Here is a 54,314-nt window from a genome sequence, read left to right on the forward strand (position 1 = left end):
CGACGTTTCTGATTTCTCCGCCGGAATCTGCGTCCGGGATCCAGAAGCTCCGTCGGGGATCCGGAAGCTCCGTCCGGGTTCCCGGGTCCGATACCCGCGGCGCGGACCGGGAGCGCGGCTAGGCTGACGGCATGAACCAACACGATGCGGAGCGCGGCACTGCGGAGCCTGGCGCTGCGGAGCCCGGCGCTGCGGAGCCCGGCGCTGCGGAGCCCGGAACTACGGCGTCCGGCGCTGCGGCGAGCAGCGGGCAGCCGGATGCCTGGCAGGCGCGCGTCGACGCGGTCTGGGAGGACGCGACGCTCGCGTCAGAGGACGTGATCGCGCGGATCGCGGAACTCGCCGCCGAATTGCCCGACGACGATCCCCGCGGCCCGTTCGAGCTGGGCGGCGCGCACGACTCCGCCGGCGACGAGGCCCGCGCAGGCTTGCTCTACGAGCGCGCGATCGCGCTCGGCCTCTCGGGCCCGGCGCGCGCCGAGCTGACCGTGCAGTACGGCTCGACGCTGCGCAACCTGGGCCGCACCGCGGAAGCCGTCGCCGAGCTCGAGAACGGGCCCCGCGACCCCGCACACGGTGCCGCGGCCGACGCGTTCCTCGCGCTCGCACTGCACTCTGCCGGGCGCAGCGACGAAGCGCTCGCCGTGGCGCTGGACGCCCTCATCCCGCACCTCCCCCGCTACCAGCGCTCGCTGCGCGGCTACGCCGCCGAACTCCGGGAGCGGGCGGCCGCGCACGACGGCTGAGCAGACGGCCGAGCAGGCGACTGAGCAGGGGCCGGGCAAGACGGCGGCTCGCCCCGAACTACCGCTCGGCCGCGCGACGGCGCTCGACCACGCGGGTGACGAGCACGCCGATCGCGAACTGCGCGACCGTGCAGACGGCGAGCGCGATGATCACCGCGTTCCAGTCGCCGAGCAGCTGGCGGGCCGCGCCGGCACCGAGCGGGCCGAGCGTCGCGACCGAGTAGCCGACCGACTGCACGATGCCGGAGACCCGCGCGGACTCCTGGGCGTCGCGCCCGAAGCCCGCGATGAGTGCGAGGACGAGCGGGAACGCGCACATGCCGAGCCCGAAGAGCGCCGCCCACACCTCCGGCAGCGCGGCGGGCGCCACGAGCAGCCCCGCGAGCGCGACCAGGTTGGCGAGCGCCACGACACCGAAGCCGATCCGCATTCCCGCCGGGGTGCGCCCGAGCGCCATGACGAGCACCGTGCCCACCACGCCGACCGCCATCGAGATGCCGAGCAGCATGCCCGCCCGCGAGGCCGGGAGCCCCGCGTCCTGCGCAATCGACGGCAGCCAGCCCATCACCACGTAGCTCAGCAACGCCTGCAGCGCGAAGTAGCCCGCGAGGAACCACGTGCCGTGCGGCAGCCGGGAACGGGCGGGAGCCGCGGCAGGAGCCGCCGACGCGGCTGAGGCGGCTGAGGCGGCCGGAGCAGGAGCCGCCGACGCGGCGGGATCTACCGGCGCGGCCGGAACTGGAGCCGCCGATGCGGGCGCCGCGGCAGACGGGATCCCGCGGATCGCGAGCAGCCACACGACGAGAGCGAGGAGCGCGGGCACCGCCCAGGCAGCGAGGCCGAGCGCGGGATCGCCGAGCCAGCCGGCGATCGGGACGGCGAGCGCCGCCGCGAGCGCCGCTCCGAGCGACATGAGCGTCGTGTACGCGGTCGTCACGGGGCCGATGCGGCCCGCGAAGTGCCCGCGCACCACCGCGGGGAGCAGGATGTTCACCATCGCGAGGCCGCCCGTGCCGACGACGGTCCCCGCGACGACGATCCAGGGGCTCGGGATGCCGCGCAGGAGCAGCCCGGCCGTGAGCCCGATGAGGCCCACGAGCACGATCCGCTCGACGCCGAAGCGCGCGGCGAGCCGCGCCGTGCCGAGCCCGGCGACGGCGAACACGGCGGTGGGGATCGCGGGGATCAGCACAACGGTCGCCGGGGTGAGCGCCCCGGCGTCGGTGAGCGCGGTCAGGAGGGCGCTCGCGCTCGTGATCGCGAGGCGAAGGTTCACCGCGACGAGCAGCAGGGCGATGAGCATGAGGACGGCGCCGCGGGGCGCACGGGGCGCACGGCGCACGGCGGCTGAAGCTGCGGCTGAAGCTCCGGCGGGCACGGCTGAAGCTCCGGCGGGCACGGCTGAGGTTGAGGCCCCGGCTGCGGACCGGGAGGGGGCTGCGGCGGTCATAAAGTTCCAAACATCCAACGTCTAACCATTTGTCGGGGACTATCATGACACATGTGAGTCCAGAAGCGGTACCCAGCCTCGATCCCGTGCAGCGCACCTCGCTGAGCGACCAGGTCGTGGAGCGCCTGCGCACGGAGATCAGCGAGGGGCGGTGGCCGGTCGGTCAGCGCATCCCGCCGGAGCCCGAGCTCATGGCCTCCCTCGGCGTCGCCCGCGGCACCCTCCGCGAGGCGCTGCGCGCCCTCCAGTACTCGGGCATGCTCGAGATCCGGCGCGGCGACGGCACCTTCGTGCGCGCCCGGAGTGAGGTGCCCGGCGCCCTCGCGCGCTCGGGGGCGAGTCTGCGCGACGTGCTCGAGGCGCGACGCGCACTCGAACCCCAGCTCGCGCGGCTCGCGGCCGAGCGGGCCACACCCGAGGACACGGATCGCATCGCCGGAGCGCTCGCGGCGCGGGCCGCGGCGAGCGACGCGGAGTGGGTGGAGAGCGACGTCGCCGTCCACGAGGCGATCGCCCGCGCTGCGCACAACCCGATCCTCTTCGAGGTCTACACCGCGCTCCTCCCCCGCCTGCACGAGTCCATGCGCTCGGCGCAGCAGCGCGAGGGGTTCTGCCGGGACGAGCCGCGCGGCCACGACGACGTGCTCGCGGCGATCGCGCGCCGCGACCCCGATGCTGCGGCGGCGAGCGCCGAGGAGAATCTCGCCGCAACCGCCGTGTGGGACGCCGAGAGCTCGGCGCCCCACACGGCGGAGTGAGCCCGGGCCCGGCCCGGGCATCCGCCCCTAGTCGCCCAGCAGTTCCGTGACGAGGGCGGCGATCTCGCTGCGCTCCGAGCGGGTGAGGGTGACGTGGCCGAACAGCGCGTGCCCCTTCAGCTTCTCGATCACCGCGGCGATCCCGTCGTAGCGCCCCACCCGCAGGTTGTCACGCTGGGCCACATCGTGCGTGAGCACCACACGCGAGTTCTGCCCGATCCGGCTCAGCATGGTGAGGAGCACTCCGCGCTCGAGCGACTGGGCCTCGTCGACGATCACGAACGCGTCGTGGAGGGAGCGGCCGCGGATGTGCGTGAGCGGCAGCACCTCGATGAGGCCGCGCGCCATCACCTCCTCGAGCACGTTCTCCGAGACGATCGAGCCGAGCGTGTCGAACACGGCCTGCGCCCACGGGCCCATCTTCTCCTGGTGGTCGCCCGGCAGGTAGCCGAGCTCCTGGCCGCCCACGGCGTACAGCGGGCGGAACACCATCACCTTCCGGTGCTGCCGGCGCTCGAGCACCGCCTCGAGCCCCGCCGCGAGCGCGAGGGCCGACTTGCCGGTCCCGGCGCTGCCGCCGAGGGAGACGATCCCGACCTTCGGATCGAGGAGGAGGTCGATCGCGAGCCGCTGCTCGGCGCTCCGCCCCGTCACGCCGAACACCTCGCGGTCGCCGCGCACGAGGTGCAGCCCGCCGGGGCCGTCGATGCGCCCGAGCGCCGAGCCGCGCGGCGAGTGGAGCACCACGCCCGTGCCGAGCGGCAGCTCCTCGGCCGCGTCGACGCCGTCGAGCCGCTCGGTCTCCCACAGCGCGGCCATCTCCGACTCGTCGATCGAGAGCGTCGCGGTGCCGGAGTAGGTGTCGTCCGCGGCGAGCTCGGCGCGGTATTCCTCGGCGCCGAGCCCCAGCGCGGCCGCCTTGAGGCGCATCGGGAGATCCTTCGACACGACCGTCACGTCGCAGCCGTCGCCCGCGAGGTTCTGCGCGACCGCGAGGATCCGGCTGTCGTTGTTCCCGAGCCGCATCCCCGAGGGGAGCGCCTCGACGCTCGTGTGGTTCAGCTCGACGCGGAGCGTGCCGCCCGCATCGCCGACCGGTACGGGGAAGTCGAGCCGCAGGTGCGCGGCCCGCAGCTCGTCGAGGAAGCGGAGCGCGCGGCGGGCGAAGTAGCCGAGCTCCGGATCGTGGCGTTTGTGCTCGAGCTCCATCAGCACGACCACCGGGAGGACCACGGCGTGCTCGGCGAAGCGGAACAGCGCGCGGGGGTCGCTCAGCAGCACCGAGGTGTCGAGCACGTAGGTGCGCTGGCCCGTGTCGCTGCCGGCGATGCGCTCCTGTTCGGGCGGGAGCGCGAGCGCCGGATCCGCCGGGGTCGCGGTGCGCGTGGAGGGTGTGTCGCTCGGTGCTGCGGGGTGAATTGCGGGGTGATTCATCTCGGCCACGATGGCTCCTCTGCCCCGAGGCGCAGGCCCCGGATCAGCGAGACGACCATCACTCCCATCGAGGTGGCTGGCCGCCTCGATCGGGCACCCTGCCCGATGGCACACACGGTACGCCTGCTGCGCGGCCGTCCGCGCGGGGACACGCGCATCGCCGCATGAACGTTGCATGGCGGGCGCGTGACGTGCAGGATCGTCGGGGAACCGATGAGGTCTGACAAGATTCGGGTATTCTGTCTGTGCGATACCACACACGGGGGACGGCACGCATCCCTCGGTCGCGCCTCGAAGGAGCCTCATTTGCGCACGATCGATTGGATCGACGGAGCTATCGAACTCGTGGACCAGACGCTCCTGCCCCACCGGCTCGAGCAGCGCCGCGTCACGGAGCTGAGCGAGCTGATCACGGACATCCAGCGCCTCGCAGTGCGCGGGGCCCCGGCCCTCGGCGTGGCCGGCGCGATGGGCGTCGCGCTCATCGCCGCGTCGGTGCAGGAGGCGGGCGGCGACGCCGAGCTCGACCGCGACGAGGTTGTCCGACAAGCACGTCTCCTGCGCGAGGCGCGCCCCACCGCGGTGAACCTCTCCTGGGGCGTGGACCGCGCGCTCACCCGCCTCGACGAGGGCGCCGCCGCGATCCTCGAGGAGGCGCTCGCGATCCGCGACGAGGACATCGCCGCCTGCATCTCGATGGGCCTCCGCGGCGCCGACCTCACGCGCGAGCTCACGGGCAAGGATCCCGTCCGCGTCATGACCATCTGCAACACGGGCGGCCTCGCGACCGTCGAGCGCGGCACGGCGCTCGGCGTGATCCAGACGCTCCTCGAGCAGGGATCCCTCGCCGAGGCGCTGCCGCTCGAGACGCGGCCGCTCCTCCAGGGCGCGCGCCTCACGGCCTGGGAACTGCAGCGCATGGGCGCTCCCTTCCGGCTCCTCATCGACTCGGCCGGCCCCTTCCTGCTCTCGCGCGGGATCGCCGACGCCGTCTTCATCGGCGCGGACCGCATCGCGGCCAACGGCGACTCGGCGAACAAGATCGGTTCCTTCTCGCTCGCCCTCGCGGCGAAGCACGCGGGCGTGCCCTTCATCGTGGTGGCCCCCGAGTCGACTGTCGACATGCAGACGGCGAGCGGCGCCGACATCGAGATCGAGGATCGCGGCGTCGACGAGGTGGCCGGCTTCGGCGGCACCCGCACCGCGCCCGAGGGCATCGACGCGGTCAACCCCGCGTTCGACGTGACCCCGCACGAGCTGATCACGGCGATCGTCACCGAGCGCCGCGTGATCCGCCCCGGATCGGGAGAAACGCTCGCAACCGTTCCCCTCGAGGCGCTCCGCTCCTAGGCTAGATCCACTTCCCTGTTCCCGCTCCCGGCCGCGCGCCGGGCGGGGACGCGTCCCGCAGTTTTTCCCCTCCACCACCTCCGAAAGGAACACCAATGTTCTTCACCAAGCGCCGCGCACGTGCGGCTCTCGTCGCGGGTGCGGCCACCGCCGCTCTGCTCCTCACGTCCTGCGCGGGCAACGGCGGCTCGGCCGACGGCGGCTCGAGCGCCGAGGGCCCGAGCTTCATCTACATCACGAGCGACCCGATCGGCCAGAACGAGTTCCTCAAGTCCGGCAAGGTCGGCATCGACGCCGTCGCGGAGACCTTCGAGGGCTCGGCGACCACGTACGAGTCGAAGGACGAGGCGCAGCGCCGCACCAACCTCGAGGCGGCAATCGCGAAGGCCCCCGAGGTCGTCGTGATGCTCGGCTTCCAGTTCGGCGACATCGCCAAGGAGCTCGCCGAGCAGAACCCGCAGCAGAAGTTCCTCCTCATCGACACCGCAGTCGACGGGGCGCCGGAGAACCTCTACCAGGCGACCTTCCGCGAGCAGGAGCCCTCCTACCTCCTCGGCGTCGAGGCGGGCCTCCTCACCGAGGCGAACAAGGTCGGCTCCGTCATCTCGGTCGACAACCCCCTCCTCAAGAAGTACTCCGAGGGCTTTGCCGAGGGCGCGAAGAGCGTCAACAAGGACGTCGAGACCGTGGCCCCGCAGGTCATCGGCGGCGACAACCCCTTCGCCGACACCGCTCGCGCCAAGGAGCAGGCGCTTGCCTACGCCGGCACCGGCGTCGACCAGATGTTCGCCGTGGGCGCGGCCTCGAACGGCGGCATCATGGAGGCGGCTGCGGCCAAGGGCTTCTCGGCCTACGGCGTTGACGCGAACCAGTGCGGCATGGCGCCGGGCTCGGTCGTCGACGGCACCATCAAGGCCGTGAACAACGTCGTCGAGACCGTCGTCGGCGAGATCATGGACGGCAAGAGCTCGGCCGAGGCCACCACCTCGTTCGGCCTCAAGGAGGAGGGCATGACGATCGTCAGCCTCACCGAGGGCGCAGCCGACTCGCAGTGCACCGTCATGGAGAACCCCGACGTGCTGAAGCAGGTCACCCAGGTCCGCGACGACATCGTCGCCGGCAAGATCACGGTCACCGATCCGCTGGCCTAGGTCGTAAACTCGTGGCCGGGAGGTTCCGCTCGCGCGGTGCTTCCCGGCCACGACTGCTTCGGCGCACGCGGGAGATGATTCTGCACGGGGAGACACCCCGCGCTCGCATCACCGCCACGCACCACCGAGGTGCCACCAACACCACGCATCAGCACCCCCACCACCACGCACCACCACCACGCACCACCACCACGCCCGAACGAAGGAGCCATGATGACCGCTGAGGTTTCCATGCGCGGCATCACGAAGCGCTTCCCCGGCGTGCTCGCCGACGACAACGTCGACCTGGAGGTCGCCCCGGGCGAGATCCACGCGCTGATGGGCGAGAACGGCGCGGGCAAGTCGATCCTCATGTCGATGCTCGCCGGCGTCATGCAGCCCGACGAGGGCGAAATCTACATCCGCGGGGAGCGCATGAGCTTCTCGTCCCCCCTCGACGCGATCGATGCCGGCATCGGCATGGTCTTCCAGTCGTTCAAGCTCTTCCCGTCGCTCACGATCGCGGAGAACGTCGTGTTCCGCAGCGAGCCGACGAAGCGCGGCCTCATCGACCGCCAGGCGGCGAACCGCCGCGTCGCCGAGATCGCCGACAAGTACGGGCTCCAGCTCGACCCGACCGCCCGCGTGGACTCCGTTCCGGTCGGCGTGCTGCAGCGCGTCGAGATCGTGAAGGCCCTCTACCGCGAGGCCAAGGTCCTCATCCTCGACGAGCCCACCGCCGTGCTCACCCCGCAGGAGACCGAGCGCCTCTTCGACGTGCTGCGCGCGCTCAAGGCCGACGGCCGCACCATCATCCTCATCACCCACAAGCTGAACGAGGTCATGGCGATCTCGGATCGGGTGACCGTGCTGCGCGACGGCCGCAACGTCGCCGAACTCGTCACCGCGGAGAGCTCCCCCGCCGAGATCACCCGCCACATGACGGGCCGAGACGTTGACCTCACGACCCCGCCGCCCGCGCAGGAGCCCGGCGCGACCGTGCTCGACGTGCGCGGCCTCACGGTGCCCGGCTCCGGCGGCCGCCCGGCCGTCGACACGGCCAGCCTGTCCGTCCGCGAGGGCGAGGTGGTCGGCATCGCGGGCGTCGCGGGCAACGGCCAGGTCGAGCTCGCCGAGGCGATCATCGGCATGCGGCGCGCGAGCGCGGGCGAGGTACACGTCTCAGGCGCGGATCTCAGCCGCTCCTCGATCGCGCAGCGCCGCGCCGGCGGCGTCGCCTACGTCCCCGAGGACCGCCACGCGGTCGGCAGCGCCGGCTCGGCGAGCGCGATCGACAACCTCTCGCTCGGCCATCACCGCACCTCCCCGATCCTGCAGCGCGGCCTGCTCTCGCGCGGCGCGATGGTCGAGCACGCGAAGCGGCTCATCGCGCGCTTCGGCGTGAAGATCGCCGGCCCCACGACCCCGGTCGGCACCCTCTCGGGTGGCAACCTGCAGAAGATCGTCGTCGCGCGCGAGCTCGACTACCGCTCCCCGGTGCTCATCGCCGAGCAGCCGACCCGCGGCGTCGACATCGGCGCGATCGAGTCGATCCACCGCGAGCTCTGCGAGTACCGGGACGGCGGGGGCGCGCTCCTCCTGATCTCGGCCGAGCTCAGCGAGATCCTGTCGCTCTCCTCGCGCATCCTCGTGATGTTCGAGGGGCGCATCGTCGCCGAGGTTCCCAAGGCCGAGGCGACCGAGGCCCTCCTGGGCCTGTACATGGCCGGCCATGCTCCGGAGGCGCAGCACCGACCCAGCGCCCCGCTCACGACCCAGGCGGCTTCCGCTGCCGCCCCGCAGAAGGAGACCGCACTGTGAAGGCCCTGCAGAGCTTCGGGCGCTGGCTCGCCAGCCCGATCCCCGTCTCGGTGGTGCTCGCACTGCTGATCGGCGCGTGCTTCATGCTGATCGCGGGGGTCGACCCCGTGAGCGGCTACATCGCCATGGTGAACGGGTCCTTCGGGAGCGGCGCCGGCCTCGCGAACACGCTCCAGCGCGCCGTGCCGATCATCGGCATCGGCATCGCGATCGCGGTGGCCTTCCGCGCCGGCGTGCTGAACCTCGGCACCGAGGGCCAGGCCGGCCTCGGCGCCCTCGCGGGCGGCATCGTCGCGATCTACGTGCCCGGCCCCGCAGCGCTGATCGTCCCCCTCGCGTTCCTCGCGGCGATCGCCACGGGCGCCGCATGGGGCCTCATCACGGCGCTGCTGCAGAACCTGCTCGGCGTGCCGATCCTGCTCTCCACGCTGCTCCTCAACTACCCCGCGCGCTACTTCTCCTCGTGGCTCATCCGGTACCGGCTCGACGAGCCGACGTCCGACCTCGTCGCGAGCGAGCAGGTGCGCCCCGAGGTGCAGCTGTCGATGCTCGTCCCGCGGGACTCGGCATTCGCGGAGACCCTGCGGAACACGCTCGGCCCCACGAACCCGGTGACCGCGATCCTCACGGGCGTGAACTGGTCGATCGTCGTGCTCATCGTGGTCGTGCTCGGCGCGATCTTCGTGAACCGCCGCACCCGCTACGGCTTCGAGTCCGGCCTCGCCGGGCAGAACGCTGAGTTCGTGCGCTACAGCGGCGTGCAGCCCGGCCCCCTCGTCACCCGCACCATGGCGATCTCGGGCGGCCTCGCCGGCCTCTTCGGCCTGATGCTGATCATCGGCGCCCCGAGCACCCGCCTCATCGAGGGCTACTTCGTGCAGACCAACTTCGCGTGGACCGCACTGCTCGTCACCCTGCTCGCGCTCTACCGCCCCGTCGGCATCGTGATTGCCGGGCTCTTCTTCGCCGCGATCATGGTCGGCTCGGACGCGATGGGCCGCGAGCTCGGCCTCTCCCCGCAGATCGCCGCCGTGATCCAGGCGCTCGTCATCATCCTGCTGGCGTTCCGCGTCGCGCTCCCCAAGTTCCGCAAGCGAACAGCCACCAGCCCCGCAGCGAAGGAGGACGAGCGATGAACTTCCTCGACCTGTTCACCGAGGACCTGATCTCCTCCGTGCTGCGCGCTCTCATCCCGGTCCTGCTCGCCGCACTCGGCGGCATGCTCGCGGAGCGCGTCGGCATCTTCAACATCGGCCTCGAGGGCATGCTCCTCGTGGGCGCGTTCGCCGGCGTCGCCGGGTCGTTCTTCACGCACAACTGGATCGTCGGCGTGATCGTCGCGATGGTCTCGGGCGCGCTCTTCTCGCTCATCCTCGGCTACGGCGCGGTCTACCGCAAGGGCGACCCGATCGTGCTCGCGATCGCGATGAACATCCTCGCGGTCGGCATGACGAGCTTCCTGATCGTCGCGATCTTCAACGTGCAGGGCGTGTTCCAGGATCCGGGGATCGACGGCATCCCCGTGTGGCGCATCCCGGTCCTCGCGGACATCCCCTGGATCGGCGCGCTCTTCGCCCTCACCCCGCTCGGCTACCTCGCGCTGCTCCTCGTGCCCGCGCTCTGGATCATGCTCTTCCGCACCCCGCTCGGCCTGCGCATGCGCGGCGTCGGCGAGCGCCCGCTCGCGGCCGCGACCATGGGTGTCAACCCCCAGCGCTACCAGCTCGGCGCGGTGATCGCCTCGGGCGCGCTCGCCGGCCTCGGCGGCGCACAGCTCGCGCTCGGCAACGTCGTGCAGTTCACGGAGAACATGTCGGCCGGCCGCGGCTGGATCGCCGTCGTCGCCGTGATGCTCGCCCGGGCGCACCCCGTGGGCGTGCTCGGCGCCGCCCTGCTCTTCGGTTTCGCCGATGCCCTCGGCTTCCGCCTGCAGTCCTTTGGCCTGCCGCAGCAGCTGACGGACGCGGGCCCCTACGTCCTCACGCTCCTCGCGCTGATCCTCATGAGCAAGCGCTTCCGCAAGACCCGTGAGGCGGCCGTCGCGTGACCGGGGGGAACCTCCCCGCGGCAGCCGCGCGCTGGGTCGAGCGGCTTGAGCTCGAACCGCTCGAGCACGAGGGCGGGCTGTTCCGGCAGATGCACCTCGACGAGCACTCGAGCGCGATCACGTACCTGCTCGCGGATCCCGATTTCTCGGCGCTGCACTCGCTCGCCTCGGTCGAGGTCTACCACTGGTACGCGGGCGCCCCGCTCCGCATGCTGCTGCTGCACCCCGATGGGCGCGCCGAGGAGCGCTTCCTCGGACCGGATCCGGACTCCGCCGAGTTCCCTGGGCAGCTCCCCCAGCTCGCGGTTCCGGCCGGGGTGATGCAGGGATCCTCGTCCGCCGGCGAGTGGACGCTCATCGGGACGACGATGGCCCCGCCCTTCGAGTGGAACGGCTTCGCGCTCGGCGAGCGGGCGGCGCTGCAGGAGCGCTACCCCGCGGTCGCCGAGCGGATCGCCGAGCTCACGCGACTGGACTAGCCGAGCCGGGCTGCGGGAATGTCCCGGGGCGCACGCGGCGCGGGGCCAGATCCGGCTGACGCGCGGGCGAGAACTGCCCCAGCACGGCGAGCGCTGCGACCGCGACGGCGATCACGATCCAGCCGCTGGCCCCGAGCGGGAGCACGAGCGCGGGATCGACGTCGACGCCCGCCGCGATCACCAGGCCGAGGAGGCCCGCCGAGGCGTTGAGTGAGGCGTGACCGATCACGGCGGGCCACACGGATCCCGAGCGCAGCCGCGACCAGCCGAGCAGCACGCCCCAGGCGACGCATCCGACCACCATGAGCGCGACACCGCGCCAGTCGGTGAGGCCGAAGTTGTAGCCGAGCAGGATGAGTGGCGAGTGCCACAGGCCCCAGATGACGCCCGAGGCGAGGAGCGCGGGCCACGTGCCGAGCGGTCGCAGTGCGGGGAGCAACCAGCCGCGCCAGCCGATCTCCTCGCCGAACGCGCTCACGGAGTTGATGAGGACGCCGAGCGGCAGCGCCAGGAGCTGCGCGACGACGAGCAGCTGCACCGGCGGGAGCGGCACGTCGAGGTCCGCGGGGAGGGTGGCCTCGATCGCCGCGGCGAAGCCGGAGAAGCCCACCAGGTCGAGTTCCGTCCACCCGAGCAGCGCGGCGACGCCGATGCTCGCCGCGACGAGCAGCGTGGGGGCGAACATCGCCGCCACCGTGAACCACACCACCCGCTTCGCGGGGCGGAGCGGCCACATCCCGAGGAAGCGCAGTCGCTCCCCCGCGGGCACCCGGCAGAGGAAGACGACCGCGAGCACCGCGACCGCCGGGGTGAACATCATGGCCGGCGCGATCAGCCCAAGGAGCGTGACAAACTCCGGCGATTCCGTGCCGCGCAACCACAGCGGCAGTGCCACGAGCCAGGCGAGCCCGCAGGCGAGCACCACAAACACCGCGACGGCCAGCCACGGGACGCGCGCGAGCGGGGCGGGCTGGGCTGGCTGGGTGAGTGGGGTGAGCTGTGCCAGCTGCGCGGGATCGGGCTGCACGGAATTGGGCTGCACGGAATCGGGCTGGGCGGGATCGGGCTGAACGCTCATGCAGTTCCTCCTGGGGTGGCTGGCTTTTCTGGGGCTGCTGGGGCTGGGCTTGCTGGGCTTGCTGGGGCTGGGGCGGCTGGGGCCGCTGGGGCCGCTGGGCGTGCCGCCGGAGCCGCGCGGTCGGCGAAGCCGGTGAGGAGTGCCGCGCCCGTCGAGGCGTCGTCCACCGTCACCGCGAAGAGGGTGCCGTCGTGACGGGTGACGATGATGCCGTCGCCCGCGCGGAGCACCACGCCGGTGCGGCCGGGAGCCCAGCGGATCCCCCAGCCTCCGAAGTCGGCGAGCGGGTGGATCGGGCCGGAGCTCGCCTCCGCGATGTCCGCGAGCGGTGTGCGGAACGCGGGCCAGCCGAGCGCCGAGCGCACCGCCAGCCCGCCGGCGTCGATGCGCACGCGGAACGCCGCCATCGTCGCGAAGAGGGCGACGAGGAGGACGCCCACGCCGAGCGGGATCCAGCCCGTGGCCTCGCCTGCCGCGAGCAGCCAGATCCCGCTCCCCGCGGCCAGAGCCGTCGCGGACAGGACGATCGCGGAGAAGCTCACAGAGGCGCGCACCGTGCGAATCCACACGGCACGCTCCCCGACCGCTAGGTCGAGCCCGGTGCCCGGTCGCGCGTCCGCGGGCCCGACGCGCACGTCGGGCTGCACGGCCCAGGCGCCGGCACCGACACCGAGGAGGAGCGCGAGGCCTGCGAGGAGCAGCCCACCGATGCCCGGGGCCTGCGCGGCATCCGGCAGGTCGAGCTGCACCGCGGCGCTGCCGACGGCGCTGAGCTGCAGCATCGCGACGAGCCCCGCGCTCGCGGCCGCGAGCAGCCGGTGATGCGCTGACCAGCTCGGCAGCGCGCCGCCCCGGCCGCGCGACGACGCTGCGAGAACGGCCCAGAAGAGGGCGGTGAAGCCAAGGCCCGTCGCGAGCGACAGCGCGACGAACGTCCAGGGCGGCCCGAAGCCGTCAGGTCCGCCCGTCCCGGACCAGTGCGTGGCCGCGGGGTCGGGCATCCGGGGCAGCCAGATCGCGGTGAGGCCCGCCCCGACCGCGGTGAACGCGAGCGGGGCCACGAGCCCCACCCAGCGCGCCGCGCGGCGGGCGCGCGCGAACTCGTGGCTCGGATCCGGGCCGGACTCGACGGATCGGGCGGAGGGCACGGCGCGGGCGGAAGGCACGGGGCGGGCGGAAGGCACGGCGCGGGGGTGCGCGCTACGTGCGCCGCCGGTTGCCGCACCGGTCTTGTCGGCCCGGCTCTTGTCGGCCCGGCTCTTGTCGGCCCTGCTCATGCCGGCTGCGCTCATGCCGTTCCCGGTCATGTCGGCCCTGCTCTGGTCGTCCCCGATCATGCCGCGGCCCCGGCGGAGTCCGGGTCCGGGCTGAGGGCGGCGGGGACCGCGCTCGCGACGAGCGCGGCGAGGGCCGCACCCGAAACCCCGAGATCCACGGCGCGCTGCACGAGCGCGGCCACCTCACCGCGCAGCTCGGCCATGGCCCCCGCGGCCGGCGTGATCACCGCGCCGCGGCGGCGCTTCAGGTCGATGAGCCCCTCGTCGCGGAGCATCTGATAGGCGCGCAGCACCGTGTGCACGTTGATCTCAAGGCCCGCAGCGAGCTCGCGCGCGGGCGGCAGCGCGGCGCCCGGAGCGAGGCGCCCGGCCGCGATGTCCTCACGCACCGACGCCGCAATCTGAGCGTAGAGCGGGTGCTCGCTCGACTCGGTGATCCGTACCAGCATGGCGGCCTCCTTCTACCACCCCGAGTCTACTCCGATTGTTCTACCCGGAGGCGAACTAATTCCGGGTGGCGGGGCTGGTTGGGCTGGCGGGACTGGCGGGGCCGGCGGGACTGGCGGGGCCGGGAACACCGGCCGGGGCGGGGAGACGCGCGAGCCCCGGGAACCGCAGGTCTCCCTGCGGTTCCCGGGGCTGTAGATTCCGGGGCTGCAGATTCCGGGGCTGTAGGTTCCGGGGCTGTGGATCCCAGAGCTGTGTCTCCCGGGGCTGCGGATCCCGAGGCCGTGGATCAGCGCGCCGGCGGGCGGGCTAGAAGGCCGCGATGCCCGTGAGCTCGCGACCGATCACGAGCTGGTGCACCTCGTCGGTGCCCTCGTAGGTGCGCACCGACTCCAGGTTCGCCATGTGGCGCATCACGGGGAAGTCGCTCGTGATGCCGTCGCCACCGAGGATCGAGCGGCAGTTGCCGGCGATCTTGATGGCCTCGCGCACGTTGTTGAGCTTGCCCACGGAGATCTGCCCGTAGGAGAGGTTGCCCGCGTCCTTCAGGCGGCCGAGGTGCAGCGCGAGGAGGAGCCCCTTCTCGTACTCGACGAACATGTCGGCGAGCTGCGCCTGGATGATCTGCTTCGAGCCGATGGGGGCACCGAACACCTCGCGGGTCTGCGAGCGCTCGACGGCGACCTCGAGGCACGAGCGCGCGGCGCCCATGACGCCCCAGGCGATGCCGTAGCGCGCCTCGTTCAGGCACTTGAACGGCGCCGAGAGACCCTTCGCCTCGGGAAGGATCGCGTCCGCGGGAAGGCGGACGTCCTCGAGCACGATCTCGGTCTGCAGCGATGCGCGCATGGAGAGCTTGTTCTCGATCGCGGTGGCCTGGAAGCCGGGGGTGTCGGTCGGCACGACGAAGCCGCGCACGACGCCCTCCTCGTCCTTCGCCCAGATGACGCCTACCTTGGCGATCGTGGCGAGGCCGATCCAGCGCTTCTTGCCGTTCAGCACCCACTCGTCGCCCTCGCGCCGCGCCGTGGTGAGCATCGTGTTGGGGTCGGAGCCGCCCTGGGGCTCCGTGAGCCCGAAGAAGCCGACGGCCTCGCCGCGGCCCATCGCGGGGAGCCACTGCTGCTTCTGCTCCTCCGAGCCGAACTTGTAGATCGCGCCCATCGCGAGCGAGCCCTGCACGGAGAGCGCGGTGCGGAAGCCGGAGTCGACCGCCTCGAACTCCATCGCGACGAGGCCGTAGGCGACCGAGGAGGCGCCCTTCAGGCCGTAGCCGTGCATGTACATGCCGAAGGCGCCGAACTCGCCCACCTCGGGGAGCAGCTCGACGGGCAGGCGACGGTCCTCGAACGCCTGGTCGATGACGGGCTTGATGCGGGTCTGCGCGAACTCGCGCGCGCGCATCTGCCACTCGCGCTCCTCCTCCGTCACGAAGTCGGACACGTTGAACAGCTGGTCAATCGTCGTGGTCATGATGCTCCTTTGTCGGGATCTCGGAAATCGTTGTCGTGCGGGAGAACGCTGCGGGGCGGCTCAGGCGTCGCGCCAGTCGGCGTCCTGGTGCTCGCCCACGCCGGGCGGCGGCGCGGAGTAGCGCGCCGGGGTCTCGGAGAGCGAGATCGGCAGCGCCACGGAGCGGAGCAGGTGCTCGGTGCCATCGGCCGCGAGAGCCGGGGTCTGCGCCACGGGGGCGAGATCGAGCTCCTCGGCGAGCTCGAGAGCCTGGGCGATCGTGTTCACGCGGCCGGCGGGGATGTTCGCGCGCGTGAACTCGGCGATCCACTCCTCGGCGGGGCGGGTGCGCAGCGGCGCCTCGAGCGCGGCACGCAGTTCCACGCGGTGCGCGACGCGCTGCGGGTTGTTCGCGAAGCGCTCGTCGGCGGCGAGCTCGGGCACCCCGAGCACCTCGCAGAGCCGGGCGAACTGTCCGTCGGTGCCGACGGCGAGCGCGATGGCCTGATCGGCTGCGTCGAGGGTCTCGTAGGGAGAGATCGAGGGGTGCGCATTCCCCATGCGCCCGGGCGAGACGCCCGTCTCGAGCGTCGACGAGGCCTGGTTCGCGAGTGCCGAGAGGAGCGAGCCGAGCAGGGTGACCTTCACGTGCTGGCCGCGCCCCGCGGTCGGTGAGTCGGCGGTGTCGCGGGCGCGCAGCGCCGCCTGGATCCCGATCACGGAGTTGAGTCCCGTGAGGATGTCGACGAGTGCGACGCCCACCTTTGTGGCTTCGCCGTCCTCCTGGCCGGTGATGCTCATGAGCCCGCCGACGGCCTGCACGAGGAGGTCGTACCCGGGGAGGTCGCGCCCGGCGGTGTCACCGAAGCCGGAGATCGAGCAGTAGACGACGCCCGGGTTCTCCGCCGCAACGGCGTCGTAGCCGAGACCGAACTTGGCCATCGTGCCCGGCTTGAAGTTCTCGATCACGACGTCGGCGGTGCGGGCGAGCTCGCGGGCGCGCGCGAGCCCCTGAGGATCGCGGAGGTCGCACACGACCGAGCGCTTCCCGCGGTTCACACCGGCGAAGTACGTGCTCTGCCCCACGGCGTTGGTGGGCGGGTTCCACTGCCGAGTGCCGTCGCCCTCGGGGCTCTCGATCTTGATCACGTCGGCGCCGAGGTCCGCGAGGATCATCGTGGCGTGAGGACCGGCGAGCACGCGGGAGAAGTCGGCGACCCGGATGCCCGCGAGCGCCCCTGCGTTCGCGGCGGCCGCGCTGGCGGCACCGGCCGCACCGGCGGCGCTCTGCTCCGTCTGGTCGTTCACGTGATTCCCCGTCCGTTCGTATCGTCGCGGCGGCCGCTGCGCCGCCCTGCTCCTGCCGCCAGTGTACGGCGGATTCGCAGCCTCCCCACTGCGCAATTGCATACCCGAGGGAATCGCTCCTGTGCAAGAATCTCAGCATGGCCTCGCTCTCCGATCTGCTCGCACTCCCCCAGCTGGGGCTCACGCTCGTGCAATCGGGCCCGGGCGACCCGGAGATCTCCTGGATCTCGACGACGGAGCTCCTCGACCTCGGCGCGTACCTCGACGGCGGTGAGATCATCCTCACGACGGGGCTCTCGCTCGGGGCCGACGACCCGCGCTGGCGCGACTTCGTGGCGAGCCTCAGCCGCGCCCGCGTGGCCGCGATCGGCTTCGGCGTCGGCGTCAACCACGACCGGATCCCGCCCGCGCTCGTGCAGGCGGCGAGTATGTACCGGGTCGCGCTCGTCGAGGTCCCGCTCCCCACCCCCTTCATCGCGATCAGCAAGGCGGTCGCCGGTCTCGTGCGTGCGGACGAGCTCCGCGCCGCGCGGAGCGCGCTCCAGGCCCAGCAGCGCCTCCTCGACGGCGCCCGCGGCAAGCAGGATCCCGCCGAGGTCCTCGCGAGCATCGCGCAGGCGACCGGCAAACACCTGGCCCTCCTCACGTCGGACGGCGCCGTGCTGGCGAGCACGGCCGGCTTCGCGGCTGCGGCGAGCGCGCCCGGCTTCGATCCCGAGACGATCCGGCTCGATCGGGAGGGCTCGCTGCGCCTGGCCGTGGCCGGCGCAGCGCCGCTCACCCCCGAGGGGCACGCCGTGATCGCGGCCGGTTCGATCGTGCTCTGGCTCGGACTGCGCGGGGCGGACGCGGAGGAGAACCGCGAGCGCGAGCGCTGGGAGCGCTTCACCTGGGCGCTGCTCACGGGCACGGTGCCGCCGGAGACGATCGAGGTGCTCTCCACGCGCGTGCGGCTCCCAGAGCGCGTGCGCGCGGTTGCCGTGCAGGGCTCTCCCGAGGACGTCTCCGACTGGCGCAGGCGTCCCCGGAGCGGGCTCGATCGGTGCATCACGCCGGGCGGGATCCCCGCGCAGGCCCCGGGCCTCGCCCTCGCCTGGCAGCTCTGCGCGGACACTCCGGAGGCCACCGAGCATCTCCTCGCGGTCGCGGCGGAGCACGGTCTCGACGCCGTGCTCGGCCGCCCCGCGACGCCCGAGGCCGCGGAGCTCAGCCTGCGCTCGGCGAACGCGCGGCTGAACGCGCTCTCCGCGACCGCGCCGCTCTACGCCGCGCCCCGCGTGCCCGCCGTCGTCTGGGCCGATCGCGACACCCCGTTCCTGGAGGCGCTCGTGGCCCTCGCCGACGAGCGCGGGACTGGCGGATCGGGCGGGACGGGCGGTTCGGGCGAGCCGGGCGGATCCGGCGCTTCCGGGATCGCCGAAGCGGGCGGCGCGATCGCGCCCCGGGAGACCGCGCCCCTCAGCGCGCGGGTGCTCGGCCCGCTGTCCCGCAGCTCCGACGCGCTTCCGGCGGAGGACGCGGAGCTGCTCCGGGCCACCCTGCGCGCCGTCTACGCCGCCGACGGCCAGCGCGGCCCCGCCGCGACGGCGCTCGGCATCCACCGGAACACGCTCCGCGATCGGATCACCCGCATCGAGCGGCTCACCGAGCGCACGCTCGCGGACGCCGACGATCGCGCCGAGCTCTGGCTCGCCCTCCGCGTGGAGGATCTGACCGGGGGCGCTGCGCGCTAGTCGGCCGCGTCCGTCACGGTGCGCGAGTCCGTCGGCCCGGGCACGGTGCGCGTGCGGCCGGGGCGCTCGCCCAGCTCGACGGGATCGAGCACGCGCGCGGCGGCCCGTTCGAGCGCCGCGACGACGTCGTGCACCTCCTGCCGCGCCTCGCCCTTCGCGTGGAGGATCAGCAGCTGCCGCCCGTCGCCCTCGCCGATCCCGAAGGCGCGCACGCCGGGATGGCGGTAGCTCAGCAGGCTCAGCCGGGGCACCACGGAGACGCTCATGTCGCGGGCGACGAGCTCCTGGACCACCATGTAGTCGTCGGTGGCGTGCCGGATGTCCGGCACGAAGCCCTCGCGCTCCGCGATTCGCAGGAAGTGCTGCCGGCAGGCCGGGCAGCCGGTCACCCAGCGGTCGCGCCCGTGCTCGGCGAGCGCCCGCCGCTTCGCCCCGCCCGAACCGCGCCGCTGCGACACGATGAGCTGCAGGGGATCCCAGCCGATCGGGATCTCGGTGACCGCCTCGCCGAAGTCGGGCGAGGCCTCCCCCTCGTAGCGGAACACGAGCGCCACGTCGGCCGTGCCGCGGCGGAGCATCTCGGGCACCGCGAACGGCTCCTGCTGCTCCAGCTCGATCGCGATGCCCGGGGCGGAGTTCGCGGCGCCCGGGGCGGAGTTCGCGCCGCCCGAGGCGTTCGCGCTGCCGCGGGCGAGGAGCTCCGACATGGCCGGCGCCACGATGCTCGTACACGCGGACGGGAACGCGACGACGCGGACGGTGCGCTGGCCCTCGTCGACGAGGCCAGCGACCTCGCGGGCGGCGCGCTCGAGGTGGCCGTCGATGATCTCCGCGTGGTGCAGGAGCCGCCGCCCGGCCTCGGTGAGCTGCACGCCCTTCACGGTGCGCGTCACGAGGGTGACCCCGAGGCCCTCCTCCAGGCGGCGCACCTGGCTGCTGAGCGCCGGCTGCGTCCACCCGAGCTCGCGCGCGGCAGCGGCGAACGAGCCGTGCTCCGCGACCGCCCGGAACGACATCAGTGCGCGGGGATCGATCCCGTCAGCCATGTCCCCTCCTTCGCGCCGGGTGCCGGTGCGTCCCGCAGCCCGGGGCTACGCCGCGCGCTTCGCGGCGGTGGCCGCGTCGACGAGTCGCTGCACCGCCTCCATCGTATCCGCGTGCGCGAGCGCGGCATTGAAGCGCACGCTCCCCACCCCCACCGCGCCGCAGGACGAGCCGTCGGTCACCACGATCTGAGCGGCCTCCCGCACGGCCTCCGCCGCGGTGCGCCCCTCGCGGAGCAGCTCCGTTCCGGTGAGGTCGAGCCAGAGCAGGTAGGTCGCATCGGGGGCGATCACCCGGATCCCCGTCTCCTCGGCCGTGTCCCGGAGGAGCGCGATGGCCGCGTCGACCGTCTCCCCGAGCCCGACGACGGTGTCGCGCAGCCACTCGCGCCCCGCGGTGTAGGCGGCAGTCGTCGCGACGACGCCGAGCACCGCGGTCTGGTGCTCGTGCCAGTGGCCCACGCGCTGCCACTCGACGAGCTGCCGCGGGTTCGTGAAGATAAGCTGCCCGCACTTCGCGCCGGGGATGTTGAACGCCTTCGACGCCGAGGTCGCCGTGATCGTGTGCGCCGCGGCGCGCTCGGAGCGGGCGGCGTACACGATGTGCTCACCGGCCCCGAGCACGAGCGGCGCGTGGATCTCGTCAGCGAAGACGATCCCGTCGAACTCCGCGACGAGCTCCTCGATCGCCGCGAGCTCCTCCTCGGTGGCGACCTTGCCGATGGGGTTGTGCGGGTTGCACAGCACGATGAGGCGGGCACCCGCCTCGAACGCCGCGCGCAGCCCCGGGAGGTCGTAGCGCCAGCCGGCCGCGGAGCGGAGCATAGGCACCTCGATGACGGGGTGGCCGATCTGCTGGGGCACGGAGAGGAAGGGCATGTACCCCGGCGTCGGCACGATGATTGGCTGGCCGTCCGGGATCAGGTGCGTGAGCACGGCGCGGAACCCCGCGACGAGATCCGAGACCGGCCGGATCGACTCGGCATCGGGCTCCCAGCCGTAGCGCTCGCGCAGCCACTCGGCCACCGCGCCCTGGAGCCGGGCGACGTCCTCCTGCGCGAGGTAGCGCAGCGCGTCCTGCCCGACGGCCTCGGTGAGGGCGCGCGTCACCGCGGGGGCGCAGCCGCGCTCCATCTCGGCGAGCGGCCGGCCGAGGGCCCGCGGGGCGTTCCCAGCTGCGATCTGCACGCGTACTCCTTCACAAACGAACGGTGTCCTGTCCCGCTTTCATGCTAGGTCCGGGGCCCCGCCACCAGCTCTTCGATTCGGCTGGGGTGCTCTGCGTTTTGCTTGGGGTCGCCCGGGCGGCGCGGCAGGTTACCTCGCGAGTCAGCGCGGCGCACGACGGCGCAGCGCCCTCGGTTACGCTTTCCGCACCGGTTCCGTCCGTGCCGGGGGCTGCCTCGCGCCGCCAGTACACTCGATCCAGCACCCACCGCGACCGTGCGGGGGCGGAGCCTCCCGGCTCCGGGTACGCAAAGGAGCGACACAGATGCACACTCATCCCTCACGCGTGAGCCGCCCAGGCCGCGTGCGCCTCGCCGCTGCGGCGGCCCTCGCCGCGACCCTCGCGCTCGTCGGCTGCGCGGGCGGCGGCCCGGCGGCCGAGCAGGCCCCCGTCGAGCTGGTCGACACCGGCGCCGAGCTCGATCAGGTCACCGTCGCGTTCCCGGGTTCGCTGGCCAACCTTTACATCGGCCAGGAGAGCGGGATCCTGAACTACAACCTCGCGGCCACCGTGCAGGAGGGCCTCGTCTCGCAGGACGCGAGCGGCGCCGTCGTCCCCGCGCTCGCCGAAGCGTGGGAGACCCCCGACGAGTCGACGTACGTTTTCACCCTGCGGGCGGACGCAAAGTTCCAGAACGGTGATCCGGTCACGCCGGAGGACGTCGTGTTCAGCCTCCAGCGCGCCCAGGATCCCGAGCTCTCCCCCGGAATCTCGTACTACCTGAACAACCTCGCCTCCGTCGAGAAGACGGGCGAGCGCGAGGTCACCGTGAAGAGCGCGGCGCCCGATGCGACGTTCCTCGTCAACCTCTCGAACTCCGGCGCGCTCGTCGTCACGCAGCAGAAGTTCTGGGAGGAGCACGAGGGGAAGGTCGGCACGAGCGCCTCCCTCCTCATGGGGACGGGCCCGTACCAGGTCACCGAGTTCCAGCCCGACTCGCACGTGCTGCTCGAGCGCGTGGACACGTGGTGGGGCGGCGTGCCGAAGGCGAAGAGCATCCGCGTCAACTTCATCCCCGACGCGAACACGCGCCTCGCGGCCGCGCAGAAGGGCGACATCGACATCGCGTTCAACGTGCCGATCAACCAGGCCGCCGAGTGGCAGAAGATCAGCGACATGCGCGTCGAGTCGATGAACGATCTCTCCTACGTCGGCCTGCTCTTCGACGAGCGCGTGGCCCCCTTCGACGACCCCCAGGTGCGCGAGGCGATCGCCCTGAGCGTGGACCGCAGCGCGATCGCGGAGAAGCTGCTCCGCGGGTACGGCGAGGCCGCCACCGCGATCATGACGCCCGAGTCGCTCGCGCAGGCCTTCGACGGCGACGCAGCGCGCGCCGAGCTCGCGAAGATCCCGCAGCACGACTTCGATCTCGACGCGGCGAAGCAGCTCATCGACGGAACCGACGCGGCCGGCCTGAAGACCGAGCTCACCTACCCGAACACGGGGCCCCAGCTCGGCATCGCGGCGCAGGCCATCGCGGAGAACCTCGGCAAGATCGGCGTGACGGTCACGGTGCGCGAGGTGCCCATCGAGGAGTGGCTCGCCACGATCGGCGACGGCGAGCACGGCCTCGGCTTCATGTGGTACTTCTCGACGACCGGCGACCCCGCCGAGGTGAATGGCTACCTGCTCGGCCCCGACAACCCCAACGGCTTCGAGAGCGAGGAGGCCGCCGCGCTCATCGCCGAGGCGAACGCCCTCACGGATCCGAAGGAGCGCGCCGCGAAGCTCATCGAGCTCGAGACGCTCAACGCCGAGCAGGTCGTGAACGCGCCGATCTGGTGGGGCAAGTCCGTCACCGCGTTCTCGAACGGGATCGGGGTCACCGACTACGGGCCGTACACCTTCACCGGGACGTGGGGCGCGCAGCTCTTCGCGGCTGAGGCGAAGTAGCTCCCCCGATGGCCCTCACGCGCACAGGCGGCGCCCCCGGTGGGCGCCGCCTGGCCCGCACCCTGACCCTCCGCATCGGAGGCGTGCTCGTCATCCTGCTCATCCTGTCGTTCCTCACGTTCGCCCTCCTCTACCTGGCGCCGGGCGATCTCGTGAAGAACCTGCTGGGCAACCGGCCGAGCTCCCCCGAGGCGGTCGCCGCGATCCGCGCGCAGTACCACCTCGACGACCCGTTCCTCGTGCGGTACTTCGACTGGCTGTGGAGCGCGCTCCGGGGCGACTTCGGCGTCTCGATCCGGCTCCAGCAGCCCGTCACCGAGGTGATCGGCAGCCGGCTCGGCATCACCTCGCTGCTCATCGGCCTCTCCTTCGTGCTCGCGATCGTCACCGCGGTGCCGCTCGGCATCGTGAGCGCCGCGCGCGCGGGGACGCCCGTCGACCGGGTGGCGAGCGCGACCGCGCTCTTCGGCCTCTCCGCGCCGAGCTTCGCCCTCGCGATCCTCGCGATCACGGTCTTCGCCATCGCGATCCCGATCTTCCCCGCCTACGGGGCGGGCAACGGACCGCTCGAGCACCTGTGGCATCTCTTCCTCCCCTCGGCGGTCCTCGCCGCGGGGATCGGCGCGATCCTCATGCGGATGACGCGGGCGGCCGTGCTCCGCGAGCTCGAGAGCGACGCGATCACCTTCGCCCGCGCGCGCGGCATCCCCGAGCGCCGGGTGCGGCGGATCGCGCTGCGCGCCGCCCTGATCCCGATCGTGACGAGCGCCGGGCTGATCCTCACCTTCATCATCGGCGGCACGATCATCGTCGAGACTGTCTTCGCCCTCCCCGGGATCGGTCAGCTGCTCCAGGAGGCTGTCCTCTTCAAGGACCTTCCGGTGGTGCAGGCGATCACCCTCCTCGTCGCGGCGGCGATCGCGATCATCACCATCCTCGTGGATATGAGCTACCTGCTCCTCGATCCGCGGGTCCGAGCACGGGAGCTGAGCGCATGACCCCCCGCACCCGCCAGGTCTCCCTGCTGAACGACGTGCGCGTCGCGCCCGGACGGCCCCGCGATTGGGTGTCCACGCTCGCGGCCGTGTTCCTCGCCCTCGTCGTGCTCGCGGCGATCGCCTCGCCCTTCCTCACCGAGCTCGCCACGGCGCAGAGCATCCTCGACTCGCTCCTGCCGCCCGGCTCCCCCGGGCACCCCCTCGGCACCGACGAGCTGGGCCGCGATGTGCTGCTCCTCACGCTCGCAGGAACGGGCTCCGCCGTGGCCGGCCCCTTCGTGATCGCGGCGGGATCGATGCTGCTCGCCATCCTCATCGGCACGCTCGCGGGCTACCTGCGCGGCCCCGTCGACTGGATCGTCGGCCGCGTCGTCGACATCCTCCTCTCCCTCCCCGTCATGCTCGTGGCGCTCGTCGTCGCCGGCATCTTCGGCGCCGGGTACTGGGTGACGGTCATCATGCTCGTGCTCCTCTTCTGCCCCTCCGACATCCGGATCATCCGGGCCGGCGTCACCGAGCAGGCACCGCGCCCCTACATCGAGGCGGCGCAGATGCTCTCGCTCTCGCCGGCGCGGATCATGTTCAAGCACATCGTGCCGAACGTCTGGCCGCTCATCATGACGAACTTCATGCTGAACCTCGCCATCGCGCTCGTCACGCTGTCGTCGCTGTCGTTCCTCGGCATCGGCGTCGCGCCGGGCACCCCCGACTGGGGGCGCCAGATCACCGACGGACGGGGCATCCTGGGCGACAACCCCGCGATGATGGTGGTGCCCGCGATCCTCATCGTGCTCGTCGCGATGGCCATCAACGTGCTCGGCGATCACCTCGGCGAGCGACTCCGCGAACGGGGAATGCAGTGATCATCTCATCTGACGCACAGCGCACCGATCCGGGCGGGTCTCTCGGGGTGGCGGTCTCGGGGCTCCGCGTGGTCGCGGGCGAGCGCACGCTCGTCGCTCCCGTCGATCTCACGGTCGCCCCGGGCGAGCTCCTCGCCATCATCGGCGAATCCGGCTCCGGCAAGTCGATGACCGCACGCGCGCTCACGGGCCTGCTCCCCCGCGGCGTGCGCGCCACGGGGGACGCGCAGATCGACGAGCACGCCTACGACCTCGCATCGACCCGCGACGCCGACTGGGCGGCCGTGCGCGGGCGCCGCGCCGTGCTGCTCCTCCAGGACCCGTTCACCAGCCTCAGCCCCGTGCTGCGCTGCGGCGAGCAGATCGCCGACACGATCGAGGCGCGTCTCGCCGCGACCGGTCGGCGCGCGGGGAAGGCCGCGGTGCGCGCTGAGGTGGCGCGCCGGCTCGACGAGGTGCGCCTCCCCGCCCGCGTGGCCGGGCAGTACCCGAGCGAGCTCTCCGGCGGCATGCGGCAGCGCGTGGCGATCGCCGCGGCGCTCGCGGCCGAACCGCGGCTCCTCATCGCCGACGAGCCGACCACCGCGCTCGACGCGAGCACGCAGGGCGAGGTGCTCGACCTGCTGCGCGAACTGCAGCTCGCGCACCGCATGAGCCTCATCCTCATCAGCCACGACCTCGGCGTCATCGAGGGGCGGGCCGACCGCGTACTCGTGATGCGGCAGGGCGAGGTCGTCGAACGGGGTGAGACCGCGGCCGTGCTGCGCGATCCCGAGCACCCGTACACGCGCCAGCTCATCGCGGCGAACCTCTCGGTGACCGACGCGCTGCGCGATCCCGCCGAGCACCCGGCCCCGCTCCTTGAGGCCGAGCACGTGTCGAAGCGCTTCGGGGCGACGACCGCGCTCGCCGATGCGACTGTGGCGGTCGCCGCGGGCGAGGTGCTCGCGATCGTCGGCGAATCCGGCTCGGGGAAGACAACGCTCGCGCGCGTGATCGCGGGCCTCGAACGCCCCGACACGGGCGAGGTCCGGCTCGCGGGGCGCACGCTCCCGCCCGGGCGCCGCGGGCGCACGCCCGGCGAGATCCAGGTCGTGTTCCAGGATCCCTACTCCACGCTCAACCCCGTCTTCACGATCCGCGAGTCGCTCGAGGAGGCGCTGCGCGCGGGCGGTGGGGGCGGTGGGAGCGGTCAGGGAAGCTCGGCGCGCTCGGGTGCGCGCAGCGTCGACGAGCTGCTGCGGCTCGTCGAGCTCGATCCCGCGCTCGCCGACCGCCGGCCCGCCCAGCTCTCGGGCGGCCAGCGGCAGCGCGTCGCGATCGCACGGGCGCTCGCGCCGAACCCGCAGGTGCTCATCTGCGACGAGAGCGTGTCGGCCCTCGACGTCTCGGTGCAGGCGCAGATCCTCGGGCTGCTCGCGAAGCTCCGCGACGAGCTCCGGCTCGCAATGCTGTTCATCACGCACGACCTCGGTGTCGTGGCCCGCATCGCCGACCGCATCACCGTGCTGCGGCTCGGCGAGATCGTCGAGCAGGGCGGCGCCGCGACCGTGCTGCGCGACCCGCAGCACCCGTACACCCGCGTGCTCGTCGCCGCCGCGGAGCGCGACAGCATCGCGCACGACCCCACCGATTCGCTTCCCCGAGAGGAGCAGGCATGACCGCCGCAACGCACGACTTCACCTTCGAGGCGCAGCCCGGAGCGCAGCTCCCGGCCGCGCTGCGAGCGAGCCTGCCCGCCGCGCGCACGGCGCTCTGGGACGTGGAGCGCGAGCTCTGGACGCCCCGCACGATCACCGCGCGAGACCGGGCTGGGACGGTCGTCGGCGCCGCCCTCACCGCGGCCCGCCCCTTCTCCGCGTACCGCAAGATCGTGGATGCGGCGGCCACAACCGAGGAGGCGTGGGCCGCCCTCGTCGCCGCCGCGCGCGACGACCTCTCAGGCGCCCCCGGCAGCGAGGAGCATCCCGCCCCGATCGCCGTGCACTTCGAGGAGCACCTCGCGATCGCCCCCCTCTCGGACGCACAGCGGGAGGCGCTCGCGCGGGCCGGCTTCGCCCCCGCCGACACCCCCGTGCCCTCGGTGCCGAGCACCCGACGCGAGCACGCGGACGGTGTGGCCGCCTGGTCGTTCTGGCACGTCCCGGCCCCCGAGCGCGGCGCCCCCTACTACGGGCAGACCACGGACGTGACCTGCGGGGCCGTTGCGGCGCTCACCGCACTCGAGCAGCGTGGGCTTGGCGAGTTCCGCGCCGACGACGCTGCGGAGAACCGCGCGGCGGAGATCGGCTTCTGGCGGCGGGCAACGAACCTCCCTGCCTGCGAGCCGGTCGGGCTCGCAGTCGAGACGGCGAAGCTCGGCGCCGCGTCGGGCACGCTCGCCGGGCAGCCCAGGATCTACCTGAGCACCCCCGATCCCGTCTTCATCGAGGAGTTTTCCGAGCAGCCCTGGGAGCAGGAGCTCCGGATCGACCTGCAGCTCGAAGCGCTGCGCCAGGCGGAGGCGCTCGGCCTGCCGCTCGAGCGGCGCTGGCTGGAGATCGACGAGATCGTCGACGCCGTGCGCGCGGGCGACCAGGTGCTGCTGCTCATTGACCTCACCGAGCTCATCGCCGACCCCACGCCGCACTGGGTGCTCGCCACCGAGGTCGTGGGTGACGCGCTGCTGATCGCGGACCCGTGGGTGCAGGCGCCGAACGGCGAGAGCTGGGTCGACACGTTCGCGCTCCCCCTGCCGTTCGCGACGATCGACCGCGTCACGCGCTGGGGCGACCCCGCGTTCCGCGGCGCGATCGTGCTGCCGGCTCAGGCCGAGTAGCAGAGCGAGCCTGGCAGCAGAGCGAGCCGGGTAGCAGAGCGAGCCTGGCCTCCGCCGTGGGCCGGGGCGCGCGCAACGCTCTACGATCGGAGCACGCCCCAATCCGAGGAGGAGCTATGCCGCCGCGCCGATCCACCCGCTTCCGCGCCCCCGCGCTCCCGGAGCTCGCCGGGCTCCCGGGGCGTGCCGGGCTCCCCGGGCTCGCTGGCGGGGCTGGACCTGCCGCATCGCCGCTGGAGCAGCTGGAGCCGCTGGATGCCAGCGAGCTCGGCCCGGGGCGGCACTTCGACGGTGCACGGATCGCGCAGATCGACGCGACGGGGCTGGATCTCTCGGGCACGACGTTCAGCGAGTGCGACATCGCGTCGCTCATCGCCGACGAGACGCGGCTGCTCGGCGCGCGGTTCGTCGATTCGAGGCTCTCCCAGATCACCGCTCCGCGGCTCCGGGCCGCCCGCACCACCTGGCGCAACGTCGAGCTGTCCTCGTCCCGCGTCGGCGCGCTCGAGGCATTCGATGCCGAGCTCGCGCAGGTGCACATCGAGGGCTCGAAGCTCGGCTGGGTGAACTTCCGTGCCGCCCAACTCCGCGACGTCACCTTCACGGGGTGCCGCTTCGACGAACTCGACCTGAGCGGCGCCACGCTCACCCGGGTCGCGTTCGAGCACTGCAGTGCGCAAACGCTCGTGCTTGATCAGACGCGGGCGCAGGATCTGGACCTTCGCGGCCTCGACTTCGCCGAGTTGCAGGGACTCGACGGCCTGCGCGGCGCGCGCGTCTCGGAGGAGCAGGGCTACGACCTGCTCGGCGTGTTCGCGCGGCACTTCGGGGTGACGATCGGCGGGTGAGGGAGCCGCTTCACGGCTCGGGCGTGAGCTCGGTGCCACACTCGCCACGCTCTTCACGTGCACGATTCACGGGTGAGAGGTCGCGTGCCCTCAGTGCTGAGCCTGGGGACGCGTGAACCGTCCGCACCCGTGCCGCACTAGTAGAGCAGGAACTGGGCCGTGCCCGTGCCGTTCACGCCCGCGGCCTCGACGCGCAGGTGGTACGAAGCGCCGCCGGCGCCCACCGGGTCGCGCGTGATGTCGCAGGTCTCGGTGCTCGAGCGCGTGCGGTCCCACGCGATGGGCTCGCTCTCGAGGGCCTTGCCTGGCTCCAGGATCACCGCGAGCGACTCGGCGCCCGTCTGGCAATCGGTCGAGCGCCACACCTCGTCGTCGCCGCTCGATACGGCGAACTGCATGCCCGCCGTGCCGAGATCCGCGGAACAGGCCTGCTCGCCCGTGTTCTCCACCGTCAGCGACAGCTGCGGCAGCTCCCCCGCGGCGTAGTCGCCGCGATCCGTCACCGGGGTGACGCGCAGCTGGCCCGCGCGGCACGCGGCCGGGCCCTCGCCGTCCTTCGTCGGCTCCGGATCGGCGGCGCCGGCGCTCGTGTCGAGCCCCTCGGGCACCTCGACCTGCGCCGCGTCCTTCGGCCCCTCGCCCCCGCCGGGCTTCACGATCACGAGCACGATCACGGCGATGACCGCGAGCAGCCCCGCGAGCACCAGCAGGCGGCGCCGCAGGTACACCTTCCGGCTCTTCGGCCCGACGGGATCTCGCAGGGTGGACATGGCGTCAGCGTAGCCCGGATTCGCGGTTCAGAGGCGCTTCAGCATGCGCGTGTTGCCGAGGGTGTTCGGCTTCACGCGCGCGAGGTCGAGAAACTCCGCCACGCCCTCGTCGTTCGAGCGGAGCAGCTCGGCGTACACGTCGACCGCGATCAGCTCGGCGTCCTCCCCGAGCTCCTCGAACCCGTGCCTCCCGAAGAAGTCCGTCTCGAACGTGAGGCAGAAGAGCTGCGTGAGCCCGAGCTCGGCGGCACGGGTCTCCAGAGCAGTGAGGAGTCGGTGCCCCACCCCGCGGCCGAGCCAGTCCTCCGAGACGCCCAGCGTGCGCACCTCGCCGAGCTGCTCCCACATCACATGGACCGCGCCGTAGCCGACGAGGGCGCCCTCGGCGTCCTCCGCGACCAGGAACTCCGGCACGGCCGCGTACAGGTCGACGAGGTCCTTGCCGAGCAGGATGCGTCGCGCCACGAGCGGTTCCATCAGCTCGACCATGCGCAGCACGTCGCCCGTGCGCGCGTTGCGGATCCGGATCTCGGGGGCAGCGCTCATGCACCGAGTCTAGCCGGGCGGGGCGCACCGCTGAGACGACGACGGGCCCGCTGCCGAAGCAGCGGGCCCGTGGTCGAGCGAGACGCGGAACGCGCGGCGGGAACTACTCCGCGGTCGTGTTCGGCGTCGCGGCGGTGGAGGCCACCGCGGCGGCGGCCGACGCCGAGGCGTCGCCGTGCGCCTTCGCGGAGCGCGACTCGGTCTCGAACGTGAACTGGCCGTCGACGAGGTCGACCTTCACGAGGTCGCCCGCGAGGAGCTCGGCGCCGAGGATCTTCTCCGAGAGCCGGTCCTCGATCTCCCGCTGCATCGCGCGGCGCAGCGGACGCGCACCCAGCGTGGGATCGTAACCGATCTCTGCGAGGCGCTCACGCGCCGCCTGCGAGATCTCGATGTGCATGTCGCGGTCGAGGAGACGATCCTTCAGCTGCTTCACGAACAGGTCGACGATCTGCAGCAGCTCGGCCTTCGTGAGCTGCGGGAAGACGATCGTGTCGTCCACGCGGTTCAGGAACTCGGGCTTGAAGTGCTTCTTCAGCTCCTCGTTGACCTTGCCCTTCATCATGTCGTAGCCCACCGAGGTGTCGCCCTCGAGCTGGAAGCCGACGGGGCCACCGGCGATCGCGGACGATCCCAGGTTGGTGGTCATGATGATGACGGTGTTCTTGAAGTCGACCACGCGGCCCTGGCCGTCGGTGAGACGACCCTCCTCGAGGATCTGCAGCAGCGAGTTGAAGATGTCCGGGTGCGCCTTCTCGATCTCGTCGAAGAGGACCACGGAGAACGGCTTGCGCCGCACCTTCTCGGTGAGCTGGCCGCCCTCCTCGAAGCCGACGAACCCGGGGGGCGCGCCGAAGAGGCGGGAGACCGTGTGCTTCTCGCCGTACTCGGACATGTCGAGCGAGATCAGTGCGTTCTCGTCGTCGAACAGGAACTCCGCGAGGGCCTTGGCGAGCTCGGTCTTGCCGACGCCCGTGGGGCCGGCGAAGATGAACGAGCCCGACGGACGCTTCGGGTCCTTGAGCCCGGCGCGCTGGCGGCGGATCGTCTTCGCGAGAGCCGAGATGGCCTCGTTCTGACCGATGACGCGCTGGTGGAGCGCCTCCTCCATGAAGCGGAGTCGGCTCGTCTCCTCCTCGGTGAGCTTGAACACGGGGATGCCCGTGGCCTGCGCGAGCACCTCGGCGATCAGCCCCTCGTCGACCTCGGCCTTGGTGGCCACGTCGCCCGAGCGCCACTGCTTCTCCAGTCGCAGGCGCTCGGCGATGAGCTTCTTCTCCTCATCGCGCTTGTTCGCGGCGGCCTCGAAGTCCTGGTTCTCGATCGCCTGTTCCTTGTCGGCGCGCACGACCGCGATCTTCTCGTCAAACTCGCGCAGCTCGGGCGGGCTCGACAGGATCGAGAGGCGCAGGCGGGCGCCCGCCTCGTCGATCAGGTCGATCGCCTTGTCCGGCAGGAATCGATCCTGCACGTAGCGGTCGGCGAGGTTCACGGCGGCGACGATCGCACCGTCGGTGATCGAGACCTTGTGGTGCGCCTCGTAGCGGTCGCGCAGCCCCTTCAGGATGTTGATCGAGTGCGGCAGCGAGGGCTCCGCGACCTGGATCGGCTGGAAGCGGCGCTCGAGCGCGGCGTCCTTCTCGAAGTGCTTGCGGTACTCATCGAGCGTGGTCGCGCCGATGGTCTGCAGCTCGCCGCGGGCGAGCATGGGCTTCAGGATGTTCGCAGCGTCGATCGCACCCTCGGCGGCTCCCGCGCCCACGAGGGTGTGAATCTCGTCGATGAAGATGATGATGTCGCCGCGGTTGCGGATCTCCTTCGTCACCTTCTTCAGGCGCTCCTCGAAGTCGCCGCGGTAGCGGCTTCCTGCGATCATGGAGCCGAGGTCGAGCACGTAGACCTGCTTGTCCTTCAGCGTCTCCGGGACCTCGCCCTTGACGATGGCCTGCGCGAGGCCCTCGACGACCGCGGTCTTGCCCACGCCGGGCTCACCGATCAGCACGGGGTTGTTCTTCGAGCGGCGCGAGAGGATCTGCATGACCCGCTCGACCTCCTTCTCGCGCCCGATCACGGGATCGAGCTTGCCCTCGCGGGCGGCCTGCGTGAGGTTGCGGCCGAACTGGTCGAGCACCTGCGAGCCCTTGGCCTCGCCACCCGACTCGGGGGCGCCGACGGTCGCGTTCTCCTTGCCGGCCTGGTAGCCGGAGAGGAGCTGGATCACGGTCTGGCGCACACGGTTGAGGTCGGCGCCGAGCTTCACGAGGACCTGGGCGGCGACGCCCTCGCCCTCGCGAATCAGGCCGAGCAGGATGTGCTCCGTGCCGATGTAGTTGTGGCCGAGCTGCAACGCCTCGCGGAGGCTGAGCTCGAGCACCTTCTTCGCGCGCGGCGTGAAAGGGATGTGGCCGGCGGGCGGCTGCTGGCCCGTGCCGATGATGTCGGTGACCTGCGCGCGCACGGCGTCGAGCGAGATCTCGAGCTGCTCGAGCGCCTTCGCGGCGACGCCCTCGCCCTCGTGGATGAGGCCGAGCAGGATGTGCTCGGTGCCGATGTAGTTGTGGTTGAGCATCTTCGCCTCTTCCTGGGCGAGGACGACAACACGACGAGCGCGGTCGGTGAATCTCTCGAACATCTATAACCTCCCAGACGGACTCGCCGGGGCGCGAGTGCGTCGATGTACCCAGGGTATGCGAGGGCGGGGCTCCGTGGGCGGTTGTTCGCCAGAGGCGTGCAAGGCCGGGATCCGCGGCCCGGTGCCCGCCCGCCGAGCGGGGATCCCGTGCCGCCGCCCCGCCGCCTGCTCGCAAGCTCCCCGCCACTTCTCGTTCACCCGGGCGCCCTACGGTGAACGCATGCCAGCCCCGCTCACCCACGCGACGCCCGACGGTTCGGCCCTCGCGCTGATCCGCGCGGTCGCCGGCGGGCTGGGACACAGCGAGGGGGCCGTCGCGCGGGTGATCCTCGACCGGCCGGGCGAGATCCCGCAGTGGTCGACGCAGGAGCTCGCGGCGGCGGCCGGCACCTCGACCGCCACCGTGATCCGCGCCTGCCAGCGGCTCGGCTTCCGCGGCTTTCAGCACCTGCGGCTCGAACTCGCGCGCGAGGGCTCCGCGACGCCCGCGGACGAGCCGGTCGCGGGCGATGCCGTCGACGCGGTCTTCGCGCACGCGCGCACGGCGCTGCTCGTGGGGCAGCAGGCGATCGACCGCGCGGCGCTCGCCGAGGCCGCGGCGCTCCTCGCCGGCGCCGCCCGCGTCGTCTGCTCGGCCAACGGATTCTCCGCACCCCCGCTGCAGGACGCGGCCATGCGCTTCGCCACGATCGGCCGCCCCGTCGAGGCGCCGCTCGACATCCTCGCGCAGCAGTTCGCCGCGCACAGCACGGGGCCCGCGGACGTCTGCCTCGCCCTCAGCCACTCGGGTGCGAACGCGCACACCCTCGCCACGGCGCGCGCCGCCCGCAAGCGCGGGGCGCGCATCATCGCGCTGAGCAGCTACGCCCGCTCACCGCTCGGCGACCTGGCCGACGTGACGCTCTCGACGGGGATGATCGGCGCCCAGCACACGGTCGATCCCTTCTTCAGCAGGCTCGGGCACTCCGTGCTGCTGCAGGCGCTCGTCGCCGAGGTGTCCGCGCTGGCCGCGCCGAGCGACGCGCTCGACATGCGCGAGGTCGTCGCCGACGCGCTCGCCGATCCCGGGGCTTAGGGAGCGCAGAGACGCCGCGCGGCGGGAAATCGTGCCCGCCCTGCCCGCGTCGCGCACCCGCCCCTGCCCGCGCGTCGCGCGCACTTCCGCGAACGTCCACGCGGCCGCCTCGCGGCGTTCACCGAGGCGACACCTGGGCTCGGGAAGCTGCTCATGTAATCGAATTTCACGCTCGATGTAACGGGCAGCAACCGGTAGGAGTTCTGAGCAGTGCACGTCATTCCACTCGAGGGCAGCTACAACGCGCGGAGCGTCGGCGCGGAGGCGAGCCCCTGGCTCGTGCGCACCGCGTCGCTCGACGGGCTGAGCGCCGGCGGCGAGCGCGCCCTCCGCGCACTCGGGGTCGACCTCGTGATCGACCTGCGCGAGCCCGAGGAGCACGGCCCGCGCACCCACGGCCTGCCGATCCGCTCCGCGCCCCTGTACGGCGAGGCTCCGCCCGCCGCCGGCTCGCTCGAGGGCGTGTACGCGGGCCTCGTGCGGGATCGCGGAGCCCGGATCGCCGCCGCCGTCGGCGCGATCGCCGAGCACCCGGGCGTCGTCGCGGTGCACTGCACGGCGGGCAAGGATCGCACGGGCCTCGTCGTGGCGCTCGCGCGCCTCGTGGCGGGCGACACTCGCGAGACGGTCGTGGCCGACTACGCGCAGTCGGGCCGCACCGTGCGGCCCGCGCGGGCGAGTATCGCGACCGCGCAGCTCGATGCGCTCGCGCTGAGCGGGGCCGCGCGGGCGGCCGCCGAGCGCCTGCACCTCGACAGCCCCGCCGAGGCGCTCGAGGGGGCGCTCGACCTGATCGACGCGGAGGGCGGCCCGGAGGCCTACCTCCGCGCGCACGGCGCGAGCGACGCGCAGCTCCGGGCGCTCCGTGCACGCGCCGAGCGCCCGGCAGTCGCGGAGCTGCGCGCATGAGCCGCGACACGGGGCGCTTCACGGTGCTGCACCTGAGCGACGTCCACGCGACCGAGACCGGCTTGCTCTACGGCTCGGTGGACGGCGCCGGCCGCATCGAGCGCGTGGGCGACTACGCGGTGGCCGCGGGCGTCACGCCCGAGGTGGTGCTCATCACGGGCGATCTGATCGAGCGCGGCAACCCCGGGGCGTACCCCGCGGTCGCCGCGGCCTGCCGCCGGCTCGAGGACCGGCTCGGCGCCCCCGTGCTCACGGTGCTCGGCAATCACGACGATCCGGTCGCGGCGCGCAAGCTCCCGCACCACGGCGCGGGCCACTTCGCCGCGCACGATGTCGACGGCACCCGTGTGATCCGGCTCGACTCGCACCGCGGCGTGCTGGATCCCGCGCAGCTCGACTGGCTCGCCGACGAACTGGCGCGGCCCGCAGCGCACGGCTCCGTGATCGCGCTGCACCACGCGCCGCTCGCTTCCCCGCTGCCGACCCTGCGTAGGCAGGGCCTCGCGAACGCGGACGCCCTGCTCGAACTGCTGCGCGGCTCCGATGTGCGGGCGATCCTCGCCGGGCACTACCACCACAGCCTGTCGGCGTCGGTGCAGGGGATCCCCGTCTTCGTCGGCCCCTCGCTCGCCTACCACCAGGTCATGGACGCCGGGCCCGATGCCGTGGCCGGACACGACTCCCCCATGTTCTCGCTCGTGCAGATCACGAGCGACGGAGTGAGCGCCTCGGCGATCGCGCTGCACTCCCCCGATCCCCTGTTCACCCAACCCATCACCCGACCCGCACAGAAAGCGACTCATGTCTCGTAATCGCACCACCGGCGTCATCGCCGCATTCGCCCTCGCGGCGCTCGCCCTCACCGGTTGCTCCTCCGCGGCCGATGCCGCCGGCTCCGAGGCCCCGGCAGCGTCCGGCGCCTCGGCCGAGGCCTCCACGATCACGCTCTACACCTCGGAGCCGCAGGAGAAGATCGACGCGGTCATCGCCGCCTTCACGAAGCACCACCCCGAGATCACGGTCGACGTGTTCCGCGCGGGCACGGGCGACCTCACGGCGCGCATCGCTACCGAGGAGAAGGCCGGCGACATCGGCGCGGACCTGCTGCTCGCCGCCGACGCGGGCACCTTCGAGGACTACGCCGAGCGCGATCTGCTGCTCGAGTACGCGTCGCCCGAGGCGAAGGACATCCGCCAGGACCTCATCGACCCCGAGCACTTCTACGTGGGCACCCGCCTGATCCCGACGGTGATCGCCGTGAACACGAACGTGATCACCGACGCCCCCGAGTCGTGGGCCGATCTCACCGATCCCCAGTACGCGGGGAAGATCGCGATGCCGAATCCCGATGTCTCGGGCGCCGCGGCCTACAACGCCGCCGTCTGGCTCGACACTCCGGCGCTCGGCCTGAGCTGGCTCGAGGGCCTCGCCCAGAACACGCCCCTGATCGCCGAGAGCAACGGCCCCGTCTCGCAGGCGGTCGCCGACGGCAGCAGCCCGGTCGGCATCGTCGTGGACTCGCTCGTGCGGGATCTCGCGGCGGCCGGCTCCCCCATCGCCGCGGTCTACCCGAGCGAGGGCGTGCCCTTCGTCTCCCAGCCGGTCGGGATCTTCGCCGACACCGAGCAGCCCGAAGCGGCGAAGCTCTTCGTCGACTTCCTCATCAGCGCCGAGGGCCAGGAGATCGCCGCCTCGCAGTCGTACCTGCCCATCCGCGAGGACGTCGCGAGCCCGAAGGGCGCGCCGGCGATCGCCGACATCGCGTTCTTCACCCCTGAGCTCGAGCAGATCCGCGCCACGCAGGCCGACGCCGTGCAGACGTTCAATGGCCTCTTCCAGTAACACGCAGGAGCGCATCCCCGCGGGCCTGGTCATCACCGACCGGGCCCGCGGGCCGCGCACCAGCGCCCGCGGGCCGCGCACCGGCGGAATCCGCTTCGACGGCTGTGACGCGACCCGCCTCGCGCTGTGGTGCGCGGTCGCCGCGCTCGTCCTCGTGCCGATCGCCGCGGTCGTCCTGCTCGCGGCGCGCGGCGGCGGCTGGGCGGCGCTCGCCGATCCCGATGTGCTCGCGGCCGCGGCCAACTCGCTCGTGTCGGCGACCGTCTCGGGCGTGCTCGCGGTGGTCATCGGCACCCTCCTCGCCCTCCTCCTGGAGCGCACCGACCTCCCGGGGCGGCGCGTGCTCCGGCTCCTCGCGCTGAGCCCCATGCTCATGCCCCCGTTCGTCGGCGCGATCGCCTGGCTCAGCCTGCTCGGCCCCGCCTCCGCGGTGAACACGTTCTGGACGGCCCGCTTCGGAGCCCCGCTGTGGAACCTCTACGGCGGCGACGGCGTCATCTTCCTGCTCACGCTGCACAGCTTCCCGATCGCGATGATGATCGTCACGGCCGCGCTCCGCCGCATCCCCGCAGACCTCGAGCAGGCCGCGCGCATCGCGGGATCCTCCGCGCCGCGCGCGCTCTGGGAGGTGACCACCCCGCTTCTCCGCCCCGCGATGCTCTCCGCGTTCACGCTCATCGCGGTGTCGAACCTCGCCGACTTCGGCATCCCCTCGATCATCGGGCTGCCCGAGCGCTACGTGACGCTCTCCACACTCGTGTACCGCTACCTCCAGTCCGGCACGGTCGAGGATCCGCTCGCCGTGGTCGCCGCGATCGGCTTCGTGCTGCTCCTGATCGCGCTGCTCGGCGTCGTCGTCGATCTGCTGCGCTCGCGCACCCGCGTCGAGCTCGACGCCCAGGCGGGCGCCCCGGCGCTGCTCCCGCTCGGCCGGGCCCGCGGGCCGATCGCCGCGATCACCGCCCTGCTCGTCCTCGCGGTCACCGTGCTCCCCCTCGTCACGCTCGCGATCCAGGCGCTCCTGCCCGCCCCCGGGGTGCCGCTCACCCCGGAGACCGTCACGCTCGCGAGCTTCGAGCGCGCACTCAGCGCCTCGGGCACGCTCCAGGGCATCGGCAACTCGCTCATGCTGGCCACGCTCGCCGCGCTCGGCTGCGGGGTGCTCGGGATCGGGATCGGAACGATCGTCACCCGCACGCGCTCCCGCGGCAACGCCGCGCTCCTCGGCCTCTCGCTCCTGCCGCAGGCGATCCCCGGGCTCGTCATCGCCGTCGCCTGGCTGCTGATCGCGCCACGGATCGGCCTCTACAACACCCCGTGGCTGATCCTCTGCGCGTACCTGACTTCCTTCCTCGCGCTCGTGGTGCAATCGGTGCACGCGCCGCTCTCCGGGATCCCCACGACCGCCGAGGAGGCGGCCCGGCTCTCCGGCGCCTCCCGCCTTCGGGCCCTGTGGGACATCTCCTGCCGGATGGCGGTGCCCGCCGCGATCTCGGGCGCCGTGCTCGTCGCGCTGACCGCGGTGCGCGAGCTGACGCTCTCGGTGCTGCTCCTCTCCCCCGGCTCGCAGACCCTCGGCGTCGTCATCTTCAACCTGCAGCAGGCGGGCGCGTACAACGCCTCGTCGGCGCTCTCCCTCATCGTCGCCGTGGTCGGCCTCGTCGGCCTCGGCTTCACCGCACGTACCCAGCGTTAGGACCGATCGTGTCATCCGTCTCCCTCACCTCCGTCAGTCTCGCCTACCCGGGCGGACACCTCGGCCTCGCCGATGTCGATCTCGATATCGGCGACGGCGAGTTCGTCGCCCTCGTCGGCCCCTCCGGCTCAGGGAAGACGACGCTGCTGCGCACGGTCGCCGGCTTCATCTCGCCCACGGCGGGCACCGTGCGGATCGGCGAGACCACGGTCGCGGGGGCCGGACGCGACGTCGAGCCCGAGCGGCGCGGCCTCGGCATGGTGTTCCAGCAGCACGCGGTGTGGCCCCACTGGAACGTGGGCCGCAACGTCGAGTATCCGCTCCGCCGCGCGGGCGTCGGCCGTGCGGAGCGCACCCGCCGGGTGGCCGAGGCGCTCGAGCTCGTCGGGCTCGGAGGCGCCGAGCGCCGCGATCCCGCGACGCTCTCGGGCGGTCAGCGCCAGCGCGTCGCCATCGCCCGGGCGATCGTGGGCCGGCCCCGGGTACTTCTCCTCGACGAGGCGCTATCCGCCCTCGACGAGCCCCTGCGCGATCGGCTCCGCCTGGAGCTCCGCGCCCTCACCCGCAGCCTCGGGCTCACCGTGATCCACGTCACGCACGACCGCAGCGAGGCGCTCGCCCTCGCCGACCGCGTCGTCGTGCTCGACGCGGGCCGGGTGCAGCAGATCGGCACCCCGAGCGAGCTCGTCGATCGGCCCGCCTCCCCCTTCGTTGCGCGCTTCATCTCCGACGCGGCCGTGCTGCCCGGCAGGCTGTCCGGCGGCGTGTTCCGCGCGAGCGGCTTCCCGATCGAGGTGCCGGCGGAGCGGCTCTCGGCGGAGCGCAGTCCCGACCATCGAGCTCGCGCCCACCGAGATCCCGCCCACCCCGTTCACGTCGCAGGCGAGCGCGCCGTGGAGATCGCGGTCCAGCCGGAGCACGTGCGCGTCGTGCCCGACCCGGCTGGGCCCGCGGTCGTCGAGTCCTCGCTGTTCGGCCGGAGCGGCGACGAGCTCGTCGTGCGCTGGGGCGAGCTGCGACTGCGCTCCCGGGCGAGCGGCGCCCGCTGCGCGGCCGGCGAGCGGGTGCGCGTCGAGATCGACCGGGCCCTCGTATTCGAGCCGGATCCGGCGCAGCACGCCGCCCACGCGAGCTCGCAGGCGGAACCGGCTAGCGTGGGGGCATGAGCACCTCGTCGCACCCCGCCGCGTCCATCGTCATCGTGCGCCACGGCGAGACGGACTGGAACATCGGGCGCCGCATCCAGGGTCGCACCGACATCCCCCTGAACGAGCGCGGCCGGGCGCAGGCCGGCGAGATCGCCGAGCTCCTGGCGGCGTCGGGCAGCTGGTCCCGGGTCGTCGTGTCGCCGCTCGGGCGGGCCGTCGACACGGGCCGCATCATCGCCGGGCGCCTCGGCCTCGCCGAGCCCGAGATCGACGTCGCGGTCACCGAGCGCGACTTCGGGCCGGCCGAGGGTCTCCAGGTGAGCGAGGTGACCGCGCGCTGGCCGGGCCTCGACATCCCCGAGGCGGAGGGGCTCCTGCCGCTCGCCCGGCGCGGCGCCCGGGCCTTCGAGCGCCACCTGCGCGAGGCGCCGGGCAGCATCGTGATCGCGCACGGCGCGCTCATCCGCGCGGCGCTCTCCGAGCTGAGCGGCGAGCCCGCGCCCCGCATCCTGAACGGGGAGGCGTGGCTGCTGTCCGCGGTGTCGGGCGCTGCCGCGCCGGCCGTGCGCCGGCTGGGCACTCCGGCGATGCAGCACGCGCTGTAGCCGAGGCTGGCCGGCTGGGCGGGCGGGCTGAGCCGGGCTGGCGGGTTGGCTGAGCCGGGCTGGCGGGCTGGCTGGCTGGCCAGCCCGGTGCGCCGCTACTGCAGGGCCGAGGTGAGGCGCGCGAGCCCGTCGAGGAGCTGCGAGCGGAGCGGCTGCTGCAGCCACTCCTCGAGCGTGAGCTCGCGCGAGTTCGCGCGGTAGAAGTCGCTCACCTCGTCGAGATCCCGCACGAAGCCCTCGCCGTGCACCACCATCGAAATCTCCATGTTGAGACCGAAGGATCGCTGGTCCATGTTCGAGGAGCCGACCACGGCGACCGCGTCGTCCACGGTGAAGTGCTTCGAGTGGAGGATGTAGGGCGGGCGGTACATCCAGATCCGCACCCCCGCGCGCAGCAGCTCCTCGTAGTACGAGCGCTGTGCGTGGTAGACGACGGCCTGGTCGCCCGTCTCCGAGACGAACAGCTCCACCTCAACCCCGCGCGCCGTCGCGGCGCGCAGCGCGTTCATGATCGAGCCGTCGGGCACGAAGTACGGGCTCGTGATGCTGATGCGGCGCTTCGCCGTGTACAGCAGCGCGACGAACACCTGGAGGTTGTTCTCGGCCTCGTAGCCGGGACCGCTCGGCACGATCTGGCAGTCGAGCTGGCCGGGCCGGGCCACCTCGATGGGCGATTCGGCGAGGTGCGTGAGGTACTGCCCCGTCTCCAGGTACCAGTCGCCCTGGAACACCGCTTCGAGGCCGAGCACGATCGGCCCCTCCACGCGGACCATGAGGTCCTTCCAGTGCAGGCCGCGCCGCTGGTTCGAGCGCTTGTTGTAGCTCGAGTCGACGAGGTTCTGCGAGCCCATGAAGCCCACCCGCCCGTCGACCACGATGAGCTTGCGGTGGTTGCGCAGATCGGGGCGCTGGTACTCGCCGCGCCACGGCCGCACCGGGAGCATGTACGCCCACTGCACGCCGAGGTCGTCGAGGCTCTGCGCCGTGCGGCGGCTGCCGGGGTTGCGCACCGCGGAGATGTGGTCGAGCAGCACGCGCACCTGCACGCCGCGGGACACCGCCTCGCCCATCGCCACGAAGATGTCGTTCGTCGCGTCGTCGTGCACGAGGATGTAGAACTCGATGTGCACGTACTCGGTCGCCGCGCGGATCGCTTCGGCCATCTGCGCGAGGGAGGCCTCGTAGTCGATGCAGAGCGTCGCGGCGTTGCCGCGGAGCATCGGCTGCGCGCCGAGCGAGCGGCCCAGCCGCACGGCGCTGTCGAGGCCCGGCTGGAGCTCGGTCGCCGGGGTGACCATGTCGCGCTCCTCGCGCTCGGCGATCTGCGAGACGAAGAGGTTGATCGCTTCCTGCTTCTGCTCACGCGCGCGCGGCAGGCGCTTGCTTCCGATGATGAGGAACAGGAGCAGGCCCGGAACGGGGAGCAGGAAGATCGCCATGAGCCAGGCCATGCCCGAGGTGGGGCGGCGGTTGCGGGGCACCACGAAGAGGGCGACGACGCGAATCACGTTGTCGACGATGAGGAACGTCAGCGTCCAGGCGAACGGCCAGTTCACCCCGAACCAGTTCAGCTCCTCCATGGGCCCACCTTCCACAGCACTCCGTGAGTCCCTCCGGGCAGCGCTCGATGAGCGGACTGCGGGACATCACCCCTGCATGTACTGTAGCGGGCGCGGGGCACGTGGCCGGCACTGCGGCGGCGGAGTTACTCCTCGCGGGCGGGGAGACCGGCCTTCGCGCGCTCCTCGTCCTCGATCTGCCGGTACACCCGGCGCTCCGTGCGATCCGCGCGCAGGATGAGGCGGATCACCATCCAGAAGAAGATCCCGATGAGCACGGTCGGCGTGAGCGACCAAACCGCGTTCGTCCACCAGCTGTCCATGCCGCCCAGTGTACCGGGTGCCCCGCGGGGATAGCTGAACGCCCACCCGCCCGAGGGCGAGTGGGCGTTCCACGCGGATCCGGCTCCGGTTACTTGACGAGCGGGAACAGAATCGTCTCGCGGATCCCGAGACCGGTGAGCGCCATGAGGAGGCGATCCATGCCCATGCCCATGCCCCCCGACGGCGGCATGCCGTGCTCGAGCGCGCGCAGGAACTCCTCGTCGACGCCCATCGCCTCGTCGTCGCCGCGGGCCGCTTCAGCCGCCTGCTGCACGAAGCGCTCGCGCTGCACGACGGGGTCGACGAGCTCGGAGTAGCCCGTGGCCAGCTCGAAGCCGCGCACGTACAGGTCCCACTTCTCGACGACGCCCGGGATCGAGCGGTGGTGCCGCGTGAGCGGGCTCGTCTCGACCGGGAAGTCCATCACGAAGGTGGGTCGGGTGAGCGAGTCGATCACGAAGTGCTCCCAGAGCTCCTCGACGAGCTTGCCGTGGTTCGGCAGCTTCACCTCGACGCCCTCGGCCGCGGCGAGCTCGAGCAGCTCCTCGACCGAGGTCTCGGGGGTGATCTCGCGGCCGGCCGCCTCCGAGAGCGAGCCGTACATGGAGATGCGATCCCAGTCGCCGCCGAGGTCGAAGAGCGTGCCGTCGGCCCACTCGACGACCTGGGTGCCCTCGCGCTCCGTGCCGACGTTCGCGGCGAGCGCGGCGTTCTGCACGAGGTCCTGCGTGAGGTCGGCGATGCCCACGTAGTCGGTGTAGGCCTGGTACGCCTCGAGCATCGCAAACTCGGGGCTGTGCGTCGAGTCCGCGCCCTCGTTCCGGAAGTTGCGGTTGATCTCGAAGACCCGCTCGAGGCCGCCGACGACCGCCCGCTTCAGGAACAGCTCGGGCGCGATCCGCAGGAAGAGCTCGGTGTCGAACGCGTTCGAGTGCGTGACGAACGGGCGCGCGGAGGCGCCGCCGTGCATCGTCTGCAGCATCGGCGTCTCAGCCTCGATGAAGTCGCGCTCCGCGAAGGTGCGGCGGAGGCTCGCCATCGTGCGCGCACGCGTCACGACGTTGCGGCGGGCCTGCTCGCGCTGGATCAGGTCGAGGTACCGCTGACGCACGCGGGTCTCCTCGTTCAGCTCGGAGTGCATGTTCGGCAGCGGCGCGAGCGCCTTCGCCGCGATCTGCCACTCGGTGACCATGATCGAGAGCTCGCCGCGGCGGCTCGAGGCCACCTCGCCGCGCACGAAGAGGTGATCGCCGAGATCGACGAGCTCCTTGTAGGCGGCGAGCGACTCCTCGCCCACCTCGGCGAGGCTCACCATCGCCTGGATGCGCGTGCCGTCGCCCGCCTGCAGCGACGCGAAGCAGAGCTTGCCCGTGTTGCGCTGGAACACCACGCGGCCGGCGACGCCGACGATCGCGCCGGAGGCGGTGTCGGGGGTCTCCTCGAGGTGGCCCCACTCGGCGCGGACCGCGGGAATCGTGTGCGTCACGGGAACCGCGACCGGGTAGGCCCCGCCCTCGAGCCCGGCGCCGGCGTTCAGTTTGTCGCGCTTCTCCAGGCGCACGCGCTTCTGCTCGAAGATCTCCTCGGCGCTGACGGCCGGGGCCGCGTCAGCGGTGGCCGGGTCGACTGCGTGGGGTGCGCTCTGATCGCTCATGTGGGGGCGTGTCCTCCGTGATGTGACGTCCGTCGCAAGGATCCGACGGTCCGTACCATCCTAGGCCAGCCGCGCGGGGCTCAGGATTCGTCGTCGTGCGGGCCGGGCCCCGCCGCGTCGTCGCGACCGGCGGCCGCGAGCAGCTCCTCCTCGACGGCGGCGCGGAGCACGCCGCCCGCGAGCCGATCGGGGCGTTCGAGGCCGAGCGCGCGCAGCGCGTCCGTCGTCTGCCGCACGACCGCGCGAGACAGCTCGGCCGCGGCGGTGATGGCGTCGGCGTAGGCCGCGCGGTCCTGCTCGCGCACGATCACGGGCTCCGCGCCCATCTCGACCGCGAGCGCCTGCCCGATGGGGAGCACGGGCGCCGGCGCGGTCACCGCGACCGTCGCGCCCGAAAGCCGACCGAGGTCGAGGCTCGTCCCGGTGAACACGATCGCGGGGTGCAGCGCGATCGGGATCACGCCGGCCGCGAGCGCCGGCCCGAGCACGCCCGTGCCGTGCTCGGGCGCGGTGTGGATCGCGAGCTGACCGGGCTGCCACGCACCCGTCGCCGCGAGCCCCGCGACGAGGCCGGGCAGCTCGTCCCCGGGAACGGCCAGCAGCACGAGCTCGGAGCGACGCACCACCTCGGGCACCTCGAGGATCGGCACGCCGGGGAGCATCGCCTCGGCGCGCTCCCGGCTCTCCTCGCTCACGGCGGAGATGCCGGTGATCGCGTGGCCCGCGCCCGCGAGCGCCCGCGCGAGCACGGGGCCGACGCGGCCCGCGCCGATCACGCCGACGCCGAGCCGCGACTCCTGCGCGCCCGGCAGCATCAGCGCTCGCCCCCGGGGAGGGGCGGGGCTGCGGGTGCTGCGGGTGCTGCGGGTACTGCGGGTGCCGGGGCCGCGGGAGCCGGGGCTGCCTGCGCGGCCGCGGGGAGCCCGGCCGGAGCGCGTGTGCCCGCGATGCGGCGCGCCTCGGCGCCCTGGATCCGGAGCACCGCTGCCGCGAGCTCGTCGAACACGCGCTGCGCCTCGCCGAGCGCGAGACCGCGCATCTCCATGCGCACGGGGCCGAGCACGGTGTGCGCCTGCACCGAGGCGAGCCCGAGCATGCGGTGCACGAGCGGTCGACGCAGCTGCACCGACTGGGCGCGCACGATCGGCATGATCGAGAGCGAGCGGGTGAGCACGCCGCGGCGGATCCGGAGCGTCGCGTCCTCGCTGCCGAGCCCCTCGAGCGCGATGCCGGCCCGCGGGCGCCCCCACCAGAGCACCCAGCCCGAGCGCCGGCCCGCGCCGCGGTAGCCCGTCGCGGCCCCGCTCAGGCCGTTGCGGAGCGCGGCGATCTCGGCGTCATCGTCGCCGACGCCGGGGAGCAGCGTGTCGATGACGCGCAGCACATCGGCCTCCACGCCGACCGGGAGCACCACGTTCTGCGCGGCGTTCTGCCCGCCCTGCGCGACCGAGTGCCCGGCCGTCGTGATCCGCACCCGCCACCAGCCGAGCGGGCGCCAGAACAGCGGCTGCCGCGCCTCGATCGCGTGGATGCGGCCGAACGGGATGGACTCGGTGAGCGTGGAGGTGAGCCCCGCGCCCGTGCGCACGGTGTCGCGGCCGCGCGAGAGCGTGAAGTTGAAGCCGCGGTTGAACTGGCTGAACATCACACCAGCCATCACGACGATGAGCGGGAGGATACCGAGAATCATGAACGGCTCGAGGATCGCGCCGCCGATCACCACCGCGATGACGACGGCGATGAGCATGATCGCCTCCCAGCTGAGCGCGATGCTGCCGAGCAGCCGGCCCACGGGCACGCGCACCAGCGCGTTCGCCGCGACCGCTTCCGGATCTACGTCGGTGTCGACGAAGTCCTGCGCGCGCCCGGCGAGGCCCGCCGTCTCGGCGTCGTAGACCGAGCCGTCGAAGGCGACGGCCGCCGGGCCCTGGATCCCCTCGATCGGCTCCTCCGCGGACTCCCCGCGGCGCTTCTGCGCGGCGCGGCGCATGATCTGCTCGCGCACGGTCTTCGCGTCGGCGTGGCCGAGGTAGGAGAGCTCCACCTTGCCGTCCTGCCCCGCGGTGACGACCTCGATCTTCGTGAGGCCGAGCGCGCGAGCGAGCATGGGCCGCTGGAGGTTGACGCTCTGGATGCGCTCGAGCGGGGCGCGGCGGTGGTTGCGGAAGAGGATCCCGCTCCGCGTCTCGACCGCCTCGGACGTGACGCGGTAGCTGGAGAAGCGCCACGAGAGCCACGAGAACAGCACGATCAGCAGGATGATCGCGAGCGCGCCGCCGAGCACGAGCAGCAGGAGCCCCTGCTCCACGACGTACGTGAAGACGTTCTGCTCATCGATGATCCCCGCGAGATCCTCGTTGTCGAGCGCCTCGCGGGCGAAGAAGAACTCGACCAGCCGGTCGCGGAAGTTCGCGATGACGATGCCCGCGATGACGAGCAGGGCGAGCCCGCCGCGCAGGAGCGGCGAGAGCGGGTGCATCCGCCGCCAGCCCTGCGCATCCGCGGTGCCGGGGAGCTCGCTCACAGGCCCGACCGCCGGGTCTCGGCGAGCAGCACGAGCCGGTCGCGCAGCGCCTCGGCGTCGTCGAGGCGCAGCCCGGGCAGCTGGACGCCGGTGGCCGCGGAGGCGGTCACGAACTTCAGCGTGGCGAGCCCGAGCGCGCGCAGCAGGGGGCCCCGCGTCACGTCGACGAGCTGCAGGCGGCCGTAGGGCACGGCGACCACGCGCTCGAACATGATCCCGCGCCGGAAGAGCAGGTCGTCCTCGCGCAGGATGTAGCCGATCGCGCGCACGCGGCGGAATGCGAACAGCGCGTTCACGAGGAGGGCGACCACGACCGCGGCGAGCCCGAGGAGCGGGAGGAGGCGCTGCTCCCCCGCGTTGATCACGATGACGAACGCGAGCACTGCGCCGACGATGAGCACGAGCACGAGGTTGACGATGAGATCGGCCCAGGCGTACGACGGCGAGACGCGCTGCCAGGTGCCGTCGCCCTGCGGCCAGTCGGCGCCGGGCTCGGCTGGCTGGGCTGCGGGCTGGGCTGCCGGCTGGGCTGCGGGCTGGGCTGCCGGCTGGGCTGCAGGCTGGGCCGGCTGGGCTGCCGGCTGGGCAGCAGGCTGCGCAGCGGGCGCGGCCGGCTCGGCCGGGGTCGCCGGGGCGGGCTCGGCGTGGGCCGGGGCGGGGCTGTTCTGGTCCTGCGGCAGGGAGTCACTCGTCACCCCACCAGCCTAGGCCAGCGCGCCCCCGACCGGGAGTCGCGGGGAGCCGTGCGGACTCGCGAGGGGCTGCCGCAGCGCCCGCTACGGGCCCCGGTACGCGGTCTGCCCCGCGGGATCCGGATCCGAGTCGCCGGGTTCCGGCGCGTCGCCGTCCCCGGGCGGAATCCGGCACAGGTGCTCCGTGATCGCCGCGCAGGTGACGAGCACCGCCCCCGCCGCGCAGACGAGCACCATGGGCAGCCAGCTCTCGCTCGGCGCGGGGACGCTGCGCCCGAGGAGCGACAGCGCGAGCCCGCCGCCGAAGCCGCCGAGCAGCGCACCGACGAGCTGTCCCGCCCGCGCCGTGGCGAGCAGCCGCACCGCGTGGAACGGGTTCACCGCGCCCGCGCGCCCACGAACCATGCGGCGCAGCCGGATGCCGAGGGCGAGCAACACCCCGGCGATGAGCACGAGCATGAGCGCGAGCGAGAGCGGCGGCACGAACGGGGGCGCCCCGCGCCCGGAGAGCGCGAACTGCAGTACGAGACCGATCGCGATGCCCATCGCCCCGGCCGCGGCGACCGCGAGCGGGCCCGTGCGCTCCTCACCGCGCATGGGGCGCCTCCCCTGCGGGCGGCGCGGGATCCGACGCCCCGAGCGGAAGCGTCGTGTCGCCCACGCGCTCGAGCAGCTCGGCGACCCGGCCGTGCCCCATCAGCACGGCGTCCGGGTCGAGGGCGAGCCACGGCGAGAGCACGAAGTCGCGCTCGTGTGCGCGCGGGTGCGGCACGGTGAGCCGCTCGTCCTGCACGACCCGACCGCCGAACAGGATGATGTCGATGTCGAGCGTGCGCGCGCCCCAGCGCACTTCGCGCGTGCGCCCGTGCGCCGCCTCGACGCGCTGCACGAGGTCGAGCAGCTCGTGCGGGGAGAGCGTGGTGCGGGCGGTGGCTACGCCGTTCAGGTAGCGCGGCGCGTCCGGATCCGGGCCCTCGGGCGTGAGCGCGATCGTCTCGCGCAGCGGGGACGCCACGAAGCCGCTGATACCGGGAGCAGCGGAGAGCTCGTCCTGCGCGGCGCGGATGGTCTCGCCCCGATCTCCCAGGTTCGCCCCGAAGGCGAGCAACACGGGAACCACCTGCGCGATCACCGCTCGCCTCCCGAGACGGCGCGGCGCACGACGGAGACCGCCACATCGGCGAAGGTCGCGGGAATCGGGGCGTCCGGCTTGTGCACCGTGATCCGGGCCTGCCGCACCCCGGCGAAGCCGAGCGCGACGTCGGCGACGCGCTCCGCGACCGTCTCGATGAGGTCAACGGGATCGCGCTGCACGGCCGCGACGATCGCCTCGGCGAGCTCGCCGTAGTGCACGGTCGCGCCGAGCGCATCGCCCGCGGCCGCAGCGCGAAGGTCGACCGCCACCTCGGCGTCGATGAGGAAGCGCTGCCCGTCGGCGCGCTCGAAGTCGAAGACACCGTGGTGCGCGAACACCTCGAGCCCCGTCAGCACGATCCGGTCCTCGGGGAGCGCGGACGGGGCGGACGGTGCGGGTGCGGGCGGGGCGGCTGCGATCTGCGTCCCAGCTGCCGCGCTCCCCCAGGCCGCGGCGACCGCGAGCGCCTGCACGGTCCCGGCCACGTCGTGCACGCGCACGCCCCAGGCCCCCGCGCGCGCGGCGAGTGCGCTCACCACGGCGGTCGCGAGATCGCGCTCGTGGGGGGTACCGGCTGACGCGGCGGGCTCGGTTTCCGCGGCAGGGGCGGCGCCCGGCTGCGGCGTGCGCGCCGCGGCCGGGACGGTGTCGAGTACCTCGGCGAGCATCCGCTTCCGCGAGGCCCCGATGAGCACGGGGAAACCGAGCCCCGTGAGCGCGTCGAGCTGGGCGAGGATCCGCCAGCCGTCGGCACCCGTCTTGTCGAAGCCGAGGCCCGGATCCAGCACGAGGTCCGACGGGGCGACGCCCGCCGCGATCGCCGCCGCCGCGAGTCCTGCGAGGGCGTCGCGCACCTCGGCGACGGCGTCGCGGTAGGCGGAACGGCCGTGGCCGGGATCCGGGATCCCCCGCCAGTGCCCCACGATGAAGCGCACGCCGTGCTCGCGGCTCGCGGCGGCCGCGACCCCCAGCATGGCCGGGTCGTTCAGCCCGCCCGAGACATCGTTGATGAAGCGCGCGCCCGCAGCGACAGCGGCCCGGGCGGTCTCCGCGTGGATCGTGTCGATCGACACCGCGATCCCCGCCGCAGCGAGGCGCTCGATCACGGGGAGCACGCGACGCTGCTCCACCGCCGGGGCGACCGGCTCGGCGCCGGGCCGGGTCGATTCGCCGCCAACGTCGATGATGGTGGCGCCCTGCGCGACGAGCAGTTCGGCGCGGGCGAGGGCGGCGTCGAGGGAGGTGTAGCGGCCGCCGTCGCTGAAGGAGTCCGGGGTCACGTTCAGCACCCCCATCACCTCCGTGCGGGGCGCGGCGCTCATCGCTCGGCCCCGGCGGGCGGGGCCAGGAGCGCGAAGACGGCCGCCTGCTCGGCGGGCTCCGCGAGCACGCCGCGGGAGGCGACGGTGACCGTGGTCGCGTCGACCTGGCGCACGCCGCGATCCGACACGCAGCCGTGGCTCGCCTCCAGCACGACGAGCACGCCCGCGGGATCGAGCCCGTCCTGGAGGGTCTGCGCGATCTGCTCGCCGAGCCGCTCCTGCACCTGCGGGCGGGCGGCGAGGGTCTCGATGACGCGCGGGATCGCGCTGAGCCCCACCACGCGGCGCCCGGGGCGGTACGCGACGTGCGCGCGCCCCCGGAACGGGAGGAGGTGGTGCTCGCACATCGAGCGGAGGGTGATGTCTCGCACGAGCACGAGCTCGCCCGTGTCCGCCCCGACCGGGACCGCGTCGCTCAGGAAGCCCGCGGGATCCGTGCCCACGCCCGCGAAGAACTCGGCGTACGCATCGGCCACCCGGAACGGCGTGCTCGCCAGTTCCGGGCAGTCGGGGTCGGATCCGATCGCGCTCAGCATCTCGCGCACCGCCGCGGCGATGCGCTCGCGATCCACGGTCTCGCTCACGCGCTTACCGTGCGTCGTCCGCGTCGTCCGCGGCGGGCGCGGCGCCCAGGTTCCGCGGCGGCTCGGTGGGCGCGGGAGCTGCGGGAGTTTCCGGAGCTGCCTGAGCTGCCTGAGCTTCAGGGGCCTCGGGAGCTTCGGCCGGGGCGCCGCTCGCGGTGTCCGCGTCCTCGGGGCGGTCAGCCGCGGCCAGCTCGCCGTCGGTGCGCACCGCAGCGGGCACCTCGATCGGCGGGCGATCCGAGACCGGGCGATCCGAGTGCGAGAGCCAGGTGGGGCGCTCCGGGAGCTTCTGCACGTCGCGGAAGATCTCCGCGATCTGCAGGTGATCGAGCGTCTCCTTCTCGAGCAGCTCGGCGGCGAGGCGATCCAGCACGTCGCGGTTCAGCACGAGCGCCTCGTACGCCTCGTTGTGCGCCTGCTCGAGCAGGGCGCGCACCTCGGTGTCGACCGAGACGGCCACCCCCTCGGAGTAGTCACGGCTCTGACCGAACTCGCCGAGGAAGGCGCCGGGCTGTGCCTGGCCGAGCTTCACCGGGCCGATCGACGCGGACATGCCGTACTCGGTCACCATCTTGCGCGCGGTGCCCGTGGCCTTCTCGATGTCGTTGCCGGCGCCCGTCGTGGGGTCATGGAACACGAGCTCCTCGGCCACGCGGCCGCCGAGCGCGTACGCGAGCTGATCCTGCAGTTCGTTCCGAGTCACCGAGTACTTGTCCTCGAGCGGGATCACCATCGTGTAGCCGAGGGCGCGGCCGCGGGGCAGGATCGTGATCTTCGTGACGGGATCCGTGTGATTCAGCGCCGCGGCGACGAGCGCGTGCCCGCCCTCGTGGTACGCCGTGATGAGCTTCTCCTGGTCCTTCATCACGCGGGTGCGGCGCTGCGGGCCTGCGATGACGCGGTCGATCGCCTCGTCGAGCGCGCGGTTGTCGATGAGCTGCGCGTTCGAGCGGGCCGTGAGCAGCGCGGCCTCGTTCAGCACGTTCGCGAGATCCGCACCCGAGAAGCCCGGGGTCTTCCGCGCGACGACCTCGAGGTCCACGTTCTTCGAGAGCGGCTTGCCCTTCGAGTGCACCTGCAGGATCTTGAGTCGGCCCGGCATGTCCGGCGCATCCACGCCGATCTGACGGTCGAAGCGGCCCGGACGCAGCAGCGCGGGATCGAGCATGTCGGGGCGGTTCGTCGCCGCGATCATGATGACGTTGGTCTTCGGGTCGAAGCCGTCCATCTCGACGAGCAGCTGGTTGAGCGTCTGCTCGCGCTCGTCGTGGCCACCGCCCATGCCCTGGCCGCGGCGCTGGCCGACGGCGTCGATCTCATCGATGAAGATGATCGCCGGGGCGTTCGCCTTCGCCTCCTTGAAGAGGTCGCGCACGCGGCTCGCGCCCACGCCGACGAACATCTCGACGAAGTCCGAACCGGAGATCGTGTAGAACGGCACACCGGCCTCGCCCGCGACGGCACGCGCGAGCAGGGTCTTGCCCGTTCCGGGAGGGCCGTACAGCAGCACGCCCTTCGGGATGCGGGCGCCCACGGCCTGGAACCGCGTGGCGTCCTGCAGGAAGTCCTTGATCTCGTGGAGCTCCTCGACGGCCTCGTCCGCACCGGCGACGTCCGCGAAGGTGACCTGCGGGGTCTCCTTCGAGACGAGCTTCGCCCGCGACTTGCCGAACTGCATCACCCCGCGGCCGCCGCCCTGCATGGACGACAGCATCCACCAGAGGAGCGCGCCGATCAGGAGCAGCGGGAGCAGGAAGCCGAGCAGCGACCACAGCGGGTTCGGCTGCGGCACCTTGTCGGTGAAGCCGTCCTTCAGCTTGGCGTCGGTGACGGCATCCACGACGGCCCCGCCGCGCTGCGAGACGTAGTAGAAGTACACCTCGTCGGTCGCGAGCTTCGTGTCGGCCTTCGTGAGCTTCAGGTTGACGCGCTGGTCACCGTCGATGATCTCGGCCTCGGCGACCTTGCCGTCGGCGATGAACTCGAGGCCCTGCTTCGTGGGGACCTCGCGCACGTTGCCGCCCGAGAGGAGGGACCAGCCGATCAGCACGATCAGCGGGGCAAGGATCAGATAGAGGAGCGGGCCACGGAACAGTTTCCTGCTCTTCGTCGAGCTCTTCGGAGAATTCTCTGCCAAGTCAGGGCCTTTCGAGGGTGCCGTGCCGGAGGGTTCCAGCCGTTGCAAGCGTAACCAATTCCACTGTCCACCTACTGTGCGGAATCCGCTTGTCCGCTCAGGGCGCAGCCGGAGCGCTGCCCGCCGAGCCGCGCGGCCGGGGCGCCTGCGTGCTCACGCGGGCGCCCCGGAGAGCGGATTAGGCCTCGCCGCCGTAGACGTGCGGTGCGAGGATCGCGACGTCGCGCAGGTTGCGGTAGTTCTCCGCGTAGTCGAGGCCGTAGCCCACGACGAACTCGACGGGGATATCGAAGCCGACGTACGCGACGTCGACCTCGACCTTGAGCGCCTCGGGCTTGCGGAGCATCGTGCAGATGCGCACCGACTTCGCGCCACGGCTCTCGAGGTTGTCCTTCAGCCAGGACAGGGTGAGACCCGAGTCGATGATGTCCTCGACGATCAGCACGTCGCGGCCCGTGATGTCGGCGTCGAGATCCTTCAGGATCTTCACGACGCCGCTCGACTTCGTGCCGGCCCCGTAGGAGGACACGGCCATCCAGTCCATCTGCGCGTGGAAGCGCAGCTCGCGCGCGAGATCCGCCATGACCATGACGGCGCCCTTCAGCACGCCGACGAGGAGCGGCGGCTCCTCCGGGTAGTCGGCCTCGATCTCACGGGCCATCTCCCCGAGCCGCGTGAGCAGCTCGGCCTCGGTGTGCAGTACGACGGAGAGGTCATCCCCCAGGTGTGTGGAATCCATGCGGCTATGTTAGTGCCCGCCGCTGGGCGGTTCTGCACGGCCTAGCCGCGCGCCGCGCGCGGCGATCCCTGCTGCCGGGCGAGCCGCAGCACGTCGCCCGCGCGCGTCGCCCGGATCCCCGGCACGAAGGCGGGCCCCTGCCCGCGCCACTCGGTGGCGAGGGCGGCGACGGCGAGCGTGTGCTCGCGGCTGAGCTGCGCGCCGTACTCGGCCGCGGCCCGGCGGATCACACGGTGCCGGATCGCGGCGGGGAGTGCGGCGAGACCCCGCGCGTCGAGGTCGATGGGGGCGGGCTCGGGCTGGGTGGGCTCGGGCTGGGCGAGCTCGGCTGGGCCTGGCCCGGCCGGGGCCGGCTGGGCCGTGTGCGGCTCGGCCGTGCCTGGCTCGGCCGGGGCCTGCTGGGCGGCCGGGGCCGGCTGGGCGGCCGGATGCGCGCGCAGGCGCGCGAGCGCCTCGGCCGCGAGCGCGTCGAGCGCGTCCGCGTCCTCCCGGGCGAGGTCCGCGGAGCGCGCGAGCCCCGCGGCCGCGCCCGCGCCGAGCTCCTCGACGAGCACGGGCAGCACCCGACGCCGTACGCGGACCCGCGCGTACACCGGATCCGCGTTGTGCGGGTCCGTCCAGGGCGCGAGCCCGGCGCGCGCGCACGCCGCGATCGTCACGTCCCGGGTGATCTCGGGATCGGGAGCGAGGAAGGGGCGGAGCAGCACCGCGGACTCCCCGATGTCCCGCTGCTCCGGGATCCCCGCCAGGCTGCGGGTGCCCGAGCCACGGGCGAGCGCGAGGAGCACCTGCTCGGCCTGGTCGCTTCGGGTGTGGCCGGTGAGGATTACGCGGGCGCCGCGCTCCTCGGCGACATCGCGGAACGCCGCGTATCGGGCCGCTCGCGCGGCGGCCTCCGGTCCGCCCGGTGCGCGCTCGGCTACCCGCACGCGCCGCACGAGCACCGGGTCGAGGCCGAGCTCGCGCGCCTGCGCGGCCGCGCGGGCGGCCACTGCTGCGGAGTCGTGCTGCAGCCCGTGGTCGATGAGGATCGCGCCCGCACGCCAGTTCAGGCGCGGGGCTTCGTGCGCGAGCGCGGCGGCGAGGGCGAGGGAGTCGGCGCCGCCGGAGAGCGCGACGAGGGCGAGCGGCGGCGCGTGCTCGGCGGTGCCAGTGCCGGTGCCGGTGCCGGTGCCGGTGTCGGTGTCCGCGGCGATCCCTGTGAGGGTGCGGCGGACGGCGCGGCGGGTGTCGAGCAGGGGCCGATCGGACATGCTCTCAGGCTACTCGGCACTCGCGGTCGCCCTGCCGAGCCTGTGTCCCGAGAACCGGTGCTCTGCAGGGCCTGCACCCCACCCCACTCGCGCCCTCCGATCCCGCAGGAGAAATCAGAATTCTCGGAGGCTGGCCCACCCAAAGTTCCGAGATCGCAGATTTCTCCTGCGGGTTCGTCGCTGGGAGGGCGGGTTCGTCGCTGGAACTGCGGGTTCGTCGCTGGGAGTGCGGGATCGACACGAGGGGTGCGGGGTCGACACGGGGGGTGCGGGTTCGGCGCTGGGGCGCGGGTTCGTCGGGCCAGGGCACGGCGGGCGTCGGGTAGCCTGGTGCCAGCACTATCCGCTGGGTCGGGAGTCCGCCCGCCCACCACACGATTGAAGGAGCGCGCATGACCGCTGCATTCGACGCCGTCATCGAGATCCCCAAGGGGAGCCGCAACAAGTACGAGGTCGACCACGAGACCGGCCGGGTGTACCTCGACCGCGTGCTCTACACCGGCTTCGTCTACCCCACCGACTACGGCTTCTTCGAGGAGACCCTCGGCGAGGACGGCGATCCGCTCGACGTGCTCGTGCTGCTCGACTACCCGGTGTTCCCCGGTGTCGGCATCAAGGTGCGCCCCGTGGGCGTGCTCAAGATGAGCGACGAGGCGGGCGGCGACGACAAGGTCATCGCGGTGCAGCACAAGGATCCCCGCTGGGCGCACATCCAGGACGTCGCCGACATCCCGGAGTACACCCGCAAGGAGATCGAGCACTTCTTCGAGCACTACAAGGATCTCGAGCCCGGCAAGTGGGTCAAGGTCGACGCGTGGGGTTCGGCGGCTGACGCCGAGCAGCTGATCGTCGAGGCGCAGGAGCGCCTCGCGGCTCAGGGCCACTAAGCTCCGCAGACCTCAAGGCAGCTCCGCAGAGCTCAACGGCCGCGCGGCTGCGCAGCCGGAACACAGCGAACGGGCCCGGG

47 protein-coding genes and 1 pseudogene are annotated in these 54,314 nt (G+C 72.6%); 23 read left to right on the plus strand and 25 right to left on the minus strand.

Going from position 1 to position 54,314, the window contains the following annotated elements; genetic code table 11:
- Positions 1 to 131: 131 nt before the first annotated feature.
- Positions 132 to 746: a tetratricopeptide repeat protein gene (locus tag U874_RS0110365; RefSeq protein ID WP_025134470.1), complete on the plus strand. Its 615-nt coding sequence runs from the start codon at positions 132 to 134 to the stop codon at positions 744 to 746.
- A gap of 58 nt (positions 747 to 804) precedes the next feature.
- On the opposite strand, the gene U874_RS14360 is transcribed toward U874_RS0110365, so the two are convergent.
- On the minus strand, positions 805 to 2,088 hold the full coding sequence (locus U874_RS14360) for an MFS transporter (protein ID WP_025134471.1): 1,284 nt from the start codon (positions 2,086 to 2,088) through the stop codon (positions 805 to 807).
- 161 nt (positions 2,089 to 2,249) lie between these two features.
- On the opposite strand from U874_RS14360, the gene U874_RS0110375 reads away from it, so the two are divergent.
- Positions 2,250 to 2,954 (plus strand): FadR/GntR family transcriptional regulator, encoded by a 705-nt coding sequence (locus U874_RS0110375; RefSeq protein ID WP_198525841.1) that lies wholly within the window; start codon positions 2,250 to 2,252, stop codon positions 2,952 to 2,954.
- 27 nt (positions 2,955 to 2,981) lie between these two features.
- Here U874_RS0110375 and U874_RS0110380 read toward each other — a convergent pair whose 3' ends face one another.
- A complete protein-coding gene (locus U874_RS0110380) occupies positions 2,982 to 4,388 on the minus strand; it encodes a PhoH family protein (RefSeq protein WP_081809979.1) in 1,407 nt (468 codons plus the stop codon).
- 306 nt (positions 4,389 to 4,694) lie between these two features.
- On the opposite strand from U874_RS0110380, the gene mtnA reads away from it, so the two are divergent.
- From mtnA to U874_RS0110410, 6 genes are all read left to right on the plus strand, one after another.
- Positions 4,695 to 5,738 (plus strand): S-methyl-5-thioribose-1-phosphate isomerase, encoded by a 1,044-nt coding sequence (gene mtnA / locus U874_RS0110385; RefSeq protein ID WP_025134474.1) that lies wholly within the window; start codon positions 4,695 to 4,697, stop codon positions 5,736 to 5,738.
- 95 nt (positions 5,739 to 5,833) lie between these two features.
- Complete coding sequence (locus tag U874_RS0110390; RefSeq protein WP_025134475.1) at positions 5,834 to 6,889, plus strand: BMP family ABC transporter substrate-binding protein; 1,056 nt, start codon at positions 5,834 to 5,836, stop codon at positions 6,887 to 6,889.
- 213 nt (positions 6,890 to 7,102) lie between these two features.
- Complete coding sequence (locus U874_RS0110395; protein ID WP_025134476.1) at positions 7,103 to 8,689, plus strand: ABC transporter ATP-binding protein; 1,587 nt, start codon at positions 7,103 to 7,105, stop codon at positions 8,687 to 8,689.
- Positions 8,686 to 9,825: an ABC transporter permease gene (locus U874_RS0110400; RefSeq protein WP_025134477.1), complete on the plus strand. Its 1,140-nt coding sequence runs from the start codon at positions 8,686 to 8,688 to the stop codon at positions 9,823 to 9,825. Before U874_RS0110395 ends, U874_RS0110400 begins: the two co-directional genes overlap by 4 nt.
- Complete coding sequence (locus U874_RS0110405) at positions 9,822 to 10,736, plus strand: ABC transporter permease (protein WP_025134478.1); 915 nt, start codon at positions 9,822 to 9,824, stop codon at positions 10,734 to 10,736. The genes U874_RS0110400 and U874_RS0110405 overlap by 4 nt, the downstream gene beginning before the upstream one ends.
- Positions 10,733 to 11,215, plus strand: coding sequence for a cupin domain-containing protein (locus U874_RS0110410; RefSeq protein WP_025134479.1), 483 nt, complete (start codon positions 10,733 to 10,735; stop codon positions 11,213 to 11,215). Before U874_RS0110405 ends, U874_RS0110410 begins: the two co-directional genes overlap by 4 nt.
- On the opposite strand, the gene U874_RS0110415 is transcribed toward U874_RS0110410, so the two are convergent.
- From U874_RS0110415 to U874_RS0110435, 5 genes are all read right to left on the minus strand, one after another.
- The gene (locus tag U874_RS0110415; protein WP_025134480.1) at positions 11,199 to 12,293 is read right to left on the minus strand and encodes a CPBP family intramembrane glutamic endopeptidase; all 1,095 of its coding nucleotides are present in this window, start codon (positions 12,291 to 12,293) and stop codon (positions 11,199 to 11,201) included. The two genes, U874_RS0110410 and U874_RS0110415, sit on opposite strands and share 17 nt — an antisense overlap.
- Positions 12,290 to 13,600 carry a DUF1648 domain-containing protein gene (locus U874_RS0110420; RefSeq protein ID WP_025134481.1) on the minus strand — a complete coding sequence of 437 codons (1,311 nt, stop codon included), beginning with the start codon at positions 13,598 to 13,600 and terminating at the stop codon, positions 12,290 to 12,292. Before U874_RS0110420 ends, U874_RS0110415 begins: the two co-directional genes overlap by 4 nt.
- Before the next feature lie 26 nt (positions 13,601 to 13,626).
- A complete protein-coding gene (locus tag U874_RS0110425; protein WP_025134482.1) occupies positions 13,627 to 14,019 on the minus strand; it encodes a GntR family transcriptional regulator in 393 nt (130 codons plus the stop codon).
- A gap of 307 nt (positions 14,020 to 14,326) precedes the next feature.
- Positions 14,327 to 15,490, minus strand: coding sequence for an acyl-CoA dehydrogenase family protein (locus U874_RS0110430; RefSeq protein WP_025134483.1), 1,164 nt, complete (start codon positions 15,488 to 15,490; stop codon positions 14,327 to 14,329).
- Between the two features lie 60 nt (positions 15,491 to 15,550).
- Complete coding sequence (locus U874_RS0110435; protein WP_255342052.1) at positions 15,551 to 16,693, minus strand: CaiB/BaiF CoA-transferase family protein; 1,143 nt, start codon at positions 16,691 to 16,693, stop codon at positions 15,551 to 15,553.
- A 221-nt stretch (positions 16,694 to 16,914) separates the two neighbouring features.
- On the opposite strand from U874_RS0110435, the gene U874_RS0110440 reads away from it, so the two are divergent.
- Entirely contained in the window at positions 16,915 to 18,510 is a 1,596-nt protein-coding gene (locus tag U874_RS0110440) for a PucR family transcriptional regulator (RefSeq protein WP_025134485.1), read from the plus strand.
- Here U874_RS0110440 and U874_RS0110445 read toward each other — a convergent pair.
- Both U874_RS0110445 and U874_RS0110450 read right to left on the minus strand, forming a co-directional pair.
- The gene (locus tag U874_RS0110445) at positions 18,507 to 19,556 is read right to left on the minus strand and encodes a LysR family transcriptional regulator (RefSeq protein WP_025134486.1); all 1,050 of its coding nucleotides are present in this window, start codon (positions 19,554 to 19,556) and stop codon (positions 18,507 to 18,509) included. The genes U874_RS0110440 and U874_RS0110445 overlap by 4 nt on opposite strands.
- 45 nt (positions 19,557 to 19,601) lie before the next feature.
- Positions 19,602 to 20,741, minus strand: coding sequence for an aminotransferase class I/II-fold pyridoxal phosphate-dependent enzyme (locus U874_RS0110450; protein WP_025134487.1), 1,140 nt, complete (start codon positions 20,739 to 20,741; stop codon positions 19,602 to 19,604).
- Between the two features lie 304 nt (positions 20,742 to 21,045).
- Here U874_RS0110450 and U874_RS0110455 point away from each other — a divergent pair, with 304 nt between their 5' ends.
- From U874_RS0110455 to U874_RS0110480, 6 genes are all read left to right on the plus strand, one after another.
- A complete protein-coding gene (locus U874_RS0110455) occupies positions 21,046 to 22,674 on the plus strand; it encodes an ABC transporter substrate-binding protein (protein ID WP_051582880.1) in 1,629 nt (542 codons plus the stop codon).
- 8 nt (positions 22,675 to 22,682) lie between these two features.
- Positions 22,683 to 23,672, plus strand: a complete 990-nt coding sequence (locus U874_RS0110460; RefSeq protein ID WP_051582881.1) for an ABC transporter permease — start codon at positions 22,683 to 22,685, stop codon at positions 23,670 to 23,672.
- Entirely contained in the window at positions 23,669 to 24,535 is an 867-nt protein-coding gene (locus tag U874_RS0110465; protein ID WP_025134490.1) for an ABC transporter permease, read from the plus strand. Before U874_RS0110460 ends, U874_RS0110465 begins: the two co-directional genes overlap by 4 nt.
- Positions 24,532 to 26,196, plus strand: coding sequence for an ABC transporter ATP-binding protein (locus U874_RS0110470; RefSeq protein WP_025134491.1), 1,665 nt, complete (start codon positions 24,532 to 24,534; stop codon positions 26,194 to 26,196). The genes U874_RS0110465 and U874_RS0110470 overlap by 4 nt, the downstream gene beginning before the upstream one ends.
- Entirely contained in the window at positions 26,193 to 27,353 is a 1,161-nt protein-coding gene (locus U874_RS14365) for a peptidase C39 family protein (RefSeq protein WP_025134492.1), read from the plus strand. Before U874_RS0110470 ends, U874_RS14365 begins: the two co-directional genes overlap by 4 nt.
- Before the next feature lie 116 nt (positions 27,354 to 27,469).
- On the plus strand, positions 27,470 to 28,201 hold the full coding sequence (locus U874_RS0110480; protein ID WP_025134493.1) for a pentapeptide repeat-containing protein: 732 nt from the start codon (positions 27,470 to 27,472) through the stop codon (positions 28,199 to 28,201).
- 137 nt (positions 28,202 to 28,338) lie between these two features.
- Here U874_RS0110480 and U874_RS0110485 read toward each other — a convergent pair whose 3' ends face one another.
- The 3 genes from U874_RS0110485 to U874_RS0110495 form a co-directional block, all read right to left on the minus strand.
- Complete coding sequence (locus U874_RS0110485; RefSeq protein WP_025134494.1) at positions 28,339 to 28,971, minus strand: hypothetical protein; 633 nt, start codon at positions 28,969 to 28,971, stop codon at positions 28,339 to 28,341.
- Between the two features lie 27 nt (positions 28,972 to 28,998).
- Positions 28,999 to 29,517 carry an amino-acid N-acetyltransferase gene (locus U874_RS0110490; protein WP_025134495.1) on the minus strand — a complete coding sequence of 173 codons (519 nt, stop codon included), beginning with the start codon at positions 29,515 to 29,517 and terminating at the stop codon, positions 28,999 to 29,001.
- A 103-nt stretch (positions 29,518 to 29,620) separates the two neighbouring features.
- A complete protein-coding gene (locus tag U874_RS0110495) occupies positions 29,621 to 32,149 on the minus strand; it encodes an ATP-dependent Clp protease ATP-binding subunit (RefSeq protein ID WP_025134496.1) in 2,529 nt (842 codons plus the stop codon).
- Between the two features lie 220 nt (positions 32,150 to 32,369).
- Here U874_RS0110495 and U874_RS0110500 point away from each other — a divergent pair, with 220 nt between their 5' ends.
- The 7 genes from U874_RS0110500 to U874_RS0110530 all read left to right on the plus strand — a co-directional run bounded on the left by U874_RS0110500 (position 32,370) and on the right by U874_RS0110530 (position 39,424).
- Positions 32,370 to 33,224: a MurR/RpiR family transcriptional regulator gene (locus tag U874_RS0110500; RefSeq protein WP_025134497.1), complete on the plus strand. Its 855-nt coding sequence runs from the start codon at positions 32,370 to 32,372 to the stop codon at positions 33,222 to 33,224.
- Positions 33,225 to 33,434: 210 nt separating this feature from the next.
- On the plus strand, positions 33,435 to 34,133 hold the full coding sequence (locus tag U874_RS0110505) for a tyrosine-protein phosphatase (RefSeq protein WP_025134498.1): 699 nt from the start codon (positions 33,435 to 33,437) through the stop codon (positions 34,131 to 34,133).
- Positions 34,130 to 34,945, plus strand: a complete 816-nt coding sequence (locus U874_RS0110510) for a metallophosphoesterase (RefSeq protein ID WP_025134499.1) — start codon at positions 34,130 to 34,132, stop codon at positions 34,943 to 34,945. The genes U874_RS0110505 and U874_RS0110510 overlap by 4 nt, the downstream gene beginning before the upstream one ends.
- The gene (locus U874_RS0110515) at positions 34,935 to 35,975 is read left to right on the plus strand and encodes an ABC transporter substrate-binding protein (protein WP_025134500.1); all 1,041 of its coding nucleotides are present in this window, start codon (positions 34,935 to 34,937) and stop codon (positions 35,973 to 35,975) included. Before U874_RS0110510 ends, U874_RS0110515 begins: the two co-directional genes overlap by 11 nt.
- Positions 35,959 to 37,671: an iron ABC transporter permease gene (locus U874_RS0110520; protein WP_081809978.1), complete on the plus strand. Its 1,713-nt coding sequence runs from the start codon at positions 35,959 to 35,961 to the stop codon at positions 37,669 to 37,671. Before U874_RS0110515 ends, U874_RS0110520 begins: the two co-directional genes overlap by 17 nt.
- An 8-nt stretch (positions 37,672 to 37,679) precedes the next feature.
- A complete protein-coding gene (locus U874_RS0110525; protein ID WP_025134502.1) occupies positions 37,680 to 38,837 on the plus strand; it encodes an ABC transporter ATP-binding protein in 1,158 nt (385 codons plus the stop codon).
- On the plus strand, positions 38,834 to 39,424 hold the full coding sequence (locus U874_RS0110530) for a histidine phosphatase family protein (protein ID WP_025134503.1): 591 nt from the start codon (positions 38,834 to 38,836) through the stop codon (positions 39,422 to 39,424). Before U874_RS0110525 ends, U874_RS0110530 begins: the two co-directional genes overlap by 4 nt.
- Positions 39,425 to 39,519: 95 nt before the next feature.
- Here U874_RS0110530 and cls read toward each other — a convergent pair whose 3' ends face one another.
- The 13 genes and pseudogenes from cls to tilS form a co-directional block, all read right to left on the minus strand.
- Positions 39,520 to 41,004: a cardiolipin synthase gene (gene cls / locus U874_RS0110535; protein WP_051582882.1), complete on the minus strand. Its 1,485-nt coding sequence runs from the start codon at positions 41,002 to 41,004 to the stop codon at positions 39,520 to 39,522.
- A gap of 125 nt (positions 41,005 to 41,129) precedes the next feature.
- Positions 41,130 to 41,306: a hypothetical protein gene (locus U874_RS15680; protein ID WP_198525842.1), complete on the minus strand. Its 177-nt coding sequence runs from the start codon at positions 41,304 to 41,306 to the stop codon at positions 41,130 to 41,132.
- An 89-nt stretch (positions 41,307 to 41,395) separates the two neighbouring features.
- Positions 41,396 to 42,961 carry a lysine--tRNA ligase gene (gene lysS / locus U874_RS0110545; protein WP_025134505.1) on the minus strand — a complete coding sequence of 522 codons (1,566 nt, stop codon included), beginning with the start codon at positions 42,959 to 42,961 and terminating at the stop codon, positions 41,396 to 41,398.
- A gap of 80 nt (positions 42,962 to 43,041) precedes the next feature.
- A complete protein-coding gene (locus U874_RS0110550; protein ID WP_025134506.1) occupies positions 43,042 to 43,776 on the minus strand; it encodes a Rossmann-like and DUF2520 domain-containing protein in 735 nt (244 codons plus the stop codon).
- Complete coding sequence (locus tag U874_RS0110555; protein ID WP_025134507.1) at positions 43,776 to 45,485, minus strand: PH domain-containing protein; 1,710 nt, start codon at positions 45,483 to 45,485, stop codon at positions 43,776 to 43,778. Before U874_RS0110555 ends, U874_RS0110550 begins: the two co-directional genes overlap by 1 nt.
- A pseudogene (locus U874_RS15925) lies at positions 45,482 to 45,766 on the minus strand (PH domain-containing protein); the annotation flags it as partial. The pseudogene U874_RS15925 and the gene U874_RS0110555, both read right to left, overlap by 4 nt.
- Before the next feature lie 495 nt (positions 45,767 to 46,261).
- Positions 46,262 to 46,774 (minus strand): DUF3180 family protein, encoded by a 513-nt coding sequence (locus U874_RS0110565; protein ID WP_025134509.1) that lies wholly within the window; start codon positions 46,772 to 46,774, stop codon positions 46,262 to 46,264.
- On the minus strand, positions 46,764 to 47,309 hold the full coding sequence (gene folK / locus U874_RS0110570) for a 2-amino-4-hydroxy-6-hydroxymethyldihydropteridine diphosphokinase (RefSeq protein ID WP_025134510.1): 546 nt from the start codon (positions 47,307 to 47,309) through the stop codon (positions 46,764 to 46,766). Before folK ends, U874_RS0110565 begins: the two co-directional genes overlap by 11 nt.
- Positions 47,306 to 48,634, minus strand: coding sequence for a dihydropteroate synthase (gene folP / locus U874_RS0110575; protein ID WP_029988253.1), 1,329 nt, complete (start codon positions 48,632 to 48,634; stop codon positions 47,306 to 47,308). The genes folK and folP overlap by 4 nt, the downstream gene beginning before the upstream one ends.
- Positions 48,631 to 49,170: a GTP cyclohydrolase I gene (gene folE, locus U874_RS0110580; RefSeq protein ID WP_051582886.1), complete on the minus strand. Its 540-nt coding sequence runs from the start codon at positions 49,168 to 49,170 to the stop codon at positions 48,631 to 48,633. Before folE ends, folP begins: the two co-directional genes overlap by 4 nt.
- Before the next feature lie 52 nt (positions 49,171 to 49,222).
- Positions 49,223 to 51,355 (minus strand): ATP-dependent zinc metalloprotease FtsH, encoded by a 2,133-nt coding sequence (gene ftsH, locus U874_RS0110585; RefSeq protein WP_025134513.1) that lies wholly within the window; start codon positions 51,353 to 51,355, stop codon positions 49,223 to 49,225.
- A gap of 178 nt (positions 51,356 to 51,533) precedes the next feature.
- Positions 51,534 to 52,094: a hypoxanthine phosphoribosyltransferase gene (gene hpt / locus U874_RS0110590; protein WP_025134514.1), complete on the minus strand. Its 561-nt coding sequence runs from the start codon at positions 52,092 to 52,094 to the stop codon at positions 51,534 to 51,536.
- Between the two features lie 41 nt (positions 52,095 to 52,135).
- On the minus strand, positions 52,136 to 53,347 hold the full coding sequence (gene tilS, locus U874_RS0110595; protein ID WP_025134515.1) for a tRNA lysidine(34) synthetase TilS: 1,212 nt from the start codon (positions 53,345 to 53,347) through the stop codon (positions 52,136 to 52,138).
- A 392-nt stretch (positions 53,348 to 53,739) separates the two neighbouring features.
- Between tilS and ppa the strand changes: the two genes are divergently transcribed.
- Complete coding sequence (ppa, locus tag U874_RS0110600) at positions 53,740 to 54,234, plus strand: inorganic diphosphatase (RefSeq protein WP_025134516.1); 495 nt, start codon at positions 53,740 to 53,742, stop codon at positions 54,232 to 54,234.
- The last annotated feature ends 80 nt before the right edge of the window (positions 54,235 to 54,314 follow it).

It is taken from the genome of Leucobacter sp. PH1c (assembly GCF_000633415.1).
Taxonomy (GTDB): Bacteria; Actinomycetota; Actinomycetes; order Actinomycetales; family Microbacteriaceae; genus Leucobacter.

Excerpts from the sequence above, each read along its gene's own strand:
- U874_RS0110365 (WP_025134470.1), top strand. The coding sequence starts at position 132 with ATGAACCAACACGATGCGGAGCGCGGCACTGCGGAGCCTGGCGCTGCG.
- U874_RS0110380 (WP_081809979.1), bottom strand. The coding sequence starts at position 4,388 with ATGAATCACCCCGCAATTCACCCCGCAGCACCGAGCGACACACCCTCC.
- U874_RS0110390 (WP_025134475.1), top strand. The coding sequence starts at position 5,834 with ATGTTCTTCACCAAGCGCCGCGCACGTGCGGCTCTCGTCGCGGGTGCG.
- U874_RS0110395 (WP_025134476.1), top strand. The coding sequence starts at position 7,103 with ATGACCGCTGAGGTTTCCATGCGCGGCATCACGAAGCGCTTCCCCGGC.
- U874_RS0110405 (WP_025134478.1), top strand. The coding sequence starts at position 9,822 with ATGAACTTCCTCGACCTGTTCACCGAGGACCTGATCTCCTCCGTGCTG.
- U874_RS0110415 (WP_025134480.1), bottom strand. The coding sequence starts at position 12,293 with ATGAGCGTTCAGCCCGATCCCGCCCAGCCCGATTCCGTGCAGCCCAAT.
- U874_RS0110420 (WP_025134481.1), bottom strand. The coding sequence starts at position 13,600 with ATGACCGGGAACGGCATGAGCGCAGCCGGCATGAGCAGGGCCGACAAG.
- U874_RS0110425 (WP_025134482.1), bottom strand. The coding sequence starts at position 14,019 with ATGCTGGTACGGATCACCGAGTCGAGCGAGCACCCGCTCTACGCTCAG.
- U874_RS0110430 (WP_025134483.1), bottom strand. The coding sequence starts at position 15,490 with ATGACCACGACGATTGACCAGCTGTTCAACGTGTCCGACTTCGTGACG.
- U874_RS0110440 (WP_025134485.1), top strand. The coding sequence starts at position 16,915 with ATGGCCTCGCTCTCCGATCTGCTCGCACTCCCCCAGCTGGGGCTCACG.
- U874_RS0110445 (WP_025134486.1), bottom strand. The coding sequence starts at position 19,556 with ATGGCTGACGGGATCGATCCCCGCGCACTGATGTCGTTCCGGGCGGTC.
- U874_RS0110455 (WP_051582880.1), top strand. The coding sequence starts at position 21,046 with ATGCACACTCATCCCTCACGCGTGAGCCGCCCAGGCCGCGTGCGCCTC.
- U874_RS0110460 (WP_051582881.1), top strand. The coding sequence starts at position 22,683 with ATGGCCCTCACGCGCACAGGCGGCGCCCCCGGTGGGCGCCGCCTGGCC.
- U874_RS0110465 (WP_025134490.1), top strand. The coding sequence starts at position 23,669 with ATGACCCCCCGCACCCGCCAGGTCTCCCTGCTGAACGACGTGCGCGTC.
- U874_RS14365 (WP_025134492.1), top strand. The coding sequence starts at position 26,193 with ATGACCGCCGCAACGCACGACTTCACCTTCGAGGCGCAGCCCGGAGCG.
- U874_RS0110480 (WP_025134493.1), top strand. The coding sequence starts at position 27,470 with ATGCCGCCGCGCCGATCCACCCGCTTCCGCGCCCCCGCGCTCCCGGAG.
- U874_RS0110485 (WP_025134494.1), bottom strand. The coding sequence starts at position 28,971 with ATGTCCACCCTGCGAGATCCCGTCGGGCCGAAGAGCCGGAAGGTGTAC.
- U874_RS0110490 (WP_025134495.1), bottom strand. The coding sequence starts at position 29,517 with ATGAGCGCTGCCCCCGAGATCCGGATCCGCAACGCGCGCACGGGCGAC.
- U874_RS0110495 (WP_025134496.1), bottom strand. The coding sequence starts at position 32,149 with ATGTTCGAGAGATTCACCGACCGCGCTCGTCGTGTTGTCGTCCTCGCC.
- U874_RS0110500 (WP_025134497.1), top strand. The coding sequence starts at position 32,370 with ATGCCAGCCCCGCTCACCCACGCGACGCCCGACGGTTCGGCCCTCGCG.
- U874_RS0110510 (WP_025134499.1), top strand. The coding sequence starts at position 34,130 with ATGAGCCGCGACACGGGGCGCTTCACGGTGCTGCACCTGAGCGACGTC.
- U874_RS0110515 (WP_025134500.1), top strand. The coding sequence starts at position 34,935 with ATGTCTCGTAATCGCACCACCGGCGTCATCGCCGCATTCGCCCTCGCG.
- U874_RS0110520 (WP_081809978.1), top strand. The coding sequence starts at position 35,959 with ATGGCCTCTTCCAGTAACACGCAGGAGCGCATCCCCGCGGGCCTGGTC.
- U874_RS0110530 (WP_025134503.1), top strand. The coding sequence starts at position 38,834 with ATGAGCACCTCGTCGCACCCCGCCGCGTCCATCGTCATCGTGCGCCAC.
- cls (WP_051582882.1), bottom strand. The coding sequence starts at position 41,004 with ATGGAGGAGCTGAACTGGTTCGGGGTGAACTGGCCGTTCGCCTGGACG.
- U874_RS15680 (WP_198525842.1), bottom strand. The coding sequence starts at position 41,306 with ATGGACAGCTGGTGGACGAACGCGGTTTGGTCGCTCACGCCGACCGTG.
- lysS (WP_025134505.1), bottom strand. The coding sequence starts at position 42,961 with ATGAGCGATCAGAGCGCACCCCACGCAGTCGACCCGGCCACCGCTGAC.
- U874_RS0110550 (WP_025134506.1), bottom strand. The coding sequence starts at position 43,776 with ATGCTGCCGGGCGCGCAGGAGTCGCGGCTCGGCGTCGGCGTGATCGGC.
- U874_RS0110565 (WP_025134509.1), bottom strand. The coding sequence starts at position 46,774 with ATGCGCGGTGAGGAGCGCACGGGCCCGCTCGCGGTCGCCGCGGCCGGG.
- folP (WP_029988253.1), bottom strand. The coding sequence starts at position 48,634 with ATGAGCGCCGCGCCCCGCACGGAGGTGATGGGGGTGCTGAACGTGACC.
- folE (WP_051582886.1), bottom strand. The coding sequence starts at position 49,170 with ATGCTGAGCGCGATCGGATCCGACCCCGACTGCCCGGAACTGGCGAGC.
- hpt (WP_025134514.1), bottom strand. The coding sequence starts at position 52,094 with ATGGATTCCACACACCTGGGGGATGACCTCTCCGTCGTACTGCACACC.
- tilS (WP_025134515.1), bottom strand. The coding sequence starts at position 53,347 with ATGTCCGATCGGCCCCTGCTCGACACCCGCCGCGCCGTCCGCCGCACC.
- ppa (WP_025134516.1), top strand. The coding sequence starts at position 53,740 with ATGACCGCTGCATTCGACGCCGTCATCGAGATCCCCAAGGGGAGCCGC.